Origin of the sequence: Orientia tsutsugamushi, from assembly GCF_900327275.1 — a bacterium.
GTDB classification, from domain to species: domain Bacteria; phylum Pseudomonadota; class Alphaproteobacteria; order Rickettsiales; family Rickettsiaceae; genus Orientia; species Orientia tsutsugamushi.
The window spans coordinates 57,672-115,342 of sequence record NZ_LS398548.1; the positions used below are offsets into that span (position 1 = coordinate 57,672).

A 57,671-nucleotide genomic window follows, 5' to 3' on the forward strand; every position below is an offset into this window, starting at 1 on the left:
GGTAAGAGAGGTCTTAGAAAGCAAATGACACTAAGTCGAAAGACTACAGGAATCAATAACTGAGTGTATAGGCATTTATATGCTAATCAGAAATGATGCTAACTTAAGACTGGTGATTTACCCTAAATAGGTAAACAAGATTATGAATTAATTGGAAAAGTGAATGCAAAACGCAAATGTAACAATTGAGACTAAGGATAATTTCAAGAAAATCTATTGGCATTCAATAGATTGGAAAGAAATTATACAAAAGGTTAATAATCTTCGTAGACGTATTTATAGTGCATTCGCAAATGGTAATACGAAGTTAGTAGGTAACTTACAAAGATTGATGTTAAGATCAAGAGCAAATAGGTTACTTGCTATAAGACGTGTTACTCAAATCAACAAAGGACGAAAAAGTCCCGGAATTGATAAAATAGTTGTTAATACAGATAAAGAAAGGAGTCTGTTGATAGAAAAGTTAGCAGATAACAATCTATCATCTGTAAAACCGATTAAGCGTGTGTACATACCAAAAAGTAATGGCAAATCTAGACCTTTAGGCTTGCCAACTATTTTGGATAGGTGTAGACAGGCTGTTGTAAAATCAGCACTTGAACCATATTTGAAAGCTAAGTTTGAAGGTTGCAGCTATGGCTTTAGACCTGGACGTAGCGTTCACGATGCAATACAGAGAATATCTAGTATTGTTCGTCCTGGCACTACTAGGAATTGGATATTAGATGCTGACATCAAAGGTGCATTTGATAATATTGATCATAATTTTCTTTTGAAAATTATAGGAAATTTCCCTGCTCGTAATTGGATTCAAGCATGGCTTAAATCTGGTGTAATGCAGGATTATCAAATTATCAAAACAACAGCTGGTACTCCACAATGTGGATTAATTTCTCCATTACTTTTAAACATAACTCTTCATGGAATGAGTGATATACTTAATATTATTTATAATAAATGTGATCATCTTCATTCTAAATCCGAATATGCTTTAGTGAGATACGCTGATGATTTTGTAATTTGTGCTAAGTCAGAAAGCTCATGTATCAGAGCCAAAAGTATTATTAATGATTGGTTAAGTATTAGAGGCTTAGAATTGTCGAAGGAAAAAACCAGGATACTTCATATTAATGCTTTTTAATTTATGCTACTTCAATTTATATACGATAAATCAAATTTCTAACTTACACACTATTGAATAATAAATGATAAATGATTATACTAGTATTATGGTCCTTAATTAAGTTATTTTATTATAATTAGGTGGTATTTATGAGTTTTTTAATACGTAGAAATAAGGTTAATAACCACAGTAATACACTAAGGCAAGATTTAAATAATGTGCTTAGTGATTTTCTAAACAACTTTAGTTCTTTCCAATCGTCATTATTTGATGAAGATAGAGCACTATTACCAAGAATAGATGTTTTTGAAACAGATACAGAATATCATTTAGAAGTTGAGTTGCCAGGTATTAAGCAGGAAGATGTTGTTTTAAAAATAGATAATAATATCTTGACTGTTGAAGGACATAAAGATGACCAATTAGAAGAAAAGGAGAAATTTTATTATATGCGTGAAAGGTATTACGGTTCGTTTAAAAGATCAATAAGTTTACCTTCAAATATAGATGAAAATAATATAGATGCAAAATTTAGTGATGGAATGCTGTGTATAAAAATCTCTAAAAGAGAGCAGGATAAAGCGCGAAAAATTGAAATAAAAGGTTAGTTTTTATTAACTAAAGTAAATTTTTGAAAAATTGTAATTTAAAATAATGGCTTTCTTCTTTTATCTAGAAGGATGCAAACCTCCTTTTAGCAATCTTTAGATTCAATATAAGAAGTATGCTATAGTTATAGGAAGAACGAATACTACAGCAATAGCCTAAAACAAAAGAAATAAGGGTAACATTATGGTTATAAATATTGTTAAAAGAATTCTAAAGAAATAGGAAAACTATTACTATAAGGTTTTGATTTCCTTGGATTTAATATTCGACAATATAACACCAATAGGGGGAGTCCTACTAGTTAAACCATCTAAAGAGTCTATAAAATCGTTTAAAAAACGAATGTTAATAGAATGGAAAAAATGTTTCTCATGGAATAATGTTAATGTACATCATATAACTCCTATAAGATGTGGTGGCACTGACCATATTAACAATTTGTGCTTATTGCATGAAAACTGCCACCGGCAAGTACACAGTAATAGCGTACAACTTATTGCAGCTGTTTGTAAATTGCTTAAGCCGTATGCAAAGTAATTCGCTTGTACGGTTCTTTGGGAGGAACAGTGCTTCCAAGCTTACCTACACGCTTAAGCTTATCCTTTAATAAAGCTTCTAACCTTGGATTCACGGTTTTTTTGACCATAATTATTTGATGTTGGTTTGGTAAGTACGGTTTTTTTCTTTACTGGAATTGTATTTTGATATATTCTTGCCTGATTTTTTTATCTTTCTGAATTACTAACATGGCAAGTCTTATGCAGCAAAAAATTACTCTTCAGCAAAAAAAGGCTAAGCTAATCATGGATGAGGTTAACCTTAAAATTAAAGAACGTAAAATGCGTACTCGATGTCTTATCGAAATGGGTAGATTAGTTGCTAAAGCTAAGCGTGATCACTTATCAGCAAATACTTTATTTGGTGCAATTGTTTCACTAAAAGAAACTTTAACACAACATCAAAATGTTCAGAATCATTGGACTACAATCGGTAAAGATATTTTTGATAAAGAACAGCAAAATAAAGCTGCTGTGATTTTAAAATTTGCTTCTGAACCGAATGAAAACACTAAGCGCCACATTCGCCTTCATGGCTTAAAATAGAATAGCTTTCGTCAAGAATGGTGCAGCCATGTTAAGGACATTGAGGCCTTAAAGAATGGCTTCCTCAATGTTCAGTACAACTAAGATCTTGCGTCTTAGGTTTAACAGTACTTATAGCTAATTGTCAAGATAAAAATGTTCATTTTTACTTACTATGCGTTATTATCATCTATACTAAATTCTCCTCCCATAGCTGGCATATCTGTATTATAGTTTGATTCTGTATATAGTTTGACTGTACAAGCTTCTATTAATGATTGTAGATCATTAAAATTAAGATACTTTAATATTTCTTCTAAAGCATAGGTATTTAATCCAAATAACTTGCTTTCCTTTAAATTCAAAGCAACTGATGGTAACTCATTTGCTAATATTAGTCTATCTTCATAGGTCTTAATTACACTTTGAGTTAGTTCTTCTCGAATTATATTTGCAGCATCTATGCAATTATTCTCCGCAGCTAAATCGTAAGCAGTTTTTTTTTCATTATCTTGAATATTAAGATTTGCACCTTTACCTATAAGAAGCTTAACAATATCTGGATTCCGAATAGCTAAATGTAAAGGAGTCGTTTTGTGACAATCTTGCTGATTAACATCTGCGCCTGCATCAATAAGAATTTCTGCAATTTCTAATTCGTCTGTTATAACAGCCCAATGTAAAGCATGTATTCCACCTACTTGTATATTAGGACTTACACCTTTATTTATAAGAAGCTTTATAATATTCAAATTACCATGAATAATAGACCGATGTAAAGCATGAAAGCTTTTATCACAAGAACTGTTAATTTCTTCTGTAAATTCTTGCAAGTTTATTTCTGTTAATTCATTATTATTAGCAAGTTGATTTAATTCATCAAGTCGATTTAATCTGTTCATTAATATAATAATTTTAAGTTAATTTAGATAATTATTGATAACTTTAGCACAAAAGTTGCTAAAGAATTAATAACTATTAATCTTTTATATCATAGTTAAGTTACATATGCAAGATTTTATTACTTATTTTATAAGTAGATTCTAGTGCTGATTTTAGCTAGCATAAAGCTTATAGTTAAGTCACGGCAATATTTCACTCCTGTCGATTTAGCTTGAAACCATTTTTTCAATAAAATTTAAATTAGGAGAGTAATGAGGTAAATACTATAGTCATTTACAATGAGGTTTGAGCATAGAAAAAAGCGATAATGGCTTCATCATAAGATTTACCAATAAGATATTATACGCAAACTTCATTGTAAATGACTATAGTCTTAAATCTTAGAGTTCAAAATAAAACAATGCTACTTTTTTTGAACCAGCTATATTTATTTAAAAATAAAATATTGTTGTGCTTTTGAATTAGCATTTATTCCAGATAAGTATTAAGTAAACAGTATCCACTTAACTTGTCAGCAATCTTTGATAGTTTAAGGTGTCGAGCAAGAGGTATAAATTCTTGTTCAGTTTCAATGATGATTTTTTGTCTTTTTTCATCAGATTTTATGAATACGGTTTGAATGTTGTGTAAACGGTCGCATAATTTGATTAATAATAAATCTTTTTTGTTTTGCTGACGCAATATTTTAATCATTTCTCTAGAACTGATTTTTTTATTATTCCTAATTCTGGTAAGGTCAAAAACCTGTTCTGCAATCTTTACACAAAAGACCTTAGCAATTTTTTCTTTAGTTAATGTTGTATCTTCGATGGTATCATGTAGTATTGCTGTAATAATCGTATCAGTTTCAAAGCTGTATTCTGCTACTGTGCAGGCTACTTCCAATGGATATATATAATATGGCTCTCCTGTATCTCTCTTTTGCTTGCCATGATATTTTTTAGCATATTTTATTGCCTTTGTAACTTCATAAAGATTAATATATCCTTGTGTATGTTGATTTATTAGTATCAGCTTATTTAATAGAATTTGACTAAAATCTGAAACTGGCGTTTTGCAGTAACATGTTGAATATGTTATCATTTTGCCTCCATCTTTAATTGGATCATATTGGTAGATTGTTAAATAGCCACGATACCTTAAACTATCAAAGATTGCTGATAAGTTAAGTGGATACTGTTTACTTAATACTTATCTGGAATAAATGCTGATTCAAAAGAACAACAATATTTTATTTTTAAATAAAGATAGCTTGCTCAAAAAAAGTAGCATGTACTGTTATCAAATTTTATTTTTTACAGTCTTATAATACTATCAGAAATTTTATCAAAATTCTTTTTAAAATATCAACTTTCATAACGCAAGATTAGGATAGGGGATTAGAAGAGAAAGAAGAGGAGATAAGATAAGGATTAAGTTTGGAGATAGAATACTAGAATTATATCATGACGATGGTGAAAGTAGCAAATATTTTACGACAACTGAGGTTCGAAATGATGAGACAAGGATAAAACGATTGATAATATAATAATGGTCGGAGCAGAGAGATTTGAACTCCCGGCCCTCTGGTCCCAAACCAGATGCGCTACCAGACTGCGCCATGCTCCGATAAAATAATTAACTCTACAACCCATATTAAGTGTTTTTCGATTGCTAGCTAATTTGATATAACAACGCTTATATATCAACATTGCTTCTAGAGCTAGAATTTGAACTGCATTCATCTACAAAGCAACAAACAGTTTATTACTCGGTAACTAAAACTTTTTACAATCATTAAGTTAGCATAAGTGGTAAAAAAATAGTCTTTTTTTTCTTGGATAGCATATATACTACCATTAAAAGTTATTGCATTTTTATCCTTGAATCCACCAAAACATCACAAAATTACTGTTAAAGCAAAAAACAAATTAAAATTACAATAATCTTAATACAATCAAGACTTACCAGCCCTTCGTAGTTTAACTATATTATATCTTTTTTCGCCTATATCTTATTACGAAAAACCTACTATAATTTTTGTTTTAATTATAATTGAATTTGTATTTTTTGTCAATGTCAAGTATACATATCTAATCTAAAAAACAAAATCAGAACATATATAGCGCTGCAAATATATCCTAACTGAGTATTCAGTCTTAATTTAACTAAAAACTTTAAATTAGCAATGCCTATACAATTTATTATTAGAAACTCCAGATTAGGATAAGTGGAAATATAAAATGTAGAGAATAAGAGGTATACAAAGAGAAAATGTTGAGTTATAAAAAAAATTTAAATAAACAAGGAATAACACAACATGAACAAATGTATTATAACAGTTTGTCATAATAAACGTACCTCTAGCAATAGAGTTTTTAACAAAATTTCTAAAATTGCTAAAAGTAGTTATGGCTGGTTCTTAGTCTTTAAGAAGCTTCATCTTATAATAGACCTCTTTTGAAACTGGTTAAGGTAGTTCAAAATTATAAATGCCAGAGATCAAATTAAATCTAAGAGAGAATCTTTTACGTCTATTTCGATATTTGTCAGCAATAATTTTGAAGCGTTTTAGCATACCAATAACGTTTTCATTCACAACTCTTGCTCCTGCTAACCTATGATTATTCTTTTTATCATTTTTAGTTAAAGGATTTTTCTTGCTTTTTTTCTTTGGTAATTCAGAATTATTGTGAATTTTTTGTATGCCTTGATATCCTGTATCAGTAATCACTTTTACCTTAGGATGGATAAGAATTTTGGATTTCTTAAATAATCTAAAGTCATGTTTTTTACCGTTAGAAAAATCTGTACATATTACTTGGCGCATTTTCTTATCTACCACTATTTGAGTTTTTAGTGTATGCCTTTTCTTCTTTCCTGAATAATAGAATTTTTGTTTTTTTTAGGTCTTTCTATAGGACTTTCAGTAGCATCAATCAAGACTACTTCATAATTCATATCACTCTTCATTAGAGCTTTACGATATGGAAGAGTAAAGTTTGGGTGTTTAACTAGGGTGTCTTCTACCCATTTTACAGCTTTATATGCTGAACTTTCACTAATTCCATAGTTCTGACCTATATGGAAATAAGTACGGTATTCTCTAAGGTATTCTAACACCATCAGCAACTGTTCCTCCAAATTGAGCTTATTTTTACGTCCACCTTTTGATTTCTTAAGACCATCAGCTTTCCTCAAAATATCCACCATCTTTGAAAATGTCCTCTTCCTTACTCCTGTTAATCGACGAAATTTTTCATCCTTTAACTCTTTAATCTGATCTAATTTCATTATTACTTCAAATTAGATTTTTATAACACCATTCTACATCATTCTCTAGTTTCGAAAGAAGTCTAATCAATAATAAAGGCGAAATAATGTCAGTTAAATTACTAAAGGCAATAAAAGTGACCTATCTGTAGCTTCAGTTTTTTCTATAAAGGCTTATCTAGTAAATTGTTTGGTGATAAAGCTTACATATCTAAAGAGTTATTTCATCAACTGCTGACCAATGGGTCTACGTTTATTTACTAATCTTCGTAAAGATATGAAAACATATTTACTGGACATACAAGATAAGCAGTTATTAAATAAACGTTCTTTAATTGAGTCTGTCTTTAATGTACTAAAAAAACATATGCATTTAGAGCATACTAGACACCATTCTCCTCTTAAAACATTGCCTAATAATAAAGCTGCAAAGATATATCAAATATAAAGAAGAAAAAAAGTTAGTTTTTATTAACTTCTACACTTTATATAACCTACTATTAACTTATGTTAACTTTTATTAATATTTATAATTAATCTTCAACTTTAACTATAAATATATTTGCAATATTTGTCAATATAACAAAAAAATTAATGCGAAAGGTAGAAAATAGGTAGAAAAAAAAATCAGGAAATTTGGGGTCAGTTTTCAATCTAAAGGTTAAGATGATGGATGAAAAATATATACCAACCTAGAGTTGGTAAGGCGGCTTGGAAGTAGGTATGTTATAAATAAATTAGTATAAAAATTTTATTCAAATAAAGAGAATAATATAGATACTTTGTTTAGGTAATTACACCATATATTAATATATATTAATATATGGTGTAATTATGAAATCAATAACATTAAAGTTAACAAATAAGTTAATAAGAAAAATAAAAATTCCGACTAAAAGAACATCAACAATCCAGGATAAAGTTGAACCAGAACTTAAACTAAGAATATCACATACAGGAAGAAAAACATGGTCTTTTGAAAAAAAATTTAGAAAAGAAGGGATAAAAATAAAGATAGGAGTATTTCCAGATTTATCTATTAAAGAAGCCAGAAAAATAGCAAGAGAATTAAAGAGATTAATGACGAACGGAATAGATTCAAGAGAAGTAAAATGTTAACAACAGATAGAAGAAAATGAGAATCGTATAAAAGAAAGACAAGAGATTACATTCAAAGAGCTGTGTTATAAGTATATTGAAGAGTATGCCAAAATATATACTATAAACTTGCAGAAAGATACTGCAAGAATACATAATTATGGGAAACTGTTATTTTAAAAAAGATAAGTGATATTAAAAGTAATGATATTGAACAAATATTCAATGATATCAGCAAAGAGGGAAAATATGCCACAGCAAATGCATTGCTAGCAACCTTACGCACTATATTTAATAAGGCAATAAAATGGAGATTAATAGAAAACAATCCTACTCTAGGAATAGAGCCGCATAAAATGCAAGCAAGAGAAAGACGTCTAAGTTACGATGAAATGAGTAAATTTTTACACGTATTATGTGGAGAAGCAACTCCATTGATAAGAGATTTTGCATTACTAGCGTTATATACTGGAGCTAGAAAAAGTAATGTGTTGGAGATGGAATGGGACAATATAGATTTTAAAAGAAAAATATGGCATATACCAAAAAACTAAGAACGGAAAGGCGCAAAATATATCATTAACAGATGAGATAATAGAAATATTGCAAGCAAGGAAATTAACATCTAAAAGTAAATGGGTGCTATCAACTGATAAAAGCAAAAGCGGGCACTTGGAATATCCTTATAGAGGATGGTATAAGATTTGTAAAAAGGCAGGCATAAAAAATTTAAGGATACACGATCTAAGAAGGACATTTGCAAGTTGTATGGCAGATGAAGGCGCAGGTCAGTATATAATTAGTGCAGCATTGAATCATAGTGACATAAAATCAACGAGTATTTATACCAAAGTTGTTTAGAGCCAGTAAGGCAATATATGTCTAAGGTAACACAAATGATAAGCGACTGTTCAAGAATTGATATTTGAAATAAATACTGAAATAACATGAAACTTAGCATGAGAAGAAATGCATATATGAAAACTAATTATCACAGGTAAAATCTGCGTTTGAAGATATTTAGTTAATTTAAACATTATAGTAGCAGAATGAGAAATCTCATGCTAAAATTGCAGCTGAAGGTTATTATGCAAAATCAAAAATTATGTTGGGCATTATCGAGGCCATTGAAGTATATGGGTTTGAGCATTGATGAATGGGGAGTAGTGCTAGCTGGAGTAGCTCCAGGAATTGTACTACTAAACAGTAGGTATGCTAAATTAGGCCTAGCATTTATGGTTGGAGGAATTGCTCTATGTTATTGCTTTAAGAAATTTAAGAAGGTATCGGAGAATTTTTTGCTAAAAAGTTTTTTAGTAGCTAAAGGTTTATTGCCAGCTCCATTAGGATATTCAAGACTTCTGGGCAAAAAAGTTGGCAAATAATGAATCATCTCTTTAAGCAAAATGCTATACAAGAGCTTGTTAAATATAATAAATGCTTACTTTCAGTAACTATATTGCTAGCTGCAGCTAATATAATTGCGATAATGGCTGTAATTACCAAAGAAGAAAAGTGGTTATTAATTCCAGCAATGGAGCCTGATCGTAAAATGACGTTTTCATCAAAAAATTACCATGAAACCTATTTAAAGGAATTGGCAATTTATGTGATGAAACTCTTATTTACTACTTCTCCAAATGAGGTAGAAAGACAAATAGCAGACATGAAAGTGGTATTCAGTAATACTGAATCTTTAAAAATTTTTTTCAGAATCATTTGCAATTTGTTAAAGGCTCAAATGTGTCTTCACTCTTTTTTTCTAAAGAAGGTTGAAGTGATAAATGAATGGAGTATTAATTAGTGGAACGCTTCGTTATTGGTTTAGCGATAGTAAACATATAGCTGTCGATAAGACTTACCTTTTGACTTACAAGCGAACTCCTAATTACCTTTTGTTATTGACTGGTGTTAAAGAGAATGGAATAAAAAAATGAGTATTAGAATTTTGAGATTTATCATAGGGTTTATTGCTTTGGTAAACGTTAATAATATATATGCAGTAGAATATGAGTTAGAAGCTGATGAGCTGCTTAAGCTTGAGATTTCTGATAGTGGGCCAACAAGAATTAATCTTAAAGATGAAAAAATTAATGATATTTTTATGTACCTTCAAAATGCAGATACAGAGTCAAGGTGAACGCAAGCATACATAAGGATTTTGATCGAGAAAGATTTTCTAAACACTTTGTCTATGAATCATATGATGATGAGACTCAGCTATTCTTTAATCGTGGTTCAATAGGTTTTGTATTGCTTGCATGCCCATTGGCTGAAGCTAGTGTTTCGGCTCAAAATGAAATTGCTGAATTTCTGAAAAGCGATGAAAATTTACCTGCTGAAAGTAGCCTGCAAGTCTTGATGATTGGTAGTAATAATATAGAGAATTTTTTAAGCAACTGGCAGTCATATCGTAAAGGAGAGATATTTATTGAGTTAGCAAATAAAAGAACAGAATTTTTACGTGATCAAGCTCAAAAAGTAGGTTCTATAAAGGATGTAGTATTGTTAATTTCAGTTACTATACCTAATTTAAATGCAAATATAGATGATATGATTCGCAGACGAGATGCTTTAAAAGATACGTTTAGGTCAATTGGATTAAGCACTGAAAATGTGAATGCACAGCAATTATTAAAGTTTCTGAGAGTAATATTTGGCTGGCCTGAAGAAGAACATTCGAATATTAACCAGTATGAAATATTGTCTGAACAAATTCTAAGTGGAGATTTTTCGTTATTTGAGAATGATGATTGCGTAAATGTAAATGATGATCAAATATTTATCAGCCTAGAAGCTCGCAAAAGACCTGCAGAATGGAAATTATCTGCAAACAGCAGGAGTTGGAGTAGCGCTTTCTAGCTTAGGTAGAGGTATAAAAACTGTTTCTGTAGAGAGTAAAGTATTATTACCAATAATCGGTGAATGGAAAGGTGATTTAAGCTCTCCAGGTATGTTACTAGCTGGTAGACGAGGACAAATAATGTATTGGTTACCTTTTGGTGGAGCTTTATTACCTGCATTAAATAAGAATGCAGTAGCTCCAAATGAGAACTTTAACCTTTGTATAGCTGGAGTTCCAGGGTCTGGAAAATCTGTTTTTATGCAAGAATTAATGCTATCGGTTCTAGGAGTTGGTGGTAAGGTTTTTGTTCTTGATTATGGAAGATCATTTAAGCGTACATGCTTGATTCTAGGCGGTAGCTACATAGAATTTGACATGAAAAATCCTGTATCAATTAATCCATTTTCCGAAGTACCAGAGAATGATAGTGCAAAGTCTATAGAGGCTAGATCAGACTTTTTATCTAACTTTCCATCTATTTTAGCTACTATGGCAGCTCCACAGTATGGAACAAGCGATTTGCAACAACCAATGCTACAGAGAGCTTTGACACTTGCGCTACTCTCCCTCATATATAGCATATGCTCCTTCAACTTGAGCTTCAGCCTCAGCTGCTGCTTCCTCATTGTGTTGAAGTTTTGTTAAATCATCATTATTTAAGTACTCTAATATCATCAGCCTTACTTCTGATGACAAGTGAAGCCAAGATTTCTGACTTTCTTGATTAGCATCCTGATTGGATTCAAATATCTCATCCATTGATTCAGCTGCTCCTTGTAGCAGCTTAGCTCTTGCTTTCCCTTCTTCAATAGATTTTTCAATAAAGGGAGAATACATGGAAAATTTATTCTGATGCCTTACGATATCAGGATTATTTACACATCTTGCTAGTATATTCATGTCTTTTTTCAGAACAAATATATCAAAAAAAGATAAGTCATTTTTGCTAACATAAATAGACTTCATTTCTTCTATTTCTTTATGACATTGCTGTTTGAGTCCATTTAGCTCTTCTGATTCACTAATAAGCTCTTTATTTTGTAAAAAACCTGGTGAATTAGTATCTACTAAGTTAGCACGTTCTATCTTAACTATATGAGTAATCAATAATCTCATCATTTCTAAATTCTGCTCTGAATTTTCAATATATTTCATCCAACATCTTTTAAAAGGAGTATGATTAAAGCTGTTTTGTATAGTGATATTAGCTTTATGATTTAACAGAATATTTGTTATATGTATGTCGCCTTTTTCAACAGAATAATGTAAAGCAGTATTTTTAGATTCATTTTGTAGATTTGGATTAGCATTACTAGCTAGCAAAAATTTTACTATATGTAAGTTGCCTCTCTGAGAAGAAATATGTAACGCAGTATTGTGCCAGACATTTTGTGTATTTGGATTGACACCATGGTCTACCAAATATTTTACTACATCTATGTGTCCTTTTTTAGCAGCATAAGGTAAAGGATGCTTATTTGTAGAACTAAAGATATTCCTTGCAGTAGCATATAGCAAGCGGGCACGAAGCTGTAAATAATTATTCATATGTTTTCCCTGAAATTATGTTATACTTTCAAAAGTTATTACACATTAAATGTGAATATTATTATACATTAAACGAACAGTAGTACAACTAAAAATTGATTTGAGCTTCTTGCTTTATTAATAAGTTCAAGATCACATGCATTTGTATAACATTGGTATGTCTATCCCGTGATTTACTGGCTGGAAATTTTGCTTGATTTTATTTGTCTGGAAATGGCTGCAGTTGATATAGCATATTTAACAGAGTTTGATCCATTATGGAGTGACGATGCTAAATCTGCGATTTTAAATCCAGAAACGCTGTTGTTTCAAAATGTAGCTGCTTATCAAGCATGTATAGCTGATTGCATGAGTTGCAGTGCTGGTTTATTAGCAAGTGATTATGCTTTTTGGTGTGCCGAATGTCAAGGAATGCTTTACCCTTTTATTGAAACTGCTGCTGCTCATAATGGTGGAGTTGGAACATCTGTATTAATGGTAAGTAAGTTTATGGCTAGAATGCATAGGCAACTGATGTTATGGGGATATTATGGTTATAAAGGCCTATGTGGCAAGTATCCTATGCCTATCATGAAGAAAAGCCAATATCGACTACAAATGACTTATCCAATTCCAGAAACTAAATCCTGTAAGAGCATAGGTCAAACAGAAGCTATATGGCAAGCTGGCAGAGAATTTCCAGTTAATGGTGAAGATTTTGGTTACTTGATTTGGCGAAAAAGAGATTGTTGTTTGCTTTGATTTATAAAGCTTGGAGAGGAATATGGTTATACGAGTAATGGTGTTGATGGTTTTATTATTTGTTAATAATGCTAATGCTTTTTTTTTGGACAAGCAAAAAACTTTTATTTTTGTCTCATTTTCAATGAGTGATGAGGCTTTAAAAAGCTATTTTGCTGATTCTCAAAAGGCTGGAGCTCAATTGGTTATGCGTGGGTTAATTAATAACTCATTTACACAAACAAAGAATAAAACTATGGAGCTTGGTATTAGCTTCAATATAGATCCTAGCTTGTTTGAACAATATAAAATTGATGTTGTACCTGTGATAGTAATAGATGATGAAAAAAGAGGATTAACCAAGAAATTAACTGGCCATATTCCTTTAGCAATAGCATTAGAAATTATGAATGAGAATACTCCATGAAGCAACTTATAGTACTAGTTTTGACAATATTGAACATCAATTGTTGTTTAGCTTCAATGCAGAATGACTATAATGAAGCTAAAAACTATAATGTAAATCTTGGAAATTCTTCAAATACACAAGAATTATTTCATCAAGGTAGTAATGTCAATTATCCTAATAATGATGAGGATTTAACCTACCATGGCCGTAATCAGCTTGGTACAGAAAGTGGGGCAATGTTATTTCAAGCTGAAAACAGTAAAAACAATGCCTTAACTCAACATAATATCAACGATCAAAATTATATGATAGCTAATTCAATGAGAATTGAATCTGATCCTTTAAGTACCCTTGATAGCAGTAACTTCGTAACTCAGACAAGTACAACTAATACTGAAATTATTCAAAGTTGTACTGAAGGCAGTAAGTTCAATATTGAACTTACTCGAGAATTAAACGTTGAGTGCAGATTAGAGAATGTATGGCTTCCATGGCAAACCCGGCAAATGGAATTTGCAACAGAAGAAATAAAGGAGAATCATAGTAATTGGCTTAATAGTCGTAGCGATGTCTATGATGATGAATCAGGTGCGCAAATATACTGCCTAGCAGATGATCCCGAAGCAATTGTAAAACAAATGAAATTGGCTATTGCTAATAGGCTTGGTGTATCTATACATCATATTGGTAGAAATTTTTTATTACATGAAATAAATGAAATATGTACACTTCGCTATGACTACAGAGATAAGACTCAAGAACTAAGGGAAGTAGCAGAATATTGGAAAGTTTTAAACCCTGAACTTGAGCAATTAACAGAAAGTAACGAATGCTATGAGGTCAATAGAATCAACTATGATGGTGGTGATAGAGTATTTTTTGACAAGTTTAAAGTCAATCGTCCATATTGGAAACAAAAGATTGTTTTTTCTTGTACTAGCGATCCAAAAGATGGTTGCAAACACCTTAAAATTCAAAATTGCGAATTAAAAAATAGCACTTGCCAAAAATCAGTAGCAAATATTTGTTTACTATGGCAGCACGATTACAGCTGTTCAACTGAGAAGCAAACAATGCTACACTCATCGTTGCGTAATAACTCGATCTTTTGTTTAGGAGGTAATTGTAACACTCCGACTATTATACCAAACAGGGATATAGCTAAAGTAGCTCATCTAGCAATGCTAAATCAGATGAGCAAGGACATTAAAACAAATCCCGTTTCTGTATTTTCAGGAAAACATCGCAAATGCAAAAAAGATATATTTAGTTTTTTGAATTGCTGTTCTTCAATGACTGGCTGGGGGCGTGATATAGGCTTATCGCAATGTAAATCTAAGGAACAAGAATTAGCTCTATATAGAAAAAAAGGTTACTGCTACTATATTGGAACCTACTGTTCTTCAAGAATTCCGATATTAGGTATTTGCTTAGCCAGAAAGTCTACTTATTGCTGCTTTCAGTCGAAACTTGCTAGAATTTTTCAGGAAGAAGCAAGAAAACAGCTAAAAATAGACTTTGGAACACCTGAATGTCCAAAGTGTAGAGGCCTTACAGTTGAAGAATTACAAAAAGTTGATTTCACTAAAATCAATATGGATGAACTATTTGGCGATATACTCACTAAGGCTCAAAACAGCATGAACAAAGACATTATTGCAGGCATCAAAGATAAAGTTCATCGTATGCAACAAAGTCAGTCTAAATGAGCAGATTATTAATGTTTATGATATTAATTAGTCATTTATCCACTGTTGATGCTTCACCAACAGGATTTCTATGGTACAATGATAAACATGATCATGAGCTTACTGAATCTACTTCTAAGTTGATAAGTAATGCTCATGATCATAGAATCGAGGAATTAAAGGAGCAATTTAATCGAGCTCAGCGTATAGCGCTTGATAATCCAACGCTCGAAAATGTGATTACAGCACAAAGATTGCATAAGCAAATCATGGAGAAGGCGCATAAGTTTGCTACTATGTGGCAACAGCTACTTTACTTGATTATCAACTGATTAATGCTCATGAGCCAGCTAATAGCTTACATAGAAAGCTATATCAAGAAAAATCAGAGCAGAAAAACGACTCAAAACTCAAAAACATTGCTAAAAACTGGGACTTGATTCTGCAAGTTAAACAAGATTGCTTGCTCTGTAAGGCCTTTATGCCTATTGTTCAGAGCTTTGCTAATAAATATGCATTTCAGTTGCTAGCTGTCAGTAAGAATAATGAGTTGCTTAATAAACTAAATCCTAAGCATATTGTACCTGTGTTATACCTAGTAGCTAGCGATGGTAAAAAAATATATGCAGTAGCTAGAGGCATAATCTCTGAGAATAAAATTATCGACAATATTCTAGCAATCGATAGATATTATCATAAGTTGGAGACTAGATGAGCATCAGAATTAGAGTTTATGTTATTGCAGCATTATTTTCGCTACAAGCTCCAGTATCACTGGCTTGGAATATCGAAAACGTATTTCAAGGAATGAGTGTTAATGTTACTAGATCTGGATCATATCAGAATCAAGCGGCTGGATATTATGCGGCTGGCGGATTATCTGCCAGAACAAGCCAAACATCCTTTCAGCCATTTGCTATAACTCCACCATCTTTAAACATGAGCTGTAGCGGTATTGACGCCTATCTTGGTAGTTTCTCTGTTATTTCTGGAGAAGAATTAGTTCAACTAATGAAGAATATTGGTTCTCAAGCTAAAGTTTATGCATTTTCATTAGGATTAAAAACATTTGCTCCACAGATTGAGAACGCTCTCAAGGACTTACGTAATCTAGCAATGGAGATGAATCAATTTGCTAAGGGAGATTGCGAATTAACAAAAGCATTATTTGCTACAGCTTTACCAAGAAACTGGGCTATGAGAGAAGCTGTTTGCCGTGATATACAGTCACAAAGCGGGTTTGATTATTTTGCAGCTGGTAAAAAATGTCGTAATGATTTAGCTCAAAAACAAGCTCTGCGACAAGCACAAAATAAGGATTCAGAGTTAATGCTAGATGATTATAACATCTTCACTAAAGCAGCAGCAAAGGTTGGAATACCATCAAATATGCATGATTCAATCATGTCTATGACTGGCACTATCGTGGTTACAAACAATAATGTACACTTTTATGACTCCTTAGCTCAGGACGAAAAAAGTTGGATTAGTCATTTAAAAGGCGGAGAATCAGCCTCGATTTACAGCTGTGATAGTGTCATTTGCTTGCATTCAACGCTTGCAACGAAATATCACAATATCACCAGAGAAATCTTATGCAGGTAAAGCTAAACAACAATTGACTAATCTAAAAATTAAGTTTGATAAGAATTCTGAATTCATTGACTCTGAAATAGCCTTTTTATCTTCGATTGGAGATATATTTCCGATTTATGATTATATTACATTAGAAGCTATTTCTGGAGTCACAATTTTAGATAGCTCATCAGAATTAATAGCTAGCTATACATTAGTTCAGCATTTGAAGGAAGTAATCACCGAAATACGTAGAGCCGTTACTTCACTAGGTGCTAAGCAAGTTTCGAATGAACATTTAGAAAGATATTTGAAGGAATTGAATCGGGTACAACTTTTTGCAAATGAGAAATGGACTAGCCTACAAACAGATGCAAGTCGAATAGATAAAAGGGCTAGATTAATAGAGCAGCATTTAATAGCGAAGGAGAAAAGTTAATGGATTACGTAATATACACATTTGGTGGTGGAGATCTGTTATGGCATGTGTTTAACGGCATAGGCAGAGTCTTTGCTTCAAATAGCGAATACTTCACTCCAGTAGGACACTTAGCCTTGACTATTGGTGGCATATGGGCTGCTACTAGGGCTATTTTTAGAGGAAATATCGGCATCTTTGCTATGGAGTGGTTCTTTCCATCGATATTTATTTTTACGCTGTTATTTGCCCCCAAAGCTACTGTTTGGCTGAAGGATGAGGTATCAATGAGTGCACCAGTAAAAGTTGATAATATTCCGATAGGTATTGCAATGTTTGCTTCTCTTTCATCGCAAACGAGTTACTTTGTGTCCAAAATGTTGGAAAATCATCTTTTACCGGCTTATGAAGGACTATCAAGCAGAAAAACTGGTATTATGTTTGGAGCAAAGGCTGTAGCTAAGATTCGAGATGTGCAAATACATGATCCAGTAACTTTAACTAATACTAAGGAATTTCTTAGACAATGCTTTATGAAGCCTTACATCATAGGTAATATTCTAGGCAAAAAAGCAGCTGCTCAACAAACTAATGACATTATAGGATTTATCGAGCAGAATATACCTAATAATTTCGGTATTTATTATCGTGAGCCTAGTAATTTAGGTATTAGTTTCAAGACATGCAGACAAGCTACTCCATTGATTAAAGCAGCAATTCATAAAGAATTAAATGAAGGGCTTCTAACAAAGTTCGCAGCAGCGATTGGAGTTCAATCTGATCAGTCAAGCATGTTAAGTCAAAGACTAAAAGTCATGACTGGCGACACACTAAAATATTTACAGAGAGAGCAACAAGACATTCATGAATGGATGAAGCAAGCTATGCTACTTAATGCTAATCGTGAGTCATATGATGACTGGCGTGAGAAGTTTTCATTATCACGAATTTATCCTAATCTGGTGAGTATGCATGCAATCAGAGGGCTATTTCAAAAATCATTTTCGTATCTAGTCGCTGGGGAAATGGCTGCTCACATGATGCCTATTTTACAATCTGTTTTTTTTGCATTAGTAGTTTCAATGATCTTTATTGTATTTCCAATGGGCTTACTGCCTGGTGGTTACAACATACTCAAAACATGGATTCTATTAATAATATGGGTCAGCAGCTGGCCAGTATTTTTTACAATAATCCATTGTCTAGGAATGATCAGCTTATCCAGTAAATCTGGAGCTTTCGGTAGTGATTATGGTCTGAATATGCTATCGCAAGGAAGCTTTGCAGAGATGATTTTATATAGCTATGCGACGTTTCAAATGCTTGCATCATCAATACCAATGCTTTCTTGGTCAGTGATAAAAGCTTGCGCTCATGCTACAGCTAACTTAGCCAGCCAGTTCTCTCCTATACAAGTTGCTAGCAGCTTAGGAAGTAATATAGTCGACAATAACTTGAGTATGGATAATTACAGCATAGGCAATAGAACTATTTCTCAACAAAACCTAGCTCCTTCATTACATATGGCTGCTATTATCAATGATGGTAGTATAAAAGTCACTACAACGGATGATGGTCGACAAATTATAAATAAAAACGTAGATTTATTATTAGATAACTACCGCTCTTCTGCACTGCTACAATCTGGATATCAAAACCAGTTTATCCGTTCACAGAGCAATCTTGATTCACTGACAAAAAAAAGAGTCCAATCTTATTTCAACAGGAAACTCCATTACCATGGAAATAGCCGACAGGATAACTCATGATGAAGCTCTGTATATAGGTCTAACTGAGAGTGAATACCAAGCTCTGCAGAAGGTTGGTTCTAGTAGCATTGCTACTACTGAGTATACAGGTACTAGCCACAGTAAAAGTAGTAGTACTAGTACTAGTGCTGGAGGTGGGGTGTGGTGATTTAATACTAAATATCATTGCAGAACATGAAACAATGTTAAAAAGGTTAACAGAATTGAAGAATTTTACTGGAGTAAAAGAGTATGAGCAAAAACTACAGATATTGAAAAAATACTCTTGAGATAGATGAATTTTCAGAATCAAGGAAATTTCACCAGAGGCTCGCAGTTATTTGCCCATAAGTTAAGAATGTTTGGGCAAGGTAGTACCAACGTTTTTATAATTGGATTAGGATTATCGATATTCTGGATTATATGTCGATTATATCAAAAAGTTTTTCTGAGCAGCTTGTATTATTTTGCAATTGAAAGATATGTGCAGCTTAAGCTAGCAATTGGTGAGCATTTTTATGATATCGATCAAATAGGCATTAAGTTTTATAGTTTAAGGTTTAAAAAATGGATGCACCTCAATGCTCAAGACTTTTTGCATGAGTTTTATACAAGCCAACATGGATTTAAAATACAGCAATTATTGGAATTCTTAATTAATTCAGCATTGTTAGAAGGATTAATTGTTTTTGCTATTGGTGTGATAATCTCAATTGTTTTCTTTACAGCTCAAGGTAAAAAAACGATTATTAAGGCCAAAATTAGAGGTGCTGATTTTGTAGGATACAAATGCTTAGCCAAAATGCTAAAAAGAGCTAAAAAGGCCTCTAAAATCCGTTTTGGAGGCTTACCATTAGTAAAGAATAGTGAAAGATTACACATTCTGATTACTGGAACAACAGGTACCGGTAAAACTAATATGCTTAACGAACTGCTACCACAAATTCGATTACATAAGGATCGAGCAATAATTGTAGACACAACTGGAACTTTTATTGATAGATTTTTTGACTCTAAATGTGATAAACTGCTTAATCCTTTTGAAAAAAATAGTGAACAATGGTTGCCTTGGAATGATTGTTTTGAAGCAGCTGATTTTCATGATATAGCGAGTAGTTTTAGTAATTATACTCCTAAACTTGATGACTTTTTTGCTAAAAATGCTGAATTAGTCTTGTCTGAAGCATTGAAGCTATATAAGGATGATAAAGATATCATAAAACTAATTCATACAATCATTTACTCTGATAATAGACAATTTGCAAAAGCTTTTAGAAACACAGCTGTATCAGGTATTATAAGCGAAAGCGCGCTCGAAACTTCTGCAGGAATTCAATCTACTCTTGGAAAGAATATTACTTCGCTACAATATTTAAAGCCTGGAGGTAGTTTTAGCATCAAGGAATGGTTTAGTAACTCAAATGAAACTGGCTGGCTATTTATCACAGCTAACCCAAATCAAAGAGCTACTTTATGCCCACTTATTTCAGCTTGGATAAGCATAGCTATCAAGGCTTTGATGTGTAGAAATCCTAATCATGATAACAAAAACATGTGGTTTATACTTGATGAACTGCCAGCTCTACAAAAAGTTTCGTTTTTACCAGTTGCTTTGGCTGAAAGTAGAAAGTATGGAGGCTGCTTTGTTGCTGGATTGCAGAACATTCATCAATTAGAAGCAATATATGGGGCTGCTGAATGTGATTCTATGCTGGATTTGTTTAATAGTAAATTTATTTTTCGAGTTAGCGATCAGGTTACAGCTTATAAGTCAGCATTAACACTAGGTGAACAAGAAATTATTGAAACTCAAGAGAACTTGTCATATGGATCAAATACTATGCGAGATGGGGTAAATATGAATAATGTTGAGCGTAAAAAGATTTTAGTTATGCCATCTGAAATTATGAACCTACCAGACCTTACATGTTATGTAAAGCTTGCCGGTAACTTTCCTATCACAAAACTAACTATGCAGCTACAAAACTTAAATACAGCTTTTGTTTGTGAATATAAATTGCTCAAAAAACTTAAGTTAGTAGAGTATTAATTCGAAAAATTAATACTCTATGTTATTTTTTAAATTAATCACTTCTTCTTTTGACAATCCGGTATTTTCAGAAATAAATTCAACTGAAAAGCCAGCTTTTAATAAGTTCCTTGCAAGCTCTTGTTTAGCCTTTACTTCACCAATCTCTATGCCTTCAGCTCTGCCTTCAGCTCTGCCTTCAGCTCTGCCTTTAGCTATGCCTTTAATCTCACCAATCTCTATACCTTCAGCTCTGCCTTTAGTTTCACCAATCTCTATACCTTCATCAATATATTTTGCAGCAATAGTTCTCATAATATTACTTTTTTCTTCTTCAGATAAATACTTAGCCAGAACCTGCTCTAATTCTGGTTGCTGACTCTCTAGTAATTTAGTATCAGTATACCATAAAAATGATCTTAGGTAAATATAGCCTTTTTCTTTATCAAGTATTAAAACATGTTTGAACTTTATTAGAAACTCTTCCCAAAGCTTTAACATATCTCGTTGATGAATGTGCTTTAGCATATATTCGAGCATTCCGATATGCTTTTTCCTAACAATTTCATCATTCGACATACTTTGTAAATCGACTAATTGATAGTCAGAGGTCATTAATTGCTTAGCTATCATTGAATCGGTAAATAAATCCCACAAATTCCTAGGTGCGTTGTAGACTTCTTTGCCGTTGTAGATCACTAAATTATACACTAATGGTAATTTAGTTTTTTCTTTCTTATGCCTTTCGCACAATAACAATGTGTATCTCCATAACCGCAGAGCTGTCCAATAATCGACGGTTGATTGAGCTTCAATTAATATATAAATAAAAGCATTGCCATGTTTTTTGGTTGCAACTTTATAGACGATATCACTGTATTTTTTCTTTAACGATTCTTCTATATAACTCTCTTGCTCTACTTTTATTTGTGATAAATCTATTAAACTCTTGAAATCGCTTGGTAAATAATACTCTAGAAATTCTTGTGCAGCAACTGGATCGCTCATGATTGTCTTTGCCAATGAATCATGCTTTAATTTTTTTGTCATTAGTATAGAGATGACGATTTATTATACAATTCTTTAACATTTGTAATATCATTTTGTTTTTCTATACTATTATTTTCTGTTTGAGTAAGTTTGGTTGTTTCAACTGCCTTAGTCAGTTTAGTAATTTCAGGTTCTATAATGTCTCTAATTGACTGCTCTCCACAACTTTGCAACAGATTATTAAAATCACCATTTTCTGGTGGTTTGACTATACAAGTTATCGCTCCCTTCATTTCTAACGTTTTTGCAGCTTTAATTACAGTATTATTAGTTATAGGATTTTTGCTATCATTATCTGCTGCAATGATGATTTTTTCACCAGGAAATGGTGAAAAATTTCTCAAATTCGAAATTCCTGCACTAGCAATGATATTACCTTTAATGCCTGATTGCTGCAAGCTCAATGCTGTTTCAGCGCCTTCTGCTATAATTGTTATATTAGGGTCATTCGCATTTCGCTTTGCGATTGTTATGAACGATCCTCTGATTTTACCGAAAGATCTTCTGTTAATTGAAATATTCGCCTTATCTCCTGCCGAATTTAGATATACGGCCTGTACTCCGGTAATTTCTCCTTTTGAATTTCTTGCAAATGCTGTAAATGCTGGATAATTTTCTCTCGTTTGAGTATCAAACAGTATACTTGCTTTTAAGTCTGAACTTGCAGTGCTTTTGTCAAAAGTAATACCACGATTTTCAAGATACTTTTTTACTATTTCAACTTCTGCGCTTGGGCTCGTATCTATCTCATAACCATGTATTCTGTTTGATCGTTCATAAAAGTTTTGAACTTTTGCGATTTTAACACTTTCAGATTCTTGAGTGTATTGTTGAGAATCGTTGTTAGTCGTAGCATATCTGGGATACTGTTGTCTAACGTTAGACATTCCAACCATACTTTTCAAATATTCTATTGCCTCAAAAAAGCCGTATCCTCTTTCTCTTCGAGCCAGGGATAATAAATCACCCTTTTGTCCTGTACTAAAGTCATACCATTGTCCAGCGTACTTGCCCTCGGTGGTTACTTGTATTTTGCCAGTGTCTCCCCAACGTAATTTTCCGTATGTAGATAGGCGCTTATTTGGATCTCCAAGAATATCACGAGCTATAGTGTCAGCTCTATAAGCTATTGCATCCTTCAATTTTTGTAGGTCTTCCTCGCTATTTGAATAATAATCGTTTTTTCTATAGTTTTGAGCAGATTGATATTGCCTTACTTCATTTGCTTGAACATCATTATTCTCCTCTTTTGAATTGATAGAGTCTGTCTTAGCTGTGCTAAGCTGCTCTATTAGGTTAGCAACATTTTTTGTAGCTTGCACATTGTAGTACAGCCGTACTTGCTCTGCATTTCCTATCATGCTTATGTTAGAACTTTCTATGCCTACACCATCATTATGAAGAACATATACATCTTTTTTGACAGCTGTTTGTGGGTTACAAACTGTTGTAGCATATCCATGTTTAAAGCTTATTTTATTCAAATCAAAGCTTACCTCGTTTCCTGTATCTGTCTTAGCTACAAACTTATTTTCATCAATTGATACTAGAGTTGCAAATTCACTGTTTTGTATTTGTAAATCCTTATCGTTTGTTTGAAATACAATTCGGTCTCCAGCCATGTAGTTAGCATATTTTTTTGATTCGGCTCCTGAAATTAAAATGCTGTATTCTGGACCTTTTAGATCACCATTTTCCTTCATGTAGTTTCTGATGTTTTGATTAATATTTTCAGCTTCTTTATGGCCAGCAATTATCAAACGATCCTGCAACTCAAATTTACTATTTTTCCAATCATTGATTAATTGGTTTATTGATTCTTTTAGAGTATTATCAGCCCTCAAGCTATTATTATCACTAAGTAGCACTATGCCATCAGCGATATCACCATTTATCAACTTTACAGCCACGTTGTGGTTGCAGCTGTTAGCTTTAGAATTTTCTATATCTGTTTTTGAATTATGAATATTATTGAAATTATTTGAATCATTGATTTTGTCAGTCATATAAAACCTCACCTTCGCGTCACTAAATTGTTTTGCGGTATAAATATTTGCTATTTTTACCGTTTGAATTATAATTTTATTGCTAAGTGATTATTGAGATAGTTTTCGCGTAAGACACAAATCTTACAAAAGTTACATAACTTCCAATATTCTCTTAGCGGGGCATAATGCGAATTACAAACATCACTGTGAGCTGTTTATGTATAGCTCATTTTGTAATTCACCATGTGAATGAATAGCTTACATTCAATTTCAAATCTTCAGCACTACCGTCTAATTCTAATTTTTGGAGCTATATCTGCTTTTACAATTTGTTCAGGCTCTGTTTTTACGTTCTGAGTATTAATTAACTTCATGATTTCAGGTATCATAAGCCCCTTAACAGCTATTGCTCCTTTATTTTTTAGCATTTCGTTAAAATCTTCACCTTCTGAATGAATTACGATGCTAGTGATTGCTCCTTTGCTTTTTAATGCTTTTGCAGCCTTGTTTATAGTACTTGCATACTCTTTATTCTGTTTATAATTATTTGCAGCTATAAGAATCTTTTCTCCTTGAAATGGTTGATAGTACTTCAAATTATTTACATTTGAGCTATATACCATTCTGCTATCAATGCCAGCCTTCTGAAAACTTGATATCGTTTTTCCTTCTGCTGACAGAATGGTTACATCATAATCATATTGTCTTTGTTCTTTGATTTGCATAAACAATGGAGTAGAAATATCTTTGGTGGTGCATTGCTTTATGCTATTCTCTTGCTGGACTTTTTCTACTTTAGCTTCTTGATCTGGTTTAGCGGTAAAATGATAATATTCTTCATTCACATGAGATCTATCATTGATATCATTGATTATAGACTTAAACCAGTTTTCAACTTTACTAAAAACTTTACTAAAAACAGTTGTCTTTGTCCGTGCTTTTTCCAAATCATGAGCAGTTTTCAGAGTTATGCTAGCTGATTTCTCATTTGGTCTGCTGAGCTGATTTATTAAACTGTTAATGCTTACAGTAGCTTTCTTATTGCAATATAGCTGCAACTTCTCTATATGCCTTGTCATAGCTACATATGAGCTGCTTATATTACTTACTCCATTATGCAAAACGTATACATCTTTTATAGAAGCTCCCTGAGCCTTATAAATAGTACTTGCATAGCCATGTTTAAATTGTATTTCACTAGGATCAAAACTCACTTCTTTTCCTGTGTCTGTCTTAGCTATAAATTTATTTTTACTAACCGAAGTTAAAGTTGCAAATTCACTATTTTGTATTTGTAAATCCTTATAGCTTTTTTGAAATACGATTCTATCTCCTGCCATATATGACTTTTTCCTTCCATCAATAGAACGCTCATATTCTGTGCCTTTTAGCGTACCATTTGCTTTTAACAAAGACCTAATACTTGAATTAAGAATGTCGACATCTTTATTACGTACTGTAATTACCAATTTTTCATGTGGTTTAAATTTGCTTAGACTCCAGTTGTATATTAACTTACTCATTGAGTCCTGCAACGTATTATCAAACCTAACGCAGTTATTTTGCCTCAGTAAGGTTATACCGCTTAAAATATTACTCTCAGCAAACTCCATTGCTGCTTTTCTGCTCCAGTTTTTACTTTGTCTTCGAATATTTACTAAAACATGTGAACCAAAAATATTACTCAGCATCTCAAACATTCCGCCTCTTTCTATTGAAGCTAACTGCTTTTCATCTCCAGCAAGTATCAGTTGACAATTATTGTTTCTAACTACTCTAAACAGCTCTGCATAAGCTTTAGTACCTACCATTCCAGCTTCATCTACTACTATTAAGCTGTCTTGCATAAAAATTTTTTTTCGATTATATAAAAATCCTTTTACTGTATAGACCTATGTATAACCTTTGCTCTTCAGCTCTGATACTGCCTTATGAGTGGGAGCAAGGCCAATAACTTTTTGTCTACGATTTGTTGCAAGCTCATACGTTTTTGCTAAAACATAAGATTTTCCTATACCAGCTCTTCCTCTCAAGACTCTAACTCCACTAGTGCTAAGCAAAATATGCCTTAGAGCTTGTTTCTGTTCTTCACTAACATTTGCTAGACCTTCGATATCACTTTTAAGATTGTAAATATCGTTGTAATAAACCTGATTATTGATTTTATTAGCTATTCTGATTATTCTCGTCTCCTCATTTCGAACCTCAATTGTCGTAAAATATTTGCTACTTTCACCATCATCATGGTATAACTCTAGTATTCTATTTGAACTAAGCACTTGCTGAACTAACTGTTCTCTTGCTGTTGGATCTGGTATATCTTTTACTGCTTTTTCAACATCCTGCTTAGTAAAAATAGATTTGTAATGTGTTATAGAATCCGTTATTACGTCAGCATCATTAATAATCTTCAAATGAGCCTCTTTACGTAACTCATTTTCATTTAATACTTCATTAATTAAATTCCTAATTCTACGAGGTCCAATATGCTTTCCAGGCACTTCGCTTGTCTCGTCAACTCTATATGGTAAGCCTAATTCAGCGAAATATACATTAGTTTCTTCTTTTGCTATTTCATGAATCATCTTGTGATCTTTAATAATACGCCACTGACCTTTTACTGTTATAAATTTAGCCTCTAAGTCAACAGCTTTATCACCCAATTCTTCACCATTCTCTTTAAATCTTCTTGTAGTAACCAATATATGCGCATGCCAGTTTTTATCTCCTATTTGAGGCTTATGAATGTCTATCTGTACTCCAAGACCATTTTGCCCCCATTCCATTGCATCAACTATTTGATGAGTTAGTTCTATTCTATGCTCTAAATTTAGCTCCTTCTCGTCTGGCAATGCTATTACTATATCCTTCAACAACTGGCTGTTGTCTTTTTTTGCTGTTCGTTCTACCTCATTCATTAATGTTTGAATATTCTTGAAGTCTTGATTTACATAATCCGGTATCAGCACTGTATGATATACGTTATCTTTCTTACGAGAGAAGTTATACCTTATACCTGTCTGCTTATTTTTAACAATAGTTCTTGCATTATACGCTGCCTTACGACAACTATCACCTCCTGTACTTCTACTTAAAAATTCAATCCTTGCAAACTGTATCGCCATCTCAATACCAATTCTCACCTGAGTTTTAAGTTAGCATGGTTTTTTTGATTTTGCTAGCATAAACTTCTTTTTTTTTAACATTCAATCGGTTAATGAGTACTCATTTTTTAGCAGCAATCTTTATAGATTGCATATTGCGTAGTGCGACATGAGGTCGCTCAAACAGAGACTACAGAAATGTAGCAAGGTTGCATTTAAACCTTAGTTACCGCTATTGCGGTGCGAGATTGGTAACGGTCTTGTACTAAGCGCGATAGAAAGCCTAACTAAAGTACTAATCTGGATGGGAAATAGGGGCAAGGTAAAGTTAAAATTGGTTAAACGAAAGTGAATCTTCGTATGGAAAATATCGTCAATGCAGAAGCAGATACTCCAGATAAATTCTGTTATAAGGATAAAGCTGAAAAGCTTAGCTGTAAGAAGGAATACGCAGCCTTCTTTAAAAATGCCAGCTCCTCGGTATAAAGAAGATAACCAACTTAACGTCTCTCTGATGAGTGAAACATGGTAAGCCTATTATTAGGCAACTGATAGTAGGTAAGAGAGGTCTTAGAAAGCAAATGACACTAAGTCGAAAGACTACAGAAATTAATAACTGAGTGTATAGGCATTTATATGCTAATCAGAAATGATGCTAACTTAAGACTGGTGATTTACCCTAAATAGGTAAACAAGATTATGAATTAATTGGAAAAGTTGGATGCTAAACGCAAATGTAACAATTGAGACTAAAGATAATTTCAAGAAAATCTATTGGCATTCAATAGACTGGAAAGAAATTATACAAAAGGTTAATAATCTTCGTAGACGTATTTATAGGGCATCTGCAAATGGTAATATGAAGTTAGTACGTAACTTACAAAGATTGATGTTAAAATCAAGAGCAAATAGGTTACTTGCTATAAGACGTGTTACTCAAATCAACAAAGGACGAAAAAGTCCTGGAATTGATAAAATAGTTGTTAAGACAGATAAAGAAAGGAGTCTGTTGATGGAAAAGTTAGCAGATAATAATCTATCATCTGTAAAACCGATTAAGCGTGTATACATACCAAAAAGTAATGGCGAATCTAGACCTTTAGGCTTGCCAACTATTGTGGATAGGTGTAGACAGGCTGTTGTAAAATCAGCACTTGAACCATATTGGGAAGCTAAGTTTGAAGGTTGCAGCTATGGCTTTAGACCTGGACGTAGCGCTCACGATGCAATACAGAGAATATCTGGTATTATTCGACATGGAACCAATAGAAATTGGATATTAGATGCTGATATTAAAGGAGCATTTGATAATATTGATCATAATTTTCTTTTGAAAATTATAGGAAATTTCCCTGCTCGTAATTGGATTCAAGCATGGCTTAAATCTGGTGTAATGCAGGATTATCAAATTATCAAAACAACAGCTGGTACTCCACAAGGTGGATTAATTTCTCCATTACTTTTAAACATAACTCTTCATGGAATGAGTGATATACTTAATATTATCTATAATAAGTATGATCACCTATATTCTAAATCCGAATATGCTTTAGTGAGATACGCTGATGATTTTGTCGTTTGCGCTAAGTCAGAAAGCTCATGTATCAGAGCCAAAAGTATTATTAATGATTGGTTAAGTATTAGAGGCTTAGAATTGTCAAAGGAAAAAACCAGGATACTTCATATTAATGAAGGTTTTGATTTCCTTGGATTTAATATTCGACAATATAAAACCAATAGTACAAGAAGAGGTGTAGCTCTACTAGTTAAACCGTCTAAAGACTCTATAAAGTCGTTTAAAAAACGAATGTCAATAGAATGGAAAAAAAGTTTCTCATGGAATATTGATAGAATAATTGATAATCTAAATTCTAAAATATTTGGATGGTGCAGTTATTTCAACAAAGTTGTGTCCAAGAAAATTTTTTCCAATTTAGACTGTTGGATGTGGATTTAGCAAGCAAGATTCGTATGTAGAAAACATCCTAAAAAATCTTGGAAATGGCTTAAGAAAAAGTATTGGGGTCGCATTAAAGGCAGAAATGATAATTGGGTCTTTATGAATAAAGATCTATATCTATGGAAATTACAATGGACAACGATTAAACGACATATTCTTGTTAAAGGTAAATCTTCTCCTGATAATTCAAAACTTAGAGAATATTGGCATAAACGTCAGGCTGATAGCCCTAAGTATTTGTTTAAATCTAGGCAGATTCTTTGGCGTAGACAAAAGGGTAAATGTCTTGTTTGTTTTGATTTAATAGATAATGGTGAAAGTGTTCATGTACATCATATAACACCTATAAGATGTGGTGGCACTGACCATATTAACAATTTGTGCTTATTGCATGAAAACTGCCATCGACAAGTACACAGTAATCGCGGACAACTTATTGCAGCTGTTTGTAAATTGCTTGAGCCGTATGCGGAGTAATTCGCTTGTACGGTTCTTTGGGAGGAAAAGCGCTTCTGCGCTTACCTACCCGCTGTAAGCTTATTTTTCAATGAAGCTTCTAACCTTGAATTCACGTTTTTTTGACTATAATTATTTGATGTTGGTTTGGTAGGCGCGGTTTTTTTTCTTTACTGGGATTTTATTTTGATATATTCTTGCCTGATTTTTTTATCTTTCTGAATTACTAACATGGCAAATCTTATGCAGCAAAAAATTACTCTTCAACAAAAAAAGGCTAAGCTAATCATGGATGAGGTTAACCTTAAAATTAAAGAACGTAAAATGCGTACTCGACGTCTTATCGAAATGGGTGGATTAGTTGCTAAAGCTAATCTTGATCACTTACCAACAAATACTTTATTTGGTGCAATTGTTTCACTAAAAGAAACTTTAACACAACATCCAAATGTTCAGGATCATTGGACTACAATAGGTAAAGATATTTTTGATAAAGAACAGCAAAATAAAGCTGCTGTGATTTTAAAATTCACCTCTGAACCAGACGAAAACACTAAGCGCCACATTCGCCTTCATGGCTTAAAATGGAATAGCTTTCGTCAAGAATGGTGCGGTCATGTTAAGGACATTGAGGCCTTAAAGAATGGCCTTCTCAATGTTCAGTATAAACTTGAGCTTGTATCTTAGATAATAGTTCAAACTATATGCACAGCTAGCAATATTAGTACTGATAGAAAATATAGAGTAAGAATTTTAGAATAACATAACTGATGGTAATAATAAAAAAAAATAAAGAATTTTGATGAAATCTCTGATAGTATTAAAAATAAGGCTGTAAAAAAGAAAATTTGTAACAGCACATTTGATTTAGCAATTATCACAGCTAATCAAAAATTTAAAGGGGAATTTTTATAAATCATATGAAATATATGACAGTATTATTAATCAGTATTTAATTTTAGGGTAAAGATATGATAGCAAACAAATATTGTATAAAGGGAATTCATTTTTTCTGTTAGGAAAATATCAAAAAGCAATTAAAAATTATGATGTAGCTATTAAGTGTAATCCAGATTGTATAGAAGCTTATATTAATAAAGGAATGGCTTTAAAGGCATTAGGACAACATCAAAAAGCAATAGAGAATTATGATATAGCTATTAAGTATAAACCAGATTCGGTAGAAGCTTATATTAATAAAGGAATTTCTTTATACGAACTAGGACAATATCAAGAGGCAATAAAGAATTTTGATATAGCTATTCAATACAATCCAAATGATGCAGAAGCTTATTATCATAAAGGAATATCTTTAGACGACAAATTAGGCCAATATCAAGAAGCAATAAAGAATTTTGATACTGCTATTCGATACAATCCAAATGATGCAGAAGCTTATTATCATAAAGGAATATCTTTAGACGACAAATTAGGCCAATATCAAGAAGCAATTAAAAATTATGATCAAGCTATTCAATATGATTCAACTAATCTAGGTATTTATATTAATAGAGGAGTTTCTTTATGCGAACTTGGACAGCATCAAGAGGCAATAAAAAATTATAAGGAATTAGGGCGCAATCAAGAGGCAATTGAAAATTATGATATAGCTATTAAGTATAAACCAGATTTGGTAGAAGCTTATATTAATAAAGGAAATGCTTTGAAAAATCTTGAAAAGCTACTAGAAGCAATTGAAAATTATGATCAAGCTATTCGATATAGACCAAATTATGCAGACTCTTACAATAATAAAGGAGCTGCTTTATGTATACTGGAACAATATCAAGAGGCAATAGAGAATTTTGATTTGGCTATTAAGTATCAACCAGATTTTCCAGACGCTTACTATAATAAAGGAATTGCTTTGAATGAATTGGGGCGACATCAAGAAGCAATTGAAAGTTGTAACCTGGCTATCAAATATGATTCTGATAATGTGTACGCATACCAGTTAGCAAATGAACTTGCACAAAAAATTAAAAAAAGCAATCTCCGCATCATAACTGATTAATTTTTAGAATCAAGGTACAGAGTCACATGTTCATAAGTTAAGAATGTTTTATTATTCTAGATTATAGACTATAGTCATTTACAATGAGGTTTGAGCATAAAAAAAGCGACAATAGTATCATAAGATTTACTAACAGGATATTTTATACGCAAACTTCATTGTAAATGACTATATATCAAAAAATATTCCTAAATATTAAGAGATATAGTGCTAAATCTTAGAGTTCAAAAAATAATGCTACTTTTTTTTGAACCAGCTATCTTTACATCCAAATGTTCAGAATTAGTAGCATACAACACATCAAAGGTAAGATTTTGTGTTGTATATTCATTAGACTTCTTTCGAAACTAGAGAATGATATAGAATGGTGTTATAAAAATCTGATTTTAAAGTAATAATGAAATTCGATCAGATAAAAGGGTTAACGGTATTCTCTAAAGTATTCTAAGACCATCAGCAACTGTTCCTCCAAATTGAGCTTATTTTTACGCACACCTTTTGATTACTTAAGACCATCAGCTTTCCTTAAAATATCCACCATCTTTGAAAATGTTTCCTTCCTTACTCCTGTTAATCGACGAAATTTTTCATCACCTAACTCTTTAATCTGATCTAATTTCATTATTACTTCAAATCAGATTTTTATAACACCGTTCTACATCATTGTCTAGTTTAGAAAGAAATTTAATGTGTAACTGCCTTTCAGAATAAAGCTATACTTGCTAATTAAGTTAAATGAAATATTTTTACGCTTTCTGCAGTCTTTGAATTAGTTGCTTCATTATGTTGCGGACCAGTAAAGCTATCTATACTACTTGTTTATACTAAGATATGGAAGCCTTTCTACTAAAAGTACGATATTGACAATGCAAATACATTATATCACTAATTAAATTAATAAATTATAATAATTAATTAAAGAAGATTTATATAAGATAAGAAAATCATAAAACAATAGTGTCAAGTTGATTATATGGATCGTGTGTTAGTTATAGTTAGTTGCAATTACAATAATAGGAAAGGAGTAAGTTTTAAATGCCAGCATTAAATATAGACCTAATTTTAGTAGGATTATTCTTGGTAACTAATCTAGCTATAGGGTTATGGTATGGAAAGGAAGTAAAGTCTGTTAGAGATTATGCTCTTGGAGGAAGAAATTTTAGTACATCAGCACTTACAGCAACACTTATAGCTACGTGGATTGGAGGTGGAACTTTTAGTTTTAGGCTATATGAAATATATTCAATTGGAATACTTGCAGTACTTCCTATTATTGGGCAAATACTAGGGTTACTTTGTTATCCTTATATCTTAATTCCAAGAATGCAGGAATTTTTTGGTAAGGTATCTGTGGCTGATGTAATTGGTGATCTATATGGTAAGCATATTAGAATCATAGGAGCTGCCTGTGTTATCATCAGGTCTGCAACAGGGATTGCTATGCAAATTAAAGTTTTTTCTACAATGTTTAATCATTTTTTAGGAATAAATAGTGTATATGCAACTATAATTAGCAGTATGGTAGTTATTATATATTCTGCATTTGGAGGTATTAGAGCTGTAGTATTTACTGATATTTTTCAGTCTTTAGCCTTTGGAGCATTTATTCCAACTTTAGCAATACTTATTTGGGGAATGTTAGGTAGTTGGGAATCTATAGCAAATACTTTAACTACAAATCCTATATTTGATCCTAAAATATTGCTAGATTATCATAATATCAATACACTAGGATATTATGGAATATTTTTTTATTGTTTTTTACCAGATACAAATCCAGCCATGTTTCATAGAATTTTAATTTCTCGTAATACAGTACAAGCAGCTAATGCTTTTAAAATTATGACTCTGATGTATTTGGTATTTTGCTTGTTTACTGGATTTATAGGATTAACACTGCTGTCATCGTATCAGAAAATAGAAGCTAACAATTTAGTACCATACATAATAGATAGCTACGCATATCCTGGGTTTAAAGGATTAATAGTAATAGGAATATCTGCAATGCTTATGTCAACAGCAGACTCATATATTAATTCTGCCTCAGTTGTCTTTGTAAACGATTTGTGTAAACCCTTGGGATTATTTCAAACTAATGCAAAATTAGAGATTATAGCAGTTAGAATATTTTCCATATTTATTGGTATATTGGGATTATGTATGGCTCTTTCGCAAAAAAATTTGATAGGTATATTATTATTTGGAGCTAGTTTTTATAGCCCAATAATAGGAATACCAATAATGTTTACAATTTTAGGATTTAGAACTACTACTAGAGTTATAGTATCAGGTATGATTGCTGGAATCTCAACTACATTTATTTGGAATAAATTTTTTAATGCAGCATTACCAATAGGTGATCTAATGCCAGCAACTATAGCAAATTTTGTTGTAATGATGATAATGCACTACTGTCTTGGGGAGCCAGGAGGATGGGTTGGGCCTAGTGATCGTAGGCCACTAAATGTTCTTAAAGAAAAACGCAAGCAACAGATTAATTCTATTTCAAGCTTCTTTAAGTCTTTATTTCATAGTTTTAGCTGGGATAATATTTGTGCTTACTGCAATAATGAAACATTCCGTGGTAGGCATTATTATATTGAGTACTCTGTTATTACGGCTGTATCGTTAATGGTTATGTCATTATGTGGACAGGTAGAGCATAATATTGCCTCAGCTTGGTTGATTACAAAAGTGTCAGTTATACTTTTAGGGTTAGTCATGACTACAGCTTTGCTATATAACAATAAATGGAATGCAGATTTTCGAACTAAATATTTAGGTCTGATTTGGCATGTTACGATATTTTATACTTTAGTATTTAGCAATACTTTATTAACTATGATTGGTGGCTCATCTCCAATATTACTAATGTGTTTTATATCTAACTTAGTTGTAGCAGGAATATTATTACAATGGCATACAGCTTTGTTTATGATATTGTTAGGTGTACCAGTTGGGGCAAGAGTATTTAACATATTAGCTAGTTGGCGAGGTTACTTAGCTGATTATAATGAAGTTGATAATAATTTAGGAATGTATGTCATATGGGCATTAGCATTATTGGGCGCTATACTATTGTTCATTAGATTAAGACAAAATCAATTTGTAGATAACACTAGATCTATGCTAGAGCTAAAAAATGATGTTGATGTTCTTAATCTGCGTTTAAATACTAAAAGCCAAAAAATGGAAATACTTCTTAATGCCGAAAAACATATACTTAATAATTTAAGTCATGAAATAAAGTCACCATTATCAGTCGTTCGTACTACTATTAATTTACTAAGCAAATTTTTACCAAAATACTATAAGGACACTGAGATGATTCTCAAAGAAAAAGAAAGAGTATTAACTATGGTGACATTAGCAAATTCTGGTATCGAGAGATTAGTAGCGTACAGCAATAATTTATTTGATTTGTCAAAATTTGCACAAGGGCAGATGATATTTGACATAGAGCTCAATAACTTTCAATTAATGCTAAAAGAAATAATTGCTGAGTGCAACAAAGTAAATGTAGCTGAAAAACATATAATTAGTTTAAACTATGTTCCTCAAGCTGAGACAATGTTTGAATTTGATCATACTAGAATTAAAACTGTGGTGCTGAATCTTATTTCAAATGCGATTCAATATTCTCAGTCTGGCTTGATTCTAATTACAGTAAAGCCATATAGATCTGGAGTAGAAGTGTCAGTTGAAGATGAAGGAGTTGGAATACCAGAAAATGAGCTAGAAGCAATCTTTGTACCATTTGAGGAAAGTAGCAGAACTAAGTCTAAGGCTTGTGGACGTGGGTTAGGGCTAACACTCGCTAAAGAAATTATATTAGCACATCATGGTGAAATCTGGGCAGAGAATCGACCTAATAACAGAGGGAGCAAATTTACTTTTAGATTACCATTACGACAGCCAGAAGGCGGCTTCAATAAAGCTGTTTATAGTAAAAGTGAGGTTTTTGGTAAAATATATAAAGACAGAATAGCAAAATTATTAAAAGGATTTGGTTATGAATGCAACTCTATTAATTCTCTCAAGGATCTTGAGAATCATATTAGAGTTAATAAACGCATTTTGATAGTTGATGATGATCAAAATGTTTTGGATGCAATATCTTTAGATATATATGCTGAACAATATACTCCAGAACCAGTTAATAATGCTTTTGAAGCTGTTAAGTTGATTAAGGAAAATCCATTACAGTACTCTTTGGTGTTACTTGATATGATGATGCCTGAAAAAACCGGAGAGCAAGTTGTGCAGGAAATTTATACAGTAACAAAAATGTATGGCATTCCTATTATTATTATTTCAGGTTATAGCCAAACCTATGAAACTAAAAACCTGCTTTATTCTATGGGAGTAGTAGCCTTCATTGAAAAACCTTATACTTATAATGAGCTTCGTAATGTCATCAACCACTATCTTAAGCAAACAATTATTCCACTTCCTTATTCTTATCTCCCTTAGATTATATCACTCTTTTATGTTAACTATTAGAGTTCGCAGTTATAAATTATACCAGTAATGCAAAGTCTAAGTTCTGATAACACAAGTAACATAAGTTGGATATAATTAATAGAACAGAGATGAAGCAAAGAAATGGAGAGATAATTCAAACTTAAAAAGAAACAGAAATTTCGTTAGGTTAAAAAACATAAGTAAGCAATGCGGTAAGGGCATTAGTTTGAAAATACATAACATATCTCCTTCGTGATGAGTTATTGATCAATATGGAAAAGATGTTTTAGCTTACCATTAATAGTTTTTATAATGCCAGATTAGGATAATGGATTAGAGTAGAAAAAAGAGGAGATAAGATAGGAATTAAGTTTGGAGATAGAATAACTAGCAAGAGAATCAATTATATGAACAAAAAAATTAAGAGGAGAGCGATGTTGAGTATGCTCTAAAAGCATATGTTTTTTTAGTACATTAAAAGACAGACTCAATTAATGAACGTTTATTTAATAAATGCTTATCATCTATATCTAATAAATATGTTTGCATATCTTTACGAAGATTAGTGAATAAAAGTAGACCATTTTAAATCTAAGACCGAATCTTTTACGTCTATTTCGATATTTGTTAGCAATAATTTTGAAGCGTTTTAGCATACCAATAACGTTTTCATTAACAACTCATTCTCCTACTAACCTAAGATTATTCTTTTTATCATTTTTGGTTAAAGGATTTTTTTTGCTTTTTTTCTTTGGTAATTTAGAATTATTGTGAATTTTTTGTATACCTTGATATCTTGTATCAGTAATCGCTTTAACCTTAGGATGGATAAGAATTTTGGATTTCTTAAATAATCTAAAGTCATGTTTTTTACCGTTAGAAAAATCTGTACATATTACATACCTTTCATATTTAAAAAGTTAAATAATATTACTGGTATATTTATCCCCATTCATTAATTTTAAATTGAAGTAATTAAGTAATAACTTATTAATTTTTAAAATTAGCTTAAACTTATAGTGTGTAGTATGATTTTTATTTAATAGCAAATACTTCTTTTGTAAAAATAAAAAATATTTTTAAGCGACATTGCCAACTGAAGGCTGCTCTAAGCTTATCAACTACAAATTCAAGTTGCTTGATTAAAAATTAGCATTCCAATTAGCTAAATATTATACACATATTTGTGTTATATTCGTGCAATTAGCATCAAGATATTATTATCATATTGGCAAGTAATATTAATACAGCGGTAGTTGCTTTATAAATGCATAAATTTTATAGCTAAACATCAAGCTTATGGTAATACTTATATGTAGGTTAAAATGCTAGTTCTGAATTTATTATGTTTTTAGGTATTTTTTACTTTCTTGGACTTGTAGTAACGAGTATTATCGCAAATAAGATAATAACTATTATGGATTATAGTTGAAGCATTTTCAACAATTTTGTGTTGTATCATACTTCTCTTCTTTTACTAAATTTCATTTTAGAAATAATACAGCGATGAATCCATTAGCAATAATGCTAATTATTACGCTACTTAATTACTTGTCGATAGAATTAGTTACTGCTAACCCAAGTCAAAGAGCTACTTTACACCTACTGATTTCAGTCTGGATAAGCATAGCTATTAAGGCTTTGATATGCAGAAACACTAATAGTAAAAATAAAACCATGTGGTTTATACTCGATGAACTGCCACCTCTACAAAAAGTTTAGTCTTTACAAGTTGCTTTAGCTGAAAGTAGAAAGTATGAAAGCTGCTTTGTTAGTGAATTGCAGAATATTCATCAATTAGAAGAAATATAGTCATTTACAATGAGGTTTGAGCATAGAAAGAAGCGATAAAAATTAATAGAATCGTTGGTTATAAAGTTATTTTTTTGCTACCTTATTCTCCAGATTTAAATCTAATAGAAAAGTTTTGGGCTAATATGAAGATGTGAATTAGAAATCAAATTACTCAATTTGGTAAATTTTATGAATCTATTATTGCTTCTTTCTATGCTCAAACATCATTGTAAATGACTATATTACTCTATCAACTGGTTGCGATACAAACCTTGCGGAATATTTTTTTTAGTCTTTTTTAGCAGAGAAGTTTGTGCTATCATTCTAGGTGTTTTCTGAATTTTAGTTTTACATTGGTTAGTTTTTACTAGCCTAAAATCAAAATGTTTCACCATTCTTTAAATCAACTACTTTTGTCTTTTTTCTTCGTTTAGTTTAACATTTATTTTCAACAGTTCTTGTCTTAGGCTTATATTGATTGCTTTTTCTAACCACCGCTATTTTCTATAGCCATCTCTTAGTTTACTCACGATCTTTGCTCTTTCTAGCATTTGATCTACTTCATTAAGATAAATATTGCTTAAAAGAGGTGATAATAGGTCTACATCTATTACTCTTATCTTCCACTTGATTGCTGATATTGTAACTGTTTCTATAGCCTTAGCTGCAATTCATTTAGGGCGATATCCATATGATCCAGGTTGAAAGTTAGCTTCAAATATTAGTTCTAAAATTAGTTTTAGTACTCTTGCTACCACTCTATCTTTGGTAGCTGGTATAGATAGATTTTTCATTTTATTCCCAGCTTTAGGGATTACCTTAACTCTTTTTCTTTGTGGATAATAGCTTTTGGCTTGCAATGCTGTTTATATATTTTCTAGAAATTGTTTCAACCCCAGCTAACTCTATCATTTCAAAGATAACGTAATCTATTCCTAGCACTCACTTATTGTTCTTAGCAATCTTGTAAGGCTTATCTAAGTGTTTCTATCTTACATACATGTACATATAATCCACAAAATCACCATTACTTTTCAGCTTTAGTTTTGATATATATTTTCTTTTTCAGGTCTTGTAATTCTATAGATGTTTTTATCATTCGTCATTATCTCCATTGTTGTTGAAATAATGTTATCAGTATTGCGCCTTTACTCCACAGGCATTACCATGCTTCATTGCTAATACACGCCACTCCGTTATCCTCTCATTTTCAATGCATTTCATATAGTTTACTAGCTATAGAATCTACATTGCTCTAGAATCTTTCTTTCTGGAATGAGTATGACTTAACAAAAATCTCTATTGATAAACTAAAAGAAAATGTATCACAATATAATGACGTATATCAATATGAAAGAATAAAAATTAAATAACATTATTTGCTTATGGAAATGGAACAACATATTAGGCAAATTATACGCTCAGAAAATAACATAACAGTTGAAAATCTAATGTCTATTGTTATGGAATCAAGGTATAATTCTTATTATCGTATTCAGCAACCGTTAGGTAAAGCTGGAGATTTTATCACTGCTCCAGAAATTTCACAAATGTTTGGAGAAATGATAGGAATATGGTGTATAGATCTATGGCATAAGCTTAACCGTCCACAGAAAATTGATCTTATAGAACTAGGCCCAGGTAAGGGCACATTGTTGTGTGATATCTTAAATGCTACAAGACATATAAAAAAGTTTAGTACTGCTATCAGCCTTACTCTTGTAGAAATTAATTGCAGTCTTAAAAAGATTCAGCAAGACAATTTATTAAGTTTTAATGTGCCTATAAAATGGGTTAAATCAGTTAACCATATTGTTAGTAGTTATCCAACCATTATTTTAGCAAATGAATTTTTTGATGCTTTACCAATCAAGCAATACATAAAAAAAATCAATCAACAGTCTGGACAAATAAATTGGCTAGAACGAGTAGTGAAAATTGATAACAATAATAAATTATATTTTGATACAATAGACGCTGATATTAATGAAAATAAGTTTTTAAAGTTGCACAATAATGCTCCAAATGGTGGAGTGCTAGAAATCTCACCAGTCCAACATCAAACTATACAAGCAGTAAGCAACTTATTGAAAAAAAATGGAGGAGGGGGCTTAATAATTGATTATGGTTATGATATTTCTCCTGAACAGCGAAAAAATTATCAATATAATAGTAGTTTGCAGGCTGTAAAACATCATCAATATCATCCATTATTAGAAAATTTAGGACGTGCTGATTTGTCAGCACATGTTGACTTTTGGAGCTTAAAAAATATTGCTGTTGCTGAAGGTATAGTAAGTTTTGGAAGTATATCACAAAATGTCCTCTTGCATAAATTAGGTATAAAAACAAGATTAAATATGTTAAAACAAATAAACTCAGATGAGAATTTAGCTTCAAAATTAGATCTACAATATAATAGACTTACATCTGTTCAGGCTATGGGAGAACTTTTCAAAGCGATAGCAATAACTTCAGCACCTTCTATTATTCCGCTTGGGTTTTACAATAGCAACTACAATAGTTTTAAGTGATTGTAGTTTAAGTTGTATTATCTATTATCTAAAACATACGTCTACTTTAAATGATGATGTTTATGAAAACTTACATTGTTTATCACAACTACAGAGTTAGTATGTAATTTCTGAATTAAATACTGTTCTATCCAACAGTTAAAAATAGCAGTATTAACATTGCAGTCAAAAATTGAAACTGTTAAGCAGAGATTTATCTACTAATCTTCCCATAACATTAGTTCTATTTGACTGATGCCAATCATATAGCTAAACTACTATAAAACAGTTGTGTTATATTGAAAAAATTGTTTCAAGCAACATCAAGAATAATAAAATATTACTATGACATAACCGCGCTTTTCGAAAAATATATAATATGGCTGTTTTATAGTAGTTTAGATATAAACGTCGTAACATCTCATACCTTTTGTGCTTGTATATCTATGAGTTCTAGGAAGCTATGAACAAAACCTCTCGCATCGTAAAAACAATAACTTTTCCTTCGTTTTTGTACTTTTTATCTTATCATGAAGTTTTAATCTATCTTCTTTTTTGGCCTTAGGATATTTTAAAGCTTTTTTATATGTAATATTTAATTTTTTGAATATTTTTTGTATATGAGACTTACTTACCTCTAGTTGTTCAGCTCTTTCATATTGATGTGCGTTACTATATTAACTCACATCTTCTTTTAGTTTATCAATGGAGATTTTTATTGGACCTTTGTTTCTATTTTTTAACTGCGATATTTTTTACTCCATGCAAATACCGTACTCCTCCCTATTTCTAAACGTTTTAATGCTGATTCAAAACTAATTTTCTCTCTCTTTCATTTATGTCCAGCACTTTTTTCCAAAACACATAGTATATGTCATACTAATTACTTTTTCATTACATCTTAACATCTTATTATTATAATTTTTTATAGTAGTTTAGCTATATATATAGTCATTTACAATGAAGTTTAAGCATAGTATTCTGAAAAGAGAATGCCAAAATCATATAGCCAAGACTTTTGGGAGAAAGTAATAAAATGTGTTAATCAAGGAAAAAGTTGTAATGCTGCCTCAGTAAAATTTGATATAGCAGCAAACACAGTAAGAAATTGGTATAAAAGATATAAATCAGAAGGTTATTATAAAGAAAGAGATCGTCTTGGTAAAAAAGGTAAAATATATAAGATAGAATTTGAAAAATACATTTCGCTAAATCAAAATCTAACTCTGGCACAAGCAGGAAAACATTTTGGAATTTCAATAAGGGTAGCGAGTTATTATATGAAAAAATTAGGCTATAGTTATAAAAAAAACGTTTACCTACATGGAAGCAAAACCAGAAATAAGAGAAAAATATCAACAAGTGATAAGTGCTATACCTAAGGAAAACTTGCTATACATAGATGAAAGTGGCATTGAAATGTCTATATGCAAGAATAGATGGTGGAGCAAAAAAGGAACTCATGTAAGCAGCAAAAAGAGTGGTAAATATTACGAGCGTACAAATATTATAGCTGGTTATGTTAATAATAAATTAATCGCACCTATGATATTTAATGGTGCATGTAATACAAGATTATTTGAAGCTTGGGTGCAGCAGGTATTAATTAATGAGTTAAAGCCTGCTCAGTTTGTAGTAATAGATAATGCTGCGTTTCATAAGTCTAAAAAAACTAAAGAGTTAATAGAATCTGTTGGTTGTAAAGTTATTTTTCTTCCACCTTATTCTCCAGATTTAAATTCGATAGAAAAGTTTTCGGCTAATATGAAGCGGTGGATTAAACATCAAATTACTCAATTTGCTAATTCTATTATCTCTTTTTTCTATGCTCAAACAAATGACTATAACACTTTTTTATTGCATCTGCAGCTGATCTTGCAGTTCTAAAACCATACAAATATTTATCTGCCGTTGTTTCTGCAACTTGTTCTAAATGCTAGTTTATATAAAGCTTACATAGCTCTGTCTTTCATAGTAAACATATCTAGTGACATATGTTGACTGTTTGTCTTAGCTATATAAATTCTATTCTCGTAGTTAACCAATCATTATACATAACCTCTCTTTACTTTTTCTTAAGTCATGATAATATTCTATTTATCTTTGATTTTGATTTCAAAAAATAATAAGAAATAAAATGTTTACTCACTTAATTGAATCAATAATTTTATTAGGCATAATGTTGCTATTAATCAGAAAGTTAATTGCTGTACTTGGTAGTGTTGATGAAGCTGAATGTCAAAAACATAAAAGTTTCAAATCGTATTTTGGAGAGCATTATAATTTAAAGGATGTAACTAATACTAATGTTGCTGAATCTTCATCAACTCGCTTATCATGTAATCAAGACTTAAATTATTTTAAACAAAATAATTTAGTGGTTGATGAAGCTACAGATTACATAATCACTGAATTAATAAAATTAAAAAGTAAAGTGCCTAGCTTTAATATTAATAGGTTTTATAATACTGCTATCAATGTAATAAAAATGATTATTGAAGCAGTACAAAATGCTGATTACAAAACAATTTTCTCATTACTTGATAAAAGATTTGTTGATCAATTTCATCAAATATCAAGCAAGTATGTTAATATTCATGTTAATAGTATTAATTTTAAGCTTTCCAATCTTAATTCTTTAGGCAATAATGTTTTCATTAAGATAAGAATAGAAATCGACGGAAATAAACTTAAAGAAGAGTGGACCTTTAGCAAGAATATTACTATACCAGGCCCACAATGGTATTTAAGCAACATTGAAGAAGTGAGTTAGTTTAACATAGCTTTTTCAAGTTATAAGGTTTTAATTATTTTATTTATTATAATAACAACATGGTAGCTTTTATAATAAAAAATTCTTTTTATATCAGTAAATAATGTATTATTAAGTGATCAAACTACCCTTTTCCATAGCAAGTTTTTATTATTTTACTAACATAGAAGATTTGGATACCTTATTACCAAGGCTTCTACTGCTTTGTAAGAAAAAATATATAAAAGGTACTATTATCATTGCAAAAGAAGGAATTAATGGTTCTATTGCTGGAACCAATGATAATATTAACATTGTTCTCAACCAAATTAAAGATATATTTGGTGACACCATTGATCTAAATGTTAAAATAAACTACTGCAGTTATAATCCATTCGATAAATTGAAAGTTAAATTAAAAAATGAAATCATAGCTTTAGGAGTTGGAAGTATTAATGCGCAGGCTCTAATGGGAGAATACATACAAGCTAACGAATGGGACAGTTTTATTTTACGTCGAGATTGTATAGTGATAGATACACGAAATAATTATGAAACTAACATTGGAGCATTTAAAAATGCTGTTATCCCTAATACTGATACTTTTAAGCAATTTCCTGATTGGATTCAGAGAAATAAAGATAAACTCAAAGGAAAGAAAATTGCTATGTATTGTACTGGTGGCATAAGATGCGTTAAATCTACTGCGTATTTGAAAAATATAGGCTTTGATAAGGTTTATCATCTAAAAGGAGGAATATTAAAGTATCTTATGGATACTGGTAATCTGCAAAATTTATGGCAAGGTAATTGCTTTGTGTTTGATAATAGAATAGCTGTTGATAACAAGCTTAGACCAGTTAATGCTAGTATACATAAGTAGACATAATTAGGTAGGCATTTTCAAGTAAGTAATAACTAGTGCTTATAAGAACTAGTAGCATCATGGCTAAAAATTTGTTGAAAAGAGTGCGATATGAAGTTACATGTATATGATTGTTTGAATGAGAGAATGTGCGACATAAAGTTGCTCAAACAGAGACTATAGAGATGTAGCAAGGTTGCATTTAGGCCTAAGTTACCGGTATGATGGGCAAGATTGGTAGGTAAAGTCAAGATAAGATAAATTAATCTTGATTGTGAAAGTGCAGTTATGGAAGGAGAAGCCAGCTCCACCATATAGCGAGTCTTATGCTGCTAAAGGTAACAACAGTAGTAAAGCGTAGACAGTGAAACATTCTAGCCGAAACCAAATGGTGAACATAATAGCCACAAAGGTGTAATCTCTAGTGGAGGCAGATATGCTCTAGCCGATATGCTCTAATAGTAGACAAAAGAAGATTGAAGGTCAAGCTAGTGAAAGTCCAAAAGTTTTCAACTACCTGAGACACATACATCAGCGAGTTTGTAAAGATTAATGACACAACTTGAGAAGTCCTTATAACTCTCAGTTAATTAAGTAAGTATTCAAAAAGTACAAGTGGTGAAACATAAGGCTTTGGAGATAGTACAAGGATGGCTAAGTTAGCCATAGTAGTGATGAAACTCAATAATGTTGGTGAGAAGCGAAGGGTTAGCAGAAAAGTAAGAATGCAAGATGGAAACAACGACCGTGCACAGCATGAAAATACATAGTTAACGAAACTTGAGCGTATAAAGTTGCAATCATCGAAAAATCAAGACATAAAGTTTAATAATCTTGGGCATATTATTGATTAAAAGATGTGCTATAGGTAAAATTGGTCTTCTAAGGCAGATAGTATAAGTATGAAGATTTATATAGGTTTGGCATAATGATTTTTGTCAACCTTTTGTCAACCTTTTGCATAAAAATTTGATGGTAATTTGTAAAAAAATTATTTTCTAAAACACCTACTATAGCTGTATTTTTGGAGATGAAAAATGCGACCTGTAGTATTCGATTTTTTAACTAATAGTTGTAATATTATTAAAAAAAATAGTAACAATAATGACACAATATTTTATAACTTTATTGGAAATATCATTCCACCAGAATGGAGAAAGCTAAGCGGAGATAATGGAAAAGCATTAAGTAAAACATCTAAACAGCTTTTATCATTTATAGTATTTAGACTACATATCTATTACAACAAAGATATAGATGAATTACAGGAAAGTTATCAGCTTTATGAGGATAAGCTGAATGTTGGTCAAAGAAGAGTTAGGCAATGCTTAGTAGAATTAAGAGATGCAGGTTTTATTGAAGTTGAAAATAGGACAATCATTAAAGACAATGTTAAGTTACGTAATGTACCTTGCATAAAAATTCTGAAAAATTTTCAGCACTATAGTGAAAAAGGAAAAGAAGAAAATATAGCCTTACCAGAACAAAAATTTCGTCCCAACATGAAAGAAATTTCAGGTCAACCTGAAACTTTTTTCAGGGACATATATAGATATATAAAAAAATCTAAAATATCTAGATATACTGAAGGTGAGTTAGTAGAGAATAAAAAAAATGAAAATGAAGAACAAAATTTTCAAAATGTTGATGATTTTGAAAATGATATACGAACTTCAACTAAAAATTGTAATCAAGACATTAAATCACTAATAACAAAGATTCTCAAGTCTTCGAATGGTAAAAAAGAATGGTTCAAAAAGTACAGGCTAAAAGAGTTTTACCCACTAACACCAGAAGATGCAGTTGCACTGCAACACAAGTCTGATAAAGGTTTTTAACATATACTTTATCAACAAATTGCTATTAAAGCTAGCAGGTCGATATTCGAATTATCATTTTGGCTGTAAAGCATCAGTTCTAAACTATATAGCAAAAGTGTTAGCGAATGAATTACGAACTACTGATCAGGCAAATAGAGACAACTGTAAATTTGATAACGAATTTAATAAGGAAAAATATCTTACTCAAATTGAAACAAGCGCAAATCTTAGTAAGGAAAGTCAGTTGAAGCATAAAATTGCTGGTTCTTTTGAAGCAGCTATGGCTTATCAAATTTTGACTTCTTGTAGTTTTGGGCCAGCGGTTCGAACTAGGTTTTTTGTTAAGTTGCTTAAAAATATCACACTAACAGAATGTGATAGATCAAAGATATTACAAGCTGTACAAGATGTATATGGATACGAAATTCAAGAATTGCAAGTTAAACCATTTGAGCAACTCAAAACTGTTTCACAGAAACAAATCAATGAAGAAGAGTATCTCTTGAATCTGAGTAAACAATTGGGTTCTAACTCAACTTGGTACAAAGTACGAGAATCTTTGATTAAAAGTTATGGTCAAACTATTGATAAAAAATACTTTAGCGAATTGAACATTATAAATGAAGATAATGTTAGTAAAAAAATATTCATTAAAGCTAAAACAGAATTTGCTGATAGTTACATCACAAGCAACCATATGGAAAATCTTGCGCACGCTTTTAAAGCTCAAGGGTTTTCTTTTGAGTTAGTTAAGTTTAGTAATTTTAATAAAATTTAAAGGGTGATATGGAAAAAGATCTTGCAAAGATTGCTACAAGTAATATTCAGGCAGAGCAAATGATACTTGGAGCAATTCTGATTAACAATCGTGCGCTATATAACATTAACGAATTTTTACTGCCGGAACATTTTTATGAACCATTACATGGTAAAATATATAAGTCAATTAATCTCATTATTAGTAAAGGAATTAGCGCTACTGTAATTTCGCTCAAAAATATGCTAGGCAATGAACTCGCATTTGAGGAAATAGGTGGAGTAGATTATCTAGCTAAACTTACAACTGTAGCATTAAGTATAGTTAATGTTAATGAGTACGGCAAAATAGTATATGATCTTGCGCTGCGGCGTTATTTAATTGAAATTGGAGAAAAAATAGTAACAAATGCATATTCTTCTACTTTAGCAGATTTAGCTATAACTCAGATCGAAACTGCTGAATCTCAATTATATGATCTAGGTTCAAGGGGAACTTTGAGTAAAGGATTTACAAAATTACAAACTTCAATTGAAGAATCATGGACATCAATTTCAGCTGCTATTAAAAATAAAAACTCTATTAATGGCATTAGTAGTGGACTACTTGACCTTGATTCAAAGCTTGGAGGATTTAAAAATTCTGACCTAATAATATTAGCTGGCAGGCCATCAATGGGCAAAACTGCTTTAGGAGTTAACCTAGCAATAAATGCTTGTAAATATTTTCTTACTCAAAAAAATACTAAAGATAATGTAGTACCATCAGTTGGCTTCTTTTCTTTAGAAATGTCATCTCAGCAAATCTCTACTCGAATTCTTTCTATAGAATCTGAAATTAATAGCTCTGCATTATTTAACGGTAAAATAGATGAACAAGATGTTGATAAGTTAAAGACTGTACAAGATGAAATACAAAAGTGGAATTTTTTTATAGATGACGCTCCTGCAATCTCAATATCAGCAATTAGGTCTCGAGCTCGTAGACTTAAACGTACTCATAATTTAGCAATATTATTTATTGATTATTTACAACTAATAAAAATTGATAACAGAGGGAGTCAGTATAATCGAGTGCAGGAAATTTCTGAAATTACTCAAAGCTTAAAAGCTCTTGCTAAAGAGCTCAATATTCCAGTTATTGCACTATCTCAATTGTCTAGAGCTGTAGAACAAAGGTCAGATAAAAAGCCTATTCTCTCAGATCTAAGAGAATCATGCTCAATTGAACAGGACGCCGATATTGTAATGCTTATATATCGTGACGAATATTACTTGTCTAGATCAGAACCGAATCCAGGTACTCCAGAATATACAGAATGGGTTACAAAACAAAATAAATGTTATAACACTGCTGAAATAATTGTTGCTAAACACCGTAATGAGCCAGTTGGTACAGTGAAGTTGCACTATAATAGTAGGTATTCTAAATTTGGCAATATTGTTAAAAACTCTCAGCAATGTTAATAAACGCTAGATTATGCATAAGATGAAAAAATGCTGGTCCAAAAAAAAAATTACAGCAAAATTTTACTCATTAACACCAGAGATATGCAACTCAAGATTAGTTTTTTTTGGCATCGTGATAACTGAATTCAAAAAATTTATAATTTAATTTGCTTCTTTTCCAGTTTTTATCTGGGATTGGAGTATACAAAAAGTTTAAATTATGGTATAATTTATTAATAACCATTTAGAGGTGGCCAATGATAGATTTTTATAGTGAGAGCTTAATAAATAAGCTGTTCAGAAGCAAAGTACAGCAGCTTATTAATAAGGATAGTACACTTGTCAATTCAAAATATAAAGACGGTACTACAGCTTTATCTGTTGCTTTGAAATATAAGAATCTACCTATTGCCGAGATTTTACTAAGCAATGGAGCTAACATAAACGCACAAGATAATGATGGGCACACCGCTTTACATCTTGTTGTGGATACAATTCAAGTATATTATGAATTTTTCGAAAAATATCCTACCTATTGCAATGATCATATAGCATTACTGCTACAATATAATGCTGATGTAAATATCGAGAATAATCAAGGTAATACACCTTTATCTGATGCTGTTGAATGCAAATGTGTAGAACCTTTAGCAATTATGCTAAAACATAATTCTACTGGTATTAATAAAAAATATGATGAAGGAGAAACGCTACTACATATTGCTGTTCGTAATAAAATCATAGATATTATACAGCTTTTGATTGATTATGGAGCAGATATTGATGCAAAAGATGATAACGGCATGACTACTATAGATTATGCTGCTAAAAGCGGTAATGCAGATGTATTCAACTTTCTAACGGAACAATCGGTCCCATGGTATTAGGTTTTAACAGATAGCTAATATGTTAATATTAAAAAGAGAAGTTAATATGAATGTTTTGAAATTACTTTTACAACCGGGTTATGCTGTTATATTAGCATTCGTTGTATTATCTTCACCATCGATATGTACAGCGAATAATAATGTAAACTTCAATGCCTCTAAAGGTGGTATTGATACTTCGCAATTCTATATAAAATTTTCAACTGGTATTGTTACTAACTACGATACATTAGAAGCTGGAATTGGTTATAGATTAAATCGGCACAGAATGGATGTAAGATTAGGATTTATGTGTCATCACAACTGTAGAGATAACTTTATTCAAGGAAATTATTATTACAATATAATTGAAGGTAACAAAGCATCAATTTTTGTTACAGGTGGCCTAGTATCAGCTTTCAATAGTGATAGCGGTACTGGTATAGACTTAGGAGTTGGTACAACAATAAACTTATCAAGAGATACATATTTGGACATTGAATGTAGCACAATGGCTAACTATAGACCACTTCCTATTCATATACGATTTGGATTGCGGGTTCATCTTTAATTGCTAAGCTCAGGTCAAGTAGTTAGTTCGAATAGTTAGTAATGATTAGCTCATTAACAGGATTGCGTTGTTCATTGATTGAGTATATAATCCAATATGAGTAATGAAGAAGTCTTTTTTACAGCGTGATAACTAGTAATTAAGTCGAGATTAATATCAGAAAAAAACATTGTTTAAACAGATGCCTAACTTGAAAAAATAAAGCCCCACCTCCAAGGAATGGTTCATAGTAATTATAGTATGGCCCTGAAGGAAGATGCTCTATTAATCTATTAACAATTCTCCTTTTGCCTCCAACTCAATGGAGAAAAGGCTTTGGTTCATTAGAAATTGCTATTGACACAAGAATTTTTGATTAATTAAATCTCTACTATGAATTATAGCAGAAAATAAGCCTTAAAGCCAGTAATAATAACTGCTACAGAACTTTTTTATAAATCTTTTTTGAATGATATTTTTGTAGCTAGAGATACAATGTGATAATTTCGCATCTATTTTAAAAATTTCATAATTATGACAAAAAGTCATGTACTGATAAAAATCTAAATGATACTGTATACCTGATATTATCTGAGATTCAAGATTTAGATAATGTTCGGATAGAGATTAAAAGCGTAAACGATCAAAATTTATTCTTTAATCTCTAGCTGCTATATAAACTAATACAGCAGGAGGATTCTATGCCTATTGAAGACGAAGGTCAAAATAAAATCAATAAATTAACCGAAAAATTATCCACAGAGGGAATTAATAGCACAACAATAAAACAGATAGATACTGAAATGCAAAAACTATACTTTCAGCTAGAGGAATCTGAGCAAGTAAGCATAAAACTCATAGATTGGATACAATATTTTAGGCTAATAGTAAATAACTACGACAGAAAAAAAGTAAATATAATAGCTTCTCTAAATGGAATGATTTTTTTATTTAGACAATACATAGCATCAACGAATGTAAGACATGAAAATTTATGTTTAAAAAAATTTAGCATACAAAAGCTAGTAAAAAATGCCGTCAGGAGACTAGAAGACATTGCAAAAGAGAAAGATATAAAAATCAATTACAATTTTCAGTACAAAATGAAGGATATTGTGATTGGAAATAGTGATCACTTACAAGCTATATTAAGTCAATTAATAGGAAGCGTCATTAGATTTAATCACAGCTGCCAGGTTATAATTACAGTTCATTTGTTTACTATAAAAAATTATATAAAAAGCGATAACATACTACAATTTAGAATACATGATACAGGAAGCGGTATTTCAAAAGAAAAATTAGGGAATATAAAAGCTAAATTAGCTGATTTTGAGTTGGTAAGAGACTATCCGCTAATGCTTGAATCAGGATTATGGTTTGTAAATTACCTTATTAATCAACTTAATGGAGAAATGGAAATAGAAAGCGAAAAAGACAAGTTTACAACCATTACTTGCAATATTCCAGTACAACTTTTTTAATCAAATTAATTCGCTTCTTTTTCAGTTTTTGTCTGAGATTGGAGTATATAAAAAGTTTAATTTATTGTATAATTTATTAAAGATTATTTAGAGATGAAAAATGATAGACTTTTATAGCGAAAGCTTACTAAATAAGCTGTTTGAAACCAACGTAAGATTTAATACTGAAATTGATCTTGATAAAGTTGAAAAAGCAATATTTTATGCCCAAAAATATCATGGTCAGCAAAAGAGAGATACAGGAGAACTATACTACACACATCCATTAGAAGTAGCTTATATGGTATCAGACTACAGCTTTGAAACAGATACGATTATTACAGCAATACTACATGATACTATCGAAGACACAACACTAACCAAAGAAAAGATTGTTAAGGTATTCGGTAGAAAAATTGCGGAACAGGTTTCAGATCTCACCAGGATTAAGGATAATAAAAAAATCAGTTCTAGAGAGATGATTCAAACATTTTATAGACAAAATAAAACAGAACTATTATTAATTAAGCTTTTCGACCGATTCCATAATATTCAGACTGTTTCAATAAAACCTTATGAAAAAAGACAAGAAATCATACTAGAAACGCAGCAAGAATTTATACCTCTTGCTGAATATCTTAAATTACCAGAAATTGCTATAGAGCTAAATAAATACTGTGAGCTTTATACTACCAAATAAGCTAAAGTTTAATAGGTGGTTAATGTAGTGAATTGCAGAAATTAAAATTCAATAAGAGAATGTTCATGTAAGTTATTTTGTTGTATAATTTAAAAAGAATAGAAAATATGAAAAATATATGCATTTATCAAGATTTCTAGATCCAAAGAATGATGTAGCATTTAAAAAGATATTTGGATCAGAAAAAAACAAGGACATACTAATACATTTTCTGAACGATATATTGTTGTTTGAAGGGAATAGAGAAATAACAGAAGTAGAGTTTTTAGGAACGATATTAGATGCAGACATAGCGTCAAAAAAAGAATCAATAGTAGATGTTTTGTGTAAAGATAAAAATGGAACGCAATATATAATAGAAATGCAAGTAGATCCTACACAAGGATTTGAAAAAAGAGCACAGTATTATGCAGCAAAAGCATATGGCAGGCAACCAAATAGAGGAAAGGAAGGAAAATACTCAGACCTAAAGGAAGTTATATTTATAGCTATAGCAGATTATAAATTGTTTCCAAACAAAGAAGACTATATATCAAGGCATGTAATACTGGATAAAAAGACATATGAGCATGATCTAAAGGACTTTTCATTTACCTTTATAGAATTACCAAAATTTAAAAAAAATAGAGTGGAAGAGTTAAATGATATAACAGAGAAGTGGTGCTATTTTTTTAAACATGCAAAAGAAACAACATTAGATGGATATCATAAAATAATAGGTGAAGATTTAATAATAAAAAGAGCGTATGAGGCATTAGATCAGTTTAATTGGAGCGAAGATGAACTAATAACCTATGAACAAGAGTTAAAGCGTATATGGGATAATAAAGCAGTCGAAGATTATAAACTCGAACGCGCTAAAGCTGAAGGTAAAGCTGAAGGTAAAGCTGAAGCAAAAAAAGATTTGGCAATAAAATTATTGAAATCTGAATTATCAGTTGAGACAATTGCTGAATATACGGATTTATCAATACAAGAAGTATTAAATTTAAAAAATAGCGTAAAATAATAAGAAATATACAACATACAAAATTTTACCTTTAATGTGTTGTATGCTATTTCTATTAAATCATATAGATGCCTTATATCACACTACAAGTTTTATACTATACTGAACATTGAGAAGGCCATTCTTTAAGGCCTCAATGTCCTTAACATGGCCGCACCATTCTTGACGAAAACTATTCCATTTTAAGCCATGAAGGCGAATGTGGCGCTTAGTGTTTTCGTCTGGTTCAGAAGCAAATTTTAAAATCACAGCAGCTTTATTTTGCTGTTCTTTATCAAAAATATCTTTACCGATTGTAGTCCAATGATCTTGAACATTTGGATGTTGTGTTAAAGTTTCTTTTAGTGAAACAATTGCACCAAATAAAGTATTTGCTGATAAGTGATCAAGCTTAGCTTTAGCAACTAATATGGTAGGAGATAGAATCGTATTTCAAAAAAGCAATAAGGATTTACAAATACAAAACAGTGAATTTGCAACTTTAACTTCTGTTAATAAATCTGTTAATAAAAATGAATTTGTAGCTAAGACAGACACAGGAAAAGAGGTGAGTTTTGACCCAGGCAAAATACAATTTAAACATGGTTATGCAAGTACTGTTTATAAGGCTCAGGGAGCTTCTATAAAAGATGTATACGTTTTGCATAATGGAGTAAGTAATATAAGCAGCTCATACGTAGCTATAACAAGGCATATAGAGAACTTGCAGCTATATTGCAATAAGGAATCAACTAGAAGCATTAACAGCTTAATAAATCAGCTCAGCAGACCAAATGATAAATCAGCTAGCATAACTCTAAAAACTGCTCATGATTTGGAGAAAGAACGGACAAAGCCAACTGTTTTTAGTAAAATCGAAAACTGGTTTAAGTCTATAATCAATGATATCAATGATAGATCTCATGTGAATAAAGAATATTACCACTTTACCGCTAAACCAGATGAAGAAGCTAAAGTAGAAATAGTCCAGCAAGAGAATAGCATAAAGCAATGCACCACCAAAGATTTCTACTCCATTATTTATGCTCAAATGTAAATAATTTAAAGTACTATCAACCATTTCAAGGAGAAAAGATTCTTATAGCTGCAAATAATGATAAACAGAATAAAGAATATGTAAGCACTATAAACGAGGCTGCAAAAGTACTGATAAGCAAAGGAGCAATCACTAGTATCGTAATTCCTTCAGAAGGTGAAGATTTTAACGAAATGCTAAAAAATAAAGGAGCCATAGCTGTTAAGGAGCTTATGATACCTGAAATCATGAAGTTAATTAATACTCAGAACGTAAAAACAGAGTCTGAACAAGTGGTGAAAACTGACATAGCTCCAAAAATTGGAGTTAGACGGTAGTGCTGAAGATTTGAAATTGAATGTAAGCTATTCATTCACAGAGCAAATTACAAAATGAGCTATACATAAACAGCTCACAGTGATGTTTGTAATTCGCATTATGCCCCGCTAAGAGAATATCGGAAGTTATGTAACTTTTGCAAGATTTGTGTCTTACGCAAAAACTATCTCAATAATCACTTAGCAATAAAATTATAATTCAAACAGTTAAAATAGCAAATATTTATACTGCTGCATATTTTCGCGCTAGTTACATAATAATAGAAAAAAAGTTAGTAAAGAAAAAATATACTAGTTTAACTGTAAATTGGATCTAGAGTAATTCCAAGTAAATCGTTATTTTCTTCATTATAAATAGGATTTTTTTGTAACTCAAAGGTTTCATCATTTTTTTTTTGATTAGAATAATTGTTGCTGTTACTACTTCCTTCTTGATCATATGCAACATCATCATATGTGTTATCACTATCATTACTCTCAACAAAGGTAGCAAGAGCAGTAGTAAAGTTAGTACTTGCTTTACTGTTAATACTGCTTATCTGATTATCAGAAAGTTTGTTTTTCTTTTGAATTATAGCATATATAGGAGGAATCAATGGTATATTAGTCTGATAAGAAGAAGTAGAAGCTAATGGTTCATCATAAATCTGATTATTAGATAAATTAGAATTCGGCAACTCATCATATTCATGATTTAGCTTAGTAGTTAGATCACGATTGAGAGCTTCTAAAACATTGTTTTTATGCTTGAGATAGCATGCTATAACTGTAGGAATAGCTACAACTACTGCTCCTGCTCCTATAGCAAGTAGCACATAATTTGTGTACGATGGTAGCCAGTAGTTATTTTCTTTGTACTGACTACTATTGTATTGATTACTACTAGTAATAATACTGGTGTTATAAATTACACTAGTATTTTCTTCAATTGTTGAGTTATATATGCCATAATAAGCTTCTATTAAATACTCTTTAGTACAATTTACTACTTTACAGCCTGTACTAGTTATTTGTTCAATATTAGATAAAGATAAGTCATTTACTACTTTAAAAAACTTTATATTTGTATCATCGTCTATGTTGTCTGGTAATGTCATTTTTAGAGTTGAAATGCAATGCTCAGTAATACTAAATAACACTTCAGTATGATTATTAGACAAACTTAGCTTTAAGTTTTTATCACATCCTTTAAGCTCATATATATTCTTACTATAAGTATTGTATCCATATGGACGAAGAAATGTAAAATTACAAATCTCATATGCCTTAATTCCTAGTAGCTTTGCTACTCCTGATAATTCTTTAGGTATAGCAACTATACAATATTTACCTCTCTCAGCAATACTGTTTATAATATTCATAATATTCATAAATAATCACCTTATTATTATAAGCATAAGCTTATAGAATGATTTACTTTTAAATTCAAGAACAAACTTTCTGAGAAACACGAAAAAATTATCCAGCATTTACAGCATTTGCAAGAAATTCAAAAGGAGAAATTACCGGAGTACAGGCCGTATATCTAAATTTGGCAGGAGATAAGGCGAATATTTCAATTAACAGAAGATCTTTCGGCAAAATCAGCGGATCGTTCATAACAATCGCAAAGCGAAATGCGAATGACCCTAATATAACAATTATAGCAGAAGGCGCCGAAACAGCATTGAGCTTGCAGCAATCAGGCATTAAAGGTAATATCATTGCTAGTGCAGAAATTTCGAATTTGACAAATTATTCACCATTTCCTGGTGAAAAAATCATCATTGCAGCAGATAATGATAGCAAAAATCCTATAACTAATAATACTGTAATTAAAGCTGCAAAAACGTTAGAAATGAAGGGAGCGATAACTTGTATAGTTAAACCACCAGAAAATGGTGATTTTAATAATCTGTTGCAAAGTTGTGGAGACCAGTCAATTAGAGACATTATAGAACCTGAAATTACTAAACTGACTAAGGCAGTTGAAACAACCAAACTTACTCAAACAGAAAATAATAGTATAGCAAAACAAAATGATATTACGAATGTTAAAGAATTGTATAATAAATCGTCATCTCTATACTACTTTAAACAAGAAGAGGAAGCTAAGGTGGAAACGATAGTAGTTAATAAATATCTAGAAAACCATACAGGAATTTATAGTTCAAAAATCTTTAATAATTCATAATTTAAGGGCAAATATGGTTTTTGATGAAGAGACTCAAAAATCCTGGCCTGCACTCACTATTTTTGTTAAAAATGACAAAGATGAAATTACTGGAGCTAAGATATTAGCTCTGAATTCAAAAACATGTAATAAAGCTGATGTAGCTGAAAAATCTGTTGGTACAATTAGTGGCTCATTTGCTGAAATTGCTCAACAAAATTCAAAATATTCACCTGTAACAATCATTACAAAGGATATTGAAACAGCGTTAACCATTAGGTAAGCTGGAGTCGAAGGAAAAATCTTATGTGCAATTGAAGCCGAAAATTTGCAAAACTATAATCCTGGCCCAAAAGAAAAGATCATTCTAGCAGTTAAAAATGACGTAAATACTGAAAAAGCAGAAAAAGTTCTGGAGGATAAGGGAGCAGTAGTCTGCACAGTCAAAAATGACTTCAATAATATACCTCTTTCGAAACTGGTTGACGTAGTTCAAAATTATAAATGCTAGAGATCAAATTAAATCTAAGACCTAATCTTTATCTTTTACGTCTTATTTTGATATTTATCAGCAATAATTTTGAACTACGTCAACCAGTTTCGAAAGAGGTCTACTATAGCTTGTATGGAGTTAGTACGAGAGTATATGTCTAAGGCTACACAAATAATTAGGGGATGTGCTAGCAGTTATAATATTTATAATACTATCTGACCGATATAAACTTTATGGTAGGAATAGTGCGACTTCATGTCACACATGCATGTATGTAAACTAATTATTGCAGGTAAAATCTATGTTTGAAGATATTTAGCTAATTTAAACATTATAGTAGCAGAACGAGAAATCTCATGCTAAAATTGAGGCTGAAGGTAATTATGCAAAATCAAAAATTATGTTGGGCATTATCGAGGCCGTTGAAGTATATAGGTTTGAGCATTGATGAATGGGGAGTAGTATTATCTGGAGTAGCTCCAGGAATTGTACTACTAAACAGTAGGCATGCTAAATTAGGCCTAGCATTTATGGTTGGAGGAATTGCTCTATGTTATTGCTTTAAGAAATTTAAGAAGGTATCGGAGAATTTTTTGCTAAAAAGTTTTTTAGTAGCTAAAGTGGTATTGTTAGCTTCATTAGGATATCCAAGGCTTTTAGGCAAAAAAGTTGGCAAATAATGAATCATCTCTTTAAGCAAAATGCTATACAAGAGCTGGTTAAATATAATAAATGCTTACTTTCAGTAACTATATTGCTAGCTGCAGCTAATATAATTGCGATAATGGCTGCAATTACCAAAGAAGAAAAGTGGTTATTAATTCCAGCAATTGAGCCTGATCGTAAAATGACGATTTCATCAAAAAATTACCATGAAACCTATTTAAAGGAATGGGCAATTTATGTGACGAAACTCTTACTTACTACTTCTCCAAATGAGGTGGAAAGGCAAATAGCTGACATGAAGGTGGTATTCAGTAATACTGAATCTTTAAATAAATTTTTTCATAATCATTTGCAATTTGTTAAAGGCTCAAATGTATCTTCAGTCTT

General features: G+C 31.4%; 46 protein-coding genes, 1 tRNA gene and 17 pseudogenes (1 of these 64 only partly in view). 48 read left to right on the top strand and 16 right to left on the bottom strand.

Annotated elements, in window-relative coordinates; all coding sequences use genetic code 11:
* Positions 1-163: 163 nt before the first annotated feature.
* The 4 genes and pseudogenes from DK405_RS00270 to DK405_RS00285 all read left to right on the top strand — a co-directional run bounded on the left by DK405_RS00270 (position 164) and on the right by DK405_RS00285 (position 2,919).
* Positions 164-1,141 carry a reverse transcriptase domain-containing protein gene (locus tag DK405_RS00270; RefSeq protein WP_064613160.1) on the top strand — a complete coding sequence of 326 codons (978 nt, stop codon included), beginning with the start codon at positions 164-166 and terminating at the stop codon, positions 1,139-1,141.
* 131 nt (positions 1,142-1,272) lie between these two features.
* Positions 1,273-1,731 carry an Hsp20/alpha crystallin family protein gene (locus DK405_RS00275; RefSeq protein ID WP_045912569.1) on the top strand — a complete coding sequence of 153 codons (459 nt, stop codon included), beginning with the start codon at positions 1,273-1,275 and terminating at the stop codon, positions 1,729-1,731.
* Positions 1,732-1,984: 253 nt separating this feature from the next.
* Positions 1,985-2,269: an HNH endonuclease gene (locus DK405_RS00280; protein WP_045912570.1), complete on the top strand. Its 285-nt coding sequence runs from the start codon at positions 1,985-1,987 to the stop codon at positions 2,267-2,269.
* A 209-nt stretch (positions 2,270-2,478) separates the two neighbouring features.
* A pseudogene (locus tag DK405_RS00285) lies at positions 2,479-2,919 on the top strand (conjugal transfer protein TraD).
* A 68-nt stretch (positions 2,920-2,987) separates the two neighbouring features.
* On the opposite strand, the gene DK405_RS00290 reads toward DK405_RS00285, so the two are convergent.
* The 3 genes from DK405_RS00290 to DK405_RS00310 form a co-directional block, all read right to left on the bottom strand.
* On the bottom strand, positions 2,988-3,716 hold the full coding sequence (locus DK405_RS00290; RefSeq protein WP_045912571.1) for an ankyrin repeat domain-containing protein: 729 nt from the start codon (positions 3,714-3,716) through the stop codon (positions 2,988-2,990).
* Positions 3,717-4,185: 469 nt separating this feature from the next.
* Positions 4,186-4,800: an HD domain-containing protein gene (locus DK405_RS00295; protein WP_064613158.1), complete on the bottom strand. Its 615-nt coding sequence runs from the start codon at positions 4,798-4,800 to the stop codon at positions 4,186-4,188.
* 448 nt (positions 4,801-5,248) lie between these two features.
* Positions 5,249-5,325, bottom strand: a tRNA-Pro gene (locus DK405_RS00310).
* 706 nt (positions 5,326-6,031) lie between these two features.
* Here DK405_RS00310 and DK405_RS00315 point away from each other — a divergent pair.
* A pseudogene (locus DK405_RS00315) lies at positions 6,032-6,151 on the top strand (transposase); the annotation flags it as partial.
* A 15-nt stretch (positions 6,152-6,166) separates the two neighbouring features.
* Here the strand turns inward: DK405_RS00315 and DK405_RS00320 are convergent.
* Positions 6,167-6,990, bottom strand: a protein-coding gene (locus DK405_RS00320) for an IS5 family transposase (RefSeq protein ID WP_109510522.1) whose coding sequence is annotated in 2 segments (ribosomal slippage) — positions 6,167-6,603 and positions 6,603-6,990 — 825 coding nt in all. Because the reading frame shifts where the segments join, the coding sequence is not laid out codon by codon here.
* 62 nt (positions 6,991-7,052) lie between these two features.
* On the opposite strand from DK405_RS00320, the pseudogene DK405_RS00325 reads away from it, so the two are divergent.
* From DK405_RS00325 to DK405_RS00360, 8 genes and pseudogenes are all read left to right on the top strand, one after another.
* A pseudogene (locus DK405_RS00325) lies at positions 7,053-7,372 on the top strand (transposase); the annotation flags it as partial.
* A 431-nt stretch (positions 7,373-7,803) separates the two neighbouring features.
* Positions 7,804-8,088, top strand: a complete 285-nt coding sequence (locus DK405_RS13430; RefSeq protein WP_052691726.1) for an Arm DNA-binding domain-containing protein — start codon at positions 7,804-7,806, stop codon at positions 8,086-8,088.
* Between the two features lie 245 nt (positions 8,089-8,333).
* Entirely contained in the window at positions 8,334-8,621 is a 288-nt protein-coding gene (locus DK405_RS14875; protein ID WP_174197557.1) for a tyrosine-type recombinase/integrase, read from the top strand.
* 49 nt (positions 8,622-8,670) lie between these two features.
* Positions 8,671-8,928 (top strand): tyrosine-type recombinase/integrase, encoded by a 258-nt coding sequence (locus DK405_RS14880; protein WP_269459329.1) that lies wholly within the window; start codon positions 8,671-8,673, stop codon positions 8,926-8,928.
* A gap of 188 nt (positions 8,929-9,116) precedes the next feature.
* Complete coding sequence (locus tag DK405_RS00345) at positions 9,117-9,452, top strand: hypothetical protein (protein ID WP_064612973.1); 336 nt, start codon at positions 9,117-9,119, stop codon at positions 9,450-9,452.
* Positions 9,452-10,004, top strand: a pseudogene (locus DK405_RS00350) (TraE/TraK family type IV conjugative transfer system protein). Before DK405_RS00345 ends, DK405_RS00350 begins: the two are co-directional and overlap by 1 nt.
* Positions 10,001-10,189, top strand: a pseudogene (locus tag DK405_RS00355) (hypothetical protein); the annotation flags it as partial. The pseudogenes DK405_RS00350 and DK405_RS00355, both read left to right, overlap by 4 nt.
* A 14-nt stretch (positions 10,190-10,203) precedes the next feature.
* Positions 10,204-11,557, top strand: a pseudogene (locus DK405_RS00360) (TraC family protein).
* Here DK405_RS00360 and DK405_RS00365 read toward each other — a convergent pair.
* A complete protein-coding gene (locus DK405_RS00365) occupies positions 11,471-12,460 on the bottom strand; it encodes an ankyrin repeat domain-containing protein (protein WP_045912919.1) in 990 nt (329 codons plus the stop codon). The pseudogene DK405_RS00360 and the gene DK405_RS00365 overlap by 87 nt on opposite strands.
* A 150-nt stretch (positions 12,461-12,610) precedes the next feature.
* On the opposite strand from DK405_RS00365, the pseudogene DK405_RS00370 reads away from it, so the two are divergent.
* From DK405_RS00370 to DK405_RS00400, 9 genes and pseudogenes are all read left to right on the top strand, one after another.
* A pseudogene (locus DK405_RS00370) lies at positions 12,611-13,201 on the top strand (TraU family protein); the annotation flags it as partial.
* A gap of 22 nt (positions 13,202-13,223) precedes the next feature.
* The gene (trbC, locus tag DK405_RS00375) at positions 13,224-13,607 is read left to right on the top strand and encodes a type-F conjugative transfer system pilin assembly protein TrbC (RefSeq protein WP_109510525.1); all 384 of its coding nucleotides are present in this window, start codon (positions 13,224-13,226) and stop codon (positions 13,605-13,607) included.
* Positions 13,604-15,298 (top strand): conjugal transfer protein TraN, encoded by a 1,695-nt coding sequence (gene traN, locus DK405_RS00380; RefSeq protein WP_109510526.1) that lies wholly within the window; start codon positions 13,604-13,606, stop codon positions 15,296-15,298. Before trbC ends, traN begins: the two co-directional genes overlap by 4 nt.
* Positions 15,295-15,992, top strand: a pseudogene (locus tag DK405_RS00385) (conjugal transfer protein TraF). The gene traN and the pseudogene DK405_RS00385 overlap by 4 nt, the downstream one beginning before the upstream one ends.
* The gene (locus tag DK405_RS00390) at positions 15,989-16,882 is read left to right on the top strand and encodes a conjugal transfer protein TraH (protein ID WP_331828112.1); all 894 of its coding nucleotides are present in this window, start codon (positions 15,989-15,991) and stop codon (positions 16,880-16,882) included. Before DK405_RS00385 ends, DK405_RS00390 begins: the two are co-directional and overlap by 4 nt.
* Positions 16,836-17,291, top strand: coding sequence for a conjugal transfer protein TraH (locus DK405_RS15290; protein ID WP_331828113.1), 456 nt, complete (start codon positions 16,836-16,838; stop codon positions 17,289-17,291). The genes DK405_RS00390 and DK405_RS15290 overlap by 47 nt, the downstream gene beginning before the upstream one ends.
* Positions 17,291-19,178: pseudogene (locus tag DK405_RS00395) on the top strand (conjugal transfer protein TraG N-terminal domain-containing protein); the annotation flags it as partial. The gene DK405_RS15290 and the pseudogene DK405_RS00395, both read left to right, overlap by 1 nt.
* Positions 19,174-19,308: a hypothetical protein gene (locus DK405_RS14885; protein WP_269459330.1), complete on the top strand. Its 135-nt coding sequence runs from the start codon at positions 19,174-19,176 to the stop codon at positions 19,306-19,308. The pseudogene DK405_RS00395 and the gene DK405_RS14885, both read left to right, overlap by 5 nt.
* Positions 19,309-19,313: 5 nt before the next feature.
* The gene (locus tag DK405_RS00400; RefSeq protein WP_109510527.1) at positions 19,314-21,068 is read left to right on the top strand and encodes a type IV secretion system DNA-binding domain-containing protein; all 1,755 of its coding nucleotides are present in this window, start codon (positions 19,314-19,316) and stop codon (positions 21,066-21,068) included.
* Between the two features lie 9 nt (positions 21,069-21,077).
* On the opposite strand, the gene DK405_RS00405 is transcribed toward DK405_RS00400, so the two are convergent.
* From DK405_RS00405 to DK405_RS15975, 4 genes and pseudogenes are all read right to left on the bottom strand, one after another.
* A complete protein-coding gene (locus tag DK405_RS00405) occupies positions 21,078-22,097 on the bottom strand; it encodes an Rpn family recombination-promoting nuclease/putative transposase (RefSeq protein ID WP_064613356.1) in 1,020 nt (339 codons plus the stop codon).
* A complete protein-coding gene (locus DK405_RS00410) occupies positions 22,097-24,103 on the bottom strand; it encodes a toprim domain-containing protein (RefSeq protein ID WP_064613354.1) in 2,007 nt (668 codons plus the stop codon). The genes DK405_RS00405 and DK405_RS00410 overlap by 1 nt, the downstream gene beginning before the upstream one ends.
* Positions 24,104-24,369: 266 nt before the next feature.
* Complete coding sequence (locus tag DK405_RS15970; protein WP_458692829.1) at positions 24,370-25,206, bottom strand: conjugal transfer protein TraA; 837 nt, start codon at positions 25,204-25,206, stop codon at positions 24,370-24,372.
* Between the two features lie 483 nt (positions 25,207-25,689).
* Positions 25,690-27,210: pseudogene (locus DK405_RS15975) on the bottom strand (AAA family ATPase); the annotation flags it as partial.
* A 339-nt stretch (positions 27,211-27,549) separates the two neighbouring features.
* Between DK405_RS15975 and DK405_RS14890 the strand changes: the two are divergent.
* The 5 genes from DK405_RS14890 to DK405_RS00430 all read left to right on the top strand — a co-directional run bounded on the left by DK405_RS14890 (position 27,550) and on the right by DK405_RS00430 (position 31,619).
* Positions 27,550-27,675 (top strand): hypothetical protein, encoded by a 126-nt coding sequence (locus DK405_RS14890; protein ID WP_269459331.1) that lies wholly within the window; start codon positions 27,550-27,552, stop codon positions 27,673-27,675.
* A gap of 235 nt (positions 27,676-27,910) precedes the next feature.
* The gene (ltrA, locus tag DK405_RS00420) at positions 27,911-29,146 is read left to right on the top strand and encodes a group II intron reverse transcriptase/maturase (RefSeq protein WP_197709764.1); all 1,236 of its coding nucleotides are present in this window, start codon (positions 27,911-27,913) and stop codon (positions 29,144-29,146) included.
* 102 nt (positions 29,147-29,248) lie between these two features.
* The gene (locus DK405_RS13245) at positions 29,249-29,626 is read left to right on the top strand and encodes an HNH endonuclease (protein ID WP_052691740.1); all 378 of its coding nucleotides are present in this window, start codon (positions 29,249-29,251) and stop codon (positions 29,624-29,626) included.
* Between the two features lie 210 nt (positions 29,627-29,836).
* A complete protein-coding gene (locus DK405_RS00425) occupies positions 29,837-30,292 on the top strand; it encodes a conjugal transfer protein TraD (RefSeq protein WP_064612603.1) in 456 nt (151 codons plus the stop codon).
* Between the two features lie 301 nt (positions 30,293-30,593).
* Positions 30,594-31,619 (top strand): tetratricopeptide repeat protein, encoded by a 1,026-nt coding sequence (locus tag DK405_RS00430; protein ID WP_052691731.1) that lies wholly within the window; start codon positions 30,594-30,596, stop codon positions 31,617-31,619.
* 424 nt (positions 31,620-32,043) lie between these two features.
* Here DK405_RS00430 and DK405_RS00435 read toward each other — a convergent pair.
* A pseudogene (locus DK405_RS00435) lies at positions 32,044-32,241 on the bottom strand (IS5/IS1182 family transposase); the annotation flags it as partial.
* A gap of 413 nt (positions 32,242-32,654) precedes the next feature.
* Between DK405_RS00435 and DK405_RS00440 the strand changes: the two are divergent.
* Positions 32,655-36,092, top strand: coding sequence for a hybrid sensor histidine kinase/response regulator (locus DK405_RS00440; RefSeq protein WP_109510528.1), 3,438 nt, complete (start codon positions 32,655-32,657; stop codon positions 36,090-36,092).
* Positions 36,093-36,403: 311 nt separating this feature from the next.
* Here the strand turns inward: DK405_RS00440 and DK405_RS00445 are convergent.
* Positions 36,404-36,668 (bottom strand): annotated as a pseudogene (locus DK405_RS00445) (transposase); the annotation flags it as partial.
* A pseudogene (locus DK405_RS00450) lies at positions 36,614-36,997 on the bottom strand (transposase family protein); the annotation flags it as partial. The pseudogenes DK405_RS00445 and DK405_RS00450, both read right to left, overlap by 55 nt.
* A gap of 514 nt (positions 36,998-37,511) precedes the next feature.
* Here DK405_RS00450 and DK405_RS15295 point away from each other — a divergent pair.
* Complete coding sequence (locus tag DK405_RS15295) at positions 37,512-37,805, top strand: type IV secretion system DNA-binding domain-containing protein (protein ID WP_045914789.1); 294 nt, start codon at positions 37,512-37,514, stop codon at positions 37,803-37,805.
* 743 nt (positions 37,806-38,548) lie between these two features.
* Here DK405_RS15295 and DK405_RS14895 read toward each other — a convergent pair.
* Positions 38,549-38,671, bottom strand: coding sequence for a hypothetical protein (locus tag DK405_RS14895; protein WP_269459332.1), 123 nt, complete (start codon positions 38,669-38,671; stop codon positions 38,549-38,551).
* Positions 38,672-39,328: 657 nt separating this feature from the next.
* Between DK405_RS14895 and DK405_RS00470 the strand changes: the two genes are divergently transcribed.
* The 10 genes from DK405_RS00470 (at position 39,329) to DK405_RS00515 (ending at position 49,469) form a co-directional block, all read left to right on the top strand.
* Positions 39,329-40,411: a class I SAM-dependent methyltransferase gene (locus DK405_RS00470; protein WP_231967527.1), complete on the top strand. Its 1,083-nt coding sequence runs from the start codon at positions 39,329-39,331 to the stop codon at positions 40,409-40,411.
* Between the two features lie 971 nt (positions 40,412-41,382).
* The gene (locus DK405_RS13440; RefSeq protein WP_064613274.1) at positions 41,383-41,772 is read left to right on the top strand and encodes a helix-turn-helix domain-containing protein; all 390 of its coding nucleotides are present in this window, start codon (positions 41,383-41,385) and stop codon (positions 41,770-41,772) included.
* Complete coding sequence (locus DK405_RS13445; protein ID WP_231967530.1) at positions 41,753-42,277, top strand: IS630 family transposase; 525 nt, start codon at positions 41,753-41,755, stop codon at positions 42,275-42,277. Before DK405_RS13440 ends, DK405_RS13445 begins: the two co-directional genes overlap by 20 nt.
* A 250-nt stretch (positions 42,278-42,527) precedes the next feature.
* On the top strand, positions 42,528-43,163 hold the full coding sequence (locus DK405_RS00480) for a Tim44 domain-containing protein (protein WP_045912999.1): 636 nt from the start codon (positions 42,528-42,530) through the stop codon (positions 43,161-43,163).
* 118 nt (positions 43,164-43,281) lie between these two features.
* Positions 43,282-44,025, top strand: coding sequence for an oxygen-dependent tRNA uridine(34) hydroxylase TrhO (gene trhO / locus DK405_RS00485; RefSeq protein WP_174197605.1), 744 nt, complete (start codon positions 43,282-43,284; stop codon positions 44,023-44,025).
* Positions 44,026-45,044: 1,019 nt separating this feature from the next.
* Positions 45,045-45,845: a hypothetical protein gene (locus tag DK405_RS13450; protein ID WP_231967531.1), complete on the top strand. Its 801-nt coding sequence runs from the start codon at positions 45,045-45,047 to the stop codon at positions 45,843-45,845.
* Positions 45,846-45,864: 19 nt separating this feature from the next.
* Complete coding sequence (locus tag DK405_RS13455; protein WP_231967532.1) at positions 45,865-46,605, top strand: DnaA N-terminal domain-containing protein; 741 nt, start codon at positions 45,865-45,867, stop codon at positions 46,603-46,605.
* A gap of 8 nt (positions 46,606-46,613) precedes the next feature.
* The gene (locus tag DK405_RS00505; protein WP_109510529.1) at positions 46,614-48,050 is read left to right on the top strand and encodes a replicative DNA helicase; all 1,437 of its coding nucleotides are present in this window, start codon (positions 46,614-46,616) and stop codon (positions 48,048-48,050) included.
* A gap of 239 nt (positions 48,051-48,289) precedes the next feature.
* Entirely contained in the window at positions 48,290-48,919 is a 630-nt protein-coding gene (locus DK405_RS00510) for an ankyrin repeat domain-containing protein (RefSeq protein ID WP_109510530.1), read from the top strand.
* Positions 48,920-48,965: 46 nt separating this feature from the next.
* A complete protein-coding gene (locus tag DK405_RS00515) occupies positions 48,966-49,469 on the top strand; it encodes a hypothetical protein (RefSeq protein ID WP_109510733.1) in 504 nt (167 codons plus the stop codon).
* A 113-nt stretch (positions 49,470-49,582) separates the two neighbouring features.
* Here the strand turns inward: DK405_RS00515 and DK405_RS00520 are convergent.
* A pseudogene (locus DK405_RS00520) lies at positions 49,583-49,812 on the bottom strand (DNA adenine methylase); the annotation flags it as partial.
* A gap of 337 nt (positions 49,813-50,149) precedes the next feature.
* Between DK405_RS00520 and DK405_RS00525 the strand changes: the two are divergent.
* The 3 genes from DK405_RS00525 to DK405_RS00535 all read left to right on the top strand — a co-directional run bounded on the left by DK405_RS00525 (position 50,150) and on the right by DK405_RS00535 (position 52,620).
* Entirely contained in the window at positions 50,150-50,932 is a 783-nt protein-coding gene (locus DK405_RS00525) for a sensor histidine kinase (RefSeq protein WP_109510531.1), read from the top strand.
* Between the two features lie 100 nt (positions 50,933-51,032).
* On the top strand, positions 51,033-51,611 hold the full coding sequence (locus tag DK405_RS00530; protein ID WP_064612941.1) for an HD domain-containing protein: 579 nt from the start codon (positions 51,033-51,035) through the stop codon (positions 51,609-51,611).
* A gap of 118 nt (positions 51,612-51,729) precedes the next feature.
* A complete protein-coding gene (locus DK405_RS00535; RefSeq protein ID WP_064612940.1) occupies positions 51,730-52,620 on the top strand; it encodes an Rpn family recombination-promoting nuclease/putative transposase in 891 nt (296 codons plus the stop codon).
* A gap of 78 nt (positions 52,621-52,698) precedes the next feature.
* On the opposite strand, the pseudogene DK405_RS00540 reads toward DK405_RS00535, so the two are convergent.
* Positions 52,699-53,028 (bottom strand): annotated as a pseudogene (locus tag DK405_RS00540) (conjugal transfer protein TraD); the annotation flags it as partial.
* Positions 53,029-53,260: 232 nt separating this feature from the next.
* Here DK405_RS00540 and DK405_RS13460 point away from each other — a divergent pair.
* Positions 53,261-53,973: pseudogene (locus tag DK405_RS13460) on the top strand (conjugal transfer protein TraA).
* A gap of 296 nt (positions 53,974-54,269) precedes the next feature.
* Here the strand turns inward: DK405_RS13460 and DK405_RS13470 are convergent.
* Positions 54,270-55,343: a hypothetical protein gene (locus DK405_RS13470; RefSeq protein ID WP_231967534.1), complete on the bottom strand. Its 1,074-nt coding sequence runs from the start codon at positions 55,341-55,343 to the stop codon at positions 54,270-54,272.
* Positions 55,344-55,504: 161 nt separating this feature from the next.
* On the opposite strand from DK405_RS13470, the gene DK405_RS13475 reads away from it, so the two are divergent.
* From DK405_RS13475 to DK405_RS00575, 5 genes and pseudogenes are all read left to right on the top strand, one after another.
* A complete protein-coding gene (locus DK405_RS13475) occupies positions 55,505-56,146 on the top strand; it encodes a toprim domain-containing protein (RefSeq protein ID WP_064612937.1) in 642 nt (213 codons plus the stop codon).
* A 13-nt stretch (positions 56,147-56,159) separates the two neighbouring features.
* Positions 56,160-56,408, top strand: coding sequence for a hypothetical protein (locus tag DK405_RS13480; protein ID WP_064612936.1), 249 nt, complete (start codon positions 56,160-56,162; stop codon positions 56,406-56,408).
* 45 nt (positions 56,409-56,453) lie between these two features.
* Entirely contained in the window at positions 56,454-56,636 is a 183-nt protein-coding gene (locus tag DK405_RS13485) for a hypothetical protein (RefSeq protein WP_064612935.1), read from the top strand.
* Between the two features lie 338 nt (positions 56,637-56,974).
* The gene (locus DK405_RS00570) at positions 56,975-57,298 is read left to right on the top strand and encodes a hypothetical protein (protein ID WP_064612934.1); all 324 of its coding nucleotides are present in this window, start codon (positions 56,975-56,977) and stop codon (positions 57,296-57,298) included.
* Positions 57,298-57,671: pseudogene (locus DK405_RS00575) on the top strand (TraE/TraK family type IV conjugative transfer system protein) (it continues 179 nt past the right edge of the window). Before DK405_RS00570 ends, DK405_RS00575 begins: the two are co-directional and overlap by 1 nt.

Coding starts and splice junctions, on each gene's coding strand:
- DK405_RS00270 (WP_064613160.1), top strand. CDS start 164: ATGCAAAACGCAAATGTAACAATTGAGACTAAGGATAATTTCAAGAAA.
- DK405_RS00275 (WP_045912569.1), top strand. CDS start 1,273: ATGAGTTTTTTAATACGTAGAAATAAGGTTAATAACCACAGTAATACA.
- DK405_RS00290 (WP_045912571.1), bottom strand. CDS start 3,716: ATGAACAGATTAAATCGACTTGATGAATTAAATCAACTTGCTAATAAT.
- DK405_RS00295 (WP_064613158.1), bottom strand. CDS start 4,800: ATGATAACATATTCAACATGTTACTGCAAAACGCCAGTTTCAGATTTT.
- DK405_RS13430 (WP_052691726.1), top strand. CDS start 7,804: ATGAAATCAATAACATTAAAGTTAACAAATAAGTTAATAAGAAAAATA.
- DK405_RS00345 (WP_064612973.1), top strand. CDS start 9,117: ATGAGAAATCTCATGCTAAAATTGCAGCTGAAGGTTATTATGCAAAAT.
- DK405_RS00365 (WP_045912919.1), bottom strand. CDS start 12,460: ATGAATAATTATTTACAGCTTCGTGCCCGCTTGCTATATGCTACTGCA.
- trbC (WP_109510525.1), top strand. CDS start 13,224: ATGGTTATACGAGTAATGGTGTTGATGGTTTTATTATTTGTTAATAAT.
- traN (WP_109510526.1), top strand. CDS start 13,604: ATGAAGCAACTTATAGTACTAGTTTTGACAATATTGAACATCAATTGT.
- DK405_RS00390 (WP_331828112.1), top strand. CDS start 15,989: ATGAGCATCAGAATTAGAGTTTATGTTATTGCAGCATTATTTTCGCTA.
- DK405_RS00400 (WP_109510527.1), top strand. CDS start 19,314: ATGAATTTTCAGAATCAAGGAAATTTCACCAGAGGCTCGCAGTTATTT.
- DK405_RS00405 (WP_064613356.1), bottom strand. CDS start 22,097: ATGACAAAAAAATTAAAGCATGATTCATTGGCAAAGACAATCATGAGC.
- DK405_RS00410 (WP_064613354.1), bottom strand. CDS start 24,103: ATGACTGACAAAATCAATGATTCAAATAATTTCAATAATATTCATAAT.
- DK405_RS14890 (WP_269459331.1), top strand. CDS start 27,550: ATGGAAAATATCGTCAATGCAGAAGCAGATACTCCAGATAAATTCTGT.
- ltrA (WP_197709764.1), top strand. CDS start 27,911: ATGCTAAACGCAAATGTAACAATTGAGACTAAAGATAATTTCAAGAAA.
- DK405_RS13245 (WP_052691740.1), top strand. CDS start 29,249: ATGAATAAAGATCTATATCTATGGAAATTACAATGGACAACGATTAAA.
- DK405_RS00425 (WP_064612603.1), top strand. CDS start 29,837: ATGGCAAATCTTATGCAGCAAAAAATTACTCTTCAACAAAAAAAGGCT.
- DK405_RS00440 (WP_109510528.1), top strand. CDS start 32,655: ATGCCAGCATTAAATATAGACCTAATTTTAGTAGGATTATTCTTGGTA.
- DK405_RS14895 (WP_269459332.1), bottom strand. CDS start 38,671: ATGAAAAATCTATCTATACCAGCTACCAAAGATAGAGTGGTAGCAAGA.
- DK405_RS00470 (WP_231967527.1), top strand. CDS start 39,329: ATGTCTATTGTTATGGAATCAAGGTATAATTCTTATTATCGTATTCAG.
- DK405_RS13440 (WP_064613274.1), top strand. CDS start 41,383: ATGCCAAAATCATATAGCCAAGACTTTTGGGAGAAAGTAATAAAATGT.
- DK405_RS00480 (WP_045912999.1), top strand. CDS start 42,528: ATGTTTACTCACTTAATTGAATCAATAATTTTATTAGGCATAATGTTG.
- DK405_RS13450 (WP_231967531.1), top strand. CDS start 45,045: ATGCGACCTGTAGTATTCGATTTTTTAACTAATAGTTGTAATATTATT.
- DK405_RS00505 (WP_109510529.1), top strand. CDS start 46,614: ATGGAAAAAGATCTTGCAAAGATTGCTACAAGTAATATTCAGGCAGAG.
- DK405_RS00510 (WP_109510530.1), top strand. CDS start 48,290: ATGATAGATTTTTATAGTGAGAGCTTAATAAATAAGCTGTTCAGAAGC.
- DK405_RS00515 (WP_109510733.1), top strand. CDS start 48,966: ATGAATGTTTTGAAATTACTTTTACAACCGGGTTATGCTGTTATATTA.
- DK405_RS00525 (WP_109510531.1), top strand. CDS start 50,150: ATGCCTATTGAAGACGAAGGTCAAAATAAAATCAATAAATTAACCGAA.
- DK405_RS00530 (WP_064612941.1), top strand. CDS start 51,033: ATGATAGACTTTTATAGCGAAAGCTTACTAAATAAGCTGTTTGAAACC.
- DK405_RS00535 (WP_064612940.1), top strand. CDS start 51,730: ATGCATTTATCAAGATTTCTAGATCCAAAGAATGATGTAGCATTTAAA.
- DK405_RS13470 (WP_231967534.1), bottom strand. CDS start 55,343: ATGAATATTATGAATATTATAAACAGTATTGCTGAGAGAGGTAAATAT.
- DK405_RS13480 (WP_064612936.1), top strand. CDS start 56,160: ATGGTTTTTGATGAAGAGACTCAAAAATCCTGGCCTGCACTCACTATT.
- DK405_RS00570 (WP_064612934.1), top strand. CDS start 56,975: ATGCTAAAATTGAGGCTGAAGGTAATTATGCAAAATCAAAAATTATGT.